The following is a 57671-nucleotide window of genomic DNA, read 5'->3' as shown; positions in this document are numbered from 1 at the left end:
ACGCATTTTCCCGGGTGCGCAGCCGGTCCACCATGCGGGCAATCTCGGACCTGCGCACCTCGGTCCCGCCAAGCCGCTCGAGAATCCGCTCGACCACCCCGATTTCCACCAGTCGGGGATAGCCCATGCAGAAATAGCAGGCACCATCGCGCCAGATCAGCCGGTTCGCAATGCTCGACACATAGTCCTCGACCGCGTTCTCTGCCTCGGCGAGATGGCGCGCGGAGCGGGCCATCGCCAGCGGATCGAGCCAGTCAGCCTCGGCGATCGCCTTGCGCATGCGGACGCGGTCGAACGCATCGTCGGAATTGGAAGGGTCGTCGACAGCCTCGATCCCCGCTGCCCGCACCACCGCCGCGAGTTCCTCGCGCCGCCAGCCGAGCAGTGGCCGAACGAGCACCATTTCCGCGATGATACCTTCGGGAAAGAAGACCGACCAGGGCCGCACGCCTGCGAGCCCCGCCAGCCCGCTACCCCGGTTGAGGCGCATCAGCAGGGTTTCAGCCTGATCGTCGGCATGATGCGCGGTGGCGAAAACCGACGCGCCGACCTGCTCGAAATGGCAGCCGAGCGCCTCGTAGCGTGCGGCGCGCGCGTTGGCCTGCAGGTTGCCGGGGTCGACTTTCACCCGCAGCGTAGCATGCGGAATTCCCAACCCCTCGCACACCCGCGCGACGAACGCCGCTTCGCTCGCGCTTTCGGGGCGCAGGCCGTGATCGACCGTCGCCGCCCTCACCCGCCCCGGCATCGCCGCATTGGCGAGCAACAGCAGCGCAAGACTGTCCGGTCCGCCCGATACGGCGATCCCCAGCGAAACCCCTGCGAGATCGGGATCGTCGGGCCAGACCTGCGCGAGGTCGGCACGGAACCGCTCGATCAGCGCAGGGTCGGGCGGCCTGCCTGTCAGGAGCAGCTCACCTTGCGACGGCTGGCCTGGTACTGATCGCTCAACCGACCGGTCGCGAGCGCGGGGTAGGTTTCGCTGAACTCGGCCAGCGCGATGCAGGCGCGGTTGGTATCGCCCAGTTCGATCATCGATTCGGCGAGATAGAGCAGGCTGTCCGGCGCACGTGCCGCGTCGTTATCGGCCTGATAGTTCTTTAGGAACCACGGAGCCGCCTCGCGCGCCTGCCCATTGTCGAGGAACGCGCGGCCCAGCAGGTTGCGACCATAAGTGGTCCGCCAGTGGTCCGGATATTTCTCGACGAAGGCGGCGAGCGCCTGCTGCGCTTCGGGGTAGAAGCCCGCTTCCCACAGGCGGAAGCCGTAGGAATAGTCGTCGTCACCCGCATCGTCGGTCTGCGGCTTGGCGATCGCGCGGACCGCTGCCAGTCGCTCCGCGCTCGGCCCGGTGGCCGCAGCAGGCGTTGGCGTAGGCGTGGTTGCAGCCGGCCGGGTGGTGGTGGTGGCCGCAGTGCCCGTGTTCGACGCGCCGGCATTCCCGGCAGGCAGCAGCGCAGCGGGGGCGCCACCGGTGGCGGTCGCGTTTTCGAGCACGGCGAGCCGCTGTTCGATCCCCGTTTGCGTGTTGGTCGCGACCTCTACCTGACGGGTGAGCGACTGGATCGATGCTTCGAGCGCATCGAGACGGGCAAGAATATCGGTCACTGCCGTGGTCTGGGTGCTGGCATTGGGGCCGCTGTTCGCAGGGCCGGAAATCTCGGGTTCGAAATAGCGGCCATCGCCGCCCGGGAAGACCCGCCGCTGGAGCGCGCGAATCTCCGCCTCAAGCTTGCGGATGCGCGAGGAATCGTTGTCCTGCGCCATGGCGGGCACGCCGCTCGTCAACAAAAGCCCTGCCAGCGCGCCGTAGATCGCGAGCCGTTTCCTTGCGGGTGCCTTGGCCAAAATCATCGAATCCCTCTCTGTGTCCATCGGGCGATGGTGCGCGGCACGGCACGAACCGGGCCTGAACCATCGCCCCCCAATTTTTCTCACCAGTGGTGCCAGCGCTCAGCGCTACGCGCCACCCGGGCCACCTTGCGCGGCGGGATCGGCTGCGGCAGTCCCGGGAAGGCCGACGCCATCCCGGGCGAGCAGCGCTTTCGCATTCACCGGCACATCGCTGACCACGGCATCATTCTCTGCAAGGCGCGGTACGCTCTTCCCGCCCACGGTAATCGTGAAGGCATCCGGGCGTCCGGTGCGGACCTGCGGATCGCTCGCCGTGTCGGGCACGGTGTAGCTCTCGCCCTTGCCCATCAGGCTTTCCATCAGCACGTTGGATTCATCGCCGTCGTAGAAGCGCACCCACATGCCGTCTTGGGTGGAGGTGAACACGACCGGCCCCTCGACCGCAGCGGCGCGAGCGACGCTCTGCGTAGCAGCGGCCTGCGCCTGCTGCTCCGCCTCGGTGCGCTGCTCTTCTGCCGCGAGCAGTGAATCCGCCTCGGACTCGGGGGCGAAGAAGCTGCGCGAAAAGGCGAAAACGCCGATCAGCAGCACGATCCCTGCGATGATCGATGCGATCACCAGCCCGCGCGAAGGCAGTCGCGTAGGGTCTTCCGTCTGCATCGTGCCGTCGCGCAGCCGCTCCGCCGGGTCTTCGATCCCCAGCTGTTCGCGCACGTCGTTGACGATTTCCTCGTCGTTCAGCCCGACCGCTTTGGCGTAGCTGCGCGAAAAGCCAATCGCGTAGGTCCGCCCCGGAAGGACGGCGAAATCGCCATCCTCGATCGTTTCCAGATGCCGCTTGGGAATGCGGGTGGCGGACGCGACGTCCTCCACACTCATTCCCTTGGCCTCTCGCGCGGCACGCAGCCGCTCACCCGGAGCGGTCGGCTCCGAATTGTCTATTTCAAAAGTGGCTTCGTCTTCTGCCATATCCCATCCTTGGCGCGCCCCAGCTGCCCCCGGTTGCCACGCGCCCGGTCTAGCGGCCTTCGTGCGCGAAGCCAACGCCCGGATGGCATGATTTCCGGGCCTTTTCTCGCAAGCGAGACACGGTCAGTCGGTTTCGATCCCGCGCTCCTGCGCCCACTGCGTGATTGCCGCGCGGGTATCGGCGGGCGGCTGGGCGGTCAGCTGGGCCATGAAAGCCCCGATTTCGGCGAGGTCGATCTGGCGGATCAGCTCCTTGATCGGGCCGACGGAGACCGGCGTGATCGACAGTCGGCGATAGCCCAGCCCCAGCAGCGCAAGCGCCTCCAGCCGGCGACCGCCCATCTCGCCGCACAGGCCCAGCGTCACCTGGTGGCCGGTGGTCGCATCGACGATCCGCTTGAGAAAGCGCAGGATCGACGGGCTCAACCAGTCGTATCGCGCCGCAAGCTTGGGGTTCGCGCGATCGGCGGCGAACAGGAACTGGGTCAGGTCGTTGGTCCCGACGGAGAGGAACGAGACCTTGGGCACCAGCATGTCGAGCACTTCGACCAGCGAAGGCACCTCGATCATCGCCCCGTACTGGATCTCCTCGGGCGGCCTGATCCGCTTGTGCTTGCGAAGAAACTCGCGCTGTTCCTCGAACACCTTGCGCGCCGCGTCGAACTCCCACGGTTCCGAGACCATCGGGAACATCACCCTGAGCGTGCGCCCGCCCGACGCTTCGATCAGCGCACGCGCCTGCGCCTTGAACAGGCCTTCGCGTTCCAACGCGAGCCGCAGCGCGCGCCAGCCCATCGCCGGGTTCTCGTCCTGCAGGCCGCTGTCGCTGGACACATAGGGGACCGCCTTGTCGCCGCCGATATCGACCGTGCGGAACACCACCGGCTTGTCGCCCGCGGCGTCGAGCACATCCTTGTAGAAGCGCGTCTGCTTTTCCCGCCCCGGAAGAGTCGCCGCGACGAGGAACTGGAACTCGGTGCGAAACAGCCCGATCCCGTCCGCACCGACCAGCGACAGCGTGGTCAGGTCATCGCGCAGGCCGGCATTCATCATCACCTGAATGCGGGTGCCGCAGCGGGTAAACGGCTCGACATCGCGCAGCTCGGCATAGGCTGCGCGGCGTTCCTTGGATTTTGCGAAGCGCGCCTCGAACGCTTCCACGATCGTCGGCTGAGCACGCGCATGGGCGACCCCTGCGTCCGCATCCAGCAATATGTGATCGCCCTCGCCGATCATGCCGCGCAGACCGCGCACGCGGCCCAGCACCGGGATGCCCATCGCGCGGGCGACGATCACCACATGCGAGGTCAGAGAACCCTCTTCCAGAATCACGCCCTTGAGCCGCCGCCGGTCGTATTCGAGCAGTTCGGCAGGCCCCAGGTTGCGAGCGATGAGGATGGTATCGTTCTTGAGGCCGGTGGTCGCAGCCGTGCCCATCTGACCCGCGACGATACGCAGCAGGCGGTTCGACAGATCCTCCAGATCGTGCATCCGGTCCGCGAGCAGCGGATCGTCGATCTCGCGCATCCGCATCCGGGTGCGTTGCTGAACGCGCTCGATCGCGGCCTCGGCAGTAAGGCCTGCGTCGATCGCTTCGTTGATCCGGCGGCTCCACCCTTCGTCGTAGGCGAACGCCTTGTAGGCGGCGAGCACCTCGTCGGTCTCTCCGCCTGCGCCGAATTCGGCCTGCTGGCCCATCTGGTCGATCTGTTCGCGCATCCGCTCGAACGCGCGATAGACCCGCTGGCGCTCGAACTCGGTATCCTCGGCAACGACCTTGTCGATCGTGATGCGCGGCTGGTGATAGACGGCGGTGCCGCTGGCGAGCCCCTTGACCAGCGCCAGCCCCGCAAGCTGCGCCGGGCCGCTGCGTTCGGGCGCGGCCTCATCTGCCGAGCGTTCGTCGATCAGCTCGGCGTTCACGATCAGCTCGCTCAGCACCATCGCGGTGGTCTGCAGCGCCTCGATCTCGACATCCTCGTACCGGCGCGGATCGACATGCTGGACGTTGAGCGCACCCACCGCCCGTTCGCGATAGACGATCGGAACGCCTGCGAAGCTGGAGAATTTCTCCTCGCCCGTTTCGGGGCGGTACTGGAAGTCGGGATGCGCCTTGGCCTGCGCGAGGTTCAGCGTCTCGCCGTTCGCGACCAGCGTGCCGGTCAGCCCCTCGCCCACCGTCATCCGGGTGACGTGGACCGCCGACTGGTTCAGCCCGCGAGTGGCAAACAGTTCGAGCATGCCCGAGCGCAGGAGGTAGATCGAGCAGACCTCGCTATCGAGCGCCTCGCCCACCAGTTCCACCGTGCGGTCGAGTTTTTCCTGCGCGGACAGGCGCGTCGCCATCAACGCATGGAGGCCGGTGAGGATCTGTCGCGCCGCGGCTGTCGCTTTCATATGCAAGCGACTAGCCTATTGCGGCGCGCAGGGGAAATGGTTGACCGTTTTTTAGATCGCGGTCAGCTGCCACCCATCTCCTGTTTGAGTTGCAGCTTCTGTTTCTTGAGGGTTCGGATCGTCGCATCATCGGGCGCGGCTTTGCGCATTTCCTCGGCAATCGCCTCGTCGAGCGTGGCATGCTTGGTTTTGAGGGCGGTGATGTGCGAAGCGTTCATATGCCTCTTCTCCTTGGTCATCGAAGCTGCTCGCCGGGGGACGAGCATCCGCGAATGGCGGGGAAAAAGGCCCTCGCGATCGCTTGGGCCTGCCCGCCATCGCAATCGGATAAAACCACACAATCGCATTCCTGCGAAGGGGTGTTATGAGGCAATGCGATTAAACCGGCGTTGCGTGCGTCGGATCGCCTGCCGACTACCACTTGTCGACCATGAGGAACGTCTCGCGTGACCGAAGCGGAATTGCGCAAACGGCTCGAACAATTGCGGATCGAGCATCGCGACCTCGACGCGGCGATTGCTGCGCTGTCGGCAATGGAATCGCCCGATCAATTGCAGATCGCCCGGCTCAAGAAGCGCAAACTGCAACTGCGCGACCGGATGGCGGCGATCGAGGACGAGCTTATCCCCGACATCATCGCCTGAGCGCTTGCGCCGGACGCGCGCCAGTTTGCCTGGGCGCGCAAGATTCCTGCGGGAGATATGCACATCTACGTTGCACCCGCCCCTTCGCGGGACAGGCTGGTGCGGGCCACTTATCGCAGCAGCCCGAACGGCTTAGGCGACACCCTCATGCAGCACACGGTCGATATCACCGCTCTGATCATCGAGGAACTCTACTGCGAGGCCAACGTGCTCGCCGATGAGGTGCGTACGGCCTTCGTCCCCGCGGCGACCGAGCTGATGCCGATCGACCTGCCGCTGCGGCGCGCACTCGAATGCGAGGGGCTCAAGGCGACCACCCGGATCATGCATGTGCTCGCCTGGCTGCTCAATCACCGCGCCTTCCTCGCCGGGCAGATGAGCGACCTGCAATGGGAACGGCACACCCAGCTGCCGCCCGACCGTGCGCCGAGCGCGGAACTGATGGACATGCTCGACCTGTCGACGAGAGCGCTGGTCGCCCAGACGCAGCGTCTGCATGCCCGGGTCGCGCGGATCGATGCGGAATATCGCATGGCGCGCAGCAATAGCCAGCCCTCCTGCGGCCAGTTGCACGAGCGACTCGAGCGTCAGTTCGCGCAAGGCTAGCCGCGCGGTCTCACGCGTTCGCGAGCGCCTGCGCCCAGCGTTCCAGCCGTTCCTTGCGCACGCCCTCGTCCATCTCCGGCTCGAACCGGTCGATCGGGCCGCGCATCGCCTCGACCGCACCCTGAAGGTCGGCGAACCAGCCGGCCCCGGTCGCTGCCGCGACCGCCGCACCCAGCGCCGTGGTCTCGACGAACCGCGGCCGCTCGACCGCGATGTTCAGGATGTCCGCAATATCCTGCGCCAGCCAGTCGTTCGCACTCATCCCCCCGTCGATCCGCAGGCTTTCCCAGCGTGCGCCGTCGGCAGCGAAGGCGGTCGCCAGATCGTAGGTCTGGCACGACATGGATTCGAGCGCGGCGCGCACGATATGCGCCTTGCCGGTGGAGAAGCTGAGGCCCGCGATCAGCCCACGCGCCTCTGCGCGCCAGTGCGGCGCGCCCAGCCCTGCAAGCGCGGGCACGATCACCACTTCGCCCGAATTCTCCACCGATCGGGCCAGCACCTCGGTTTCCTGCGCGCTGTCGATAAGCCCGAGTGAATCGCGCAGCCACTGGATCAGGCTGCCCGCGACGAATACCGAACCCTCGATCGCATAAGTGCGCTGGCCGTCGTTCTGCGTGAGCACGGTTGAGAGCAGGCGATGCTCGGAATGCGGGATCTGGGTTCCGTGATTGGCGAGGATGAAAGCGCCCGTGCCGTAGGTCGCCTTGGTCTCGCCTTCGGACAGGCAGCCTTGGCCGATCGTCGCCGCCTGCTGATCTCCGACCAGCCCGCAGATCGGGATCGCGCGGCCGAACAGTTCGGGATCGGTGCGGGCGATTTCGCCATGCGTATCGACCACCTGCGGCAGCGCCTCGTGCGGCACGCCGAACAGATCGCACAGATCGGGCGAGAAGCCCGCTTCGCCCAGCGGCAGCAGCAGCGTGCGGCTGGCATTGCTCGCATCGCTGACATGGGCCCCGCCCGATAGCTTCGCGACCAGCCAGCTCTCGACCGTGCCGAAGGCAAGCCGCCCGGCCTCCTGCGCCTGCGCGACCGCATCGACATTATCGAGCATCCAGCGCATCTTGGTGGCGGAGAAATAGGGGTCGAGCAGCAGGCCCGTCTCCTTGTGGACCGCCTCTTCGCGGCCCTCGTCACGAAGCCGCCGGCAAACATCCGCGGTGCGCCGGTCCTGCCAGACGATCGCGCGGGCGAGCGGCTTCAGCGTCTCGCGGTCCCACGCCACCACCGTCTCGCGCTGGTTGGTGATCCCGATCGCGGCGATGCTTTCGGGCGGGCGGTTGCCGAGTACGCGGCGCACGCAATTGAGGCTCGCCTGCCAGATTTCCTGCGCATCGTGTTCGACCCGGCCGGGCTGCGGAAAGTGCTGCGTGATCTCGGCCTGCGCAGTGCCTGCGACCGCGCCGTCGCGCCCGAACAGGATCGCGCGGGTCGAGGTGGTTCCGGCGTCGATCACCAGGATATGTTCGCTCAAGGCTGACCTCTCTCGATTATCTGCGGCGTGACATGCGCCAGCGCGGTGCCCATATGCAATGGCGATGGTTCAGATTCCGCCCCGCCCATGGCCGACCGGCACGCCCGAAAAGCCCGAGCCGCTGGTTACCCGCGTGCTCGCGCCCAATCCCTCGCCCTACACCTTCACCGGGACCCAGACCTATCTGGTCGGCGAGGGTGCGGATCGAGCGGTGATCGACCCGGGGCCGGACGAGGCAGAGCATCTCGACGCGATCCTCGCCGCAGCGGGCGACGCGCGCATCTCCGCGATCCTGTGCACCCACACCCACCGCGACCATTCGCCCGGTGCCGCCCCGCTGGCCGAGCGGACCGGAGCCCCGGTGATGGGCTGCGCCAAGCTGGTGATCGCGGATAACGGCCCGCGCCTCGACGAGGCGTTCGACACTACCTACGAGCCCGAGCGCGTGCTCGCGGATGACGAGACGGTGTCGGGCGACGGCTGGACGCTGCGCGCGGTCCACACGCCCGGCCACACCTCCAACCACCTGTGTTTCGCGCTGGAGCAAAGCGGCGCGCTGTTTACCGGCGATCATGTGATGGGCTGGTCGACCAGCGTGATCGTGCCACCCGATGGCGACATGGGGGATTACCTGGAAAGCCTCGACAAGCTCTACAGCCGCGAGGATCGGGTCTATTATCCAGCCCACGGTGCGCCGGTCGAAAAGCCACAGCAACTGGTCCGCTCGATGCTCGGGCACCGTCGTCAGCGGGAGCGCCAGATCCTGAAGGTGCTGGCCGATGGCCCCCGGAGTCTGCCTGAGTTCATCCCGATCATGTACAAGGGGCTCGATCCGCGGCTGGAGAAAGCTGCTCAGATGTCGGTTCACGCCCACCTCATCGATCTGGAACGGCGCGACATGGTTAACCGTTCTGAAGAGCGATGGACCGCCCTTTAGTGGAGACGAATGCCTGTGAGTGACGATCAGACCGAGACCGCCGTCGAGCATGAAGCGTCAGCGAAGGACGCAAAACCGGTCAAGAAGGCACGCCCGCCGTTTCTGCCGTGGTTTCTGGTGATCCTGCTGCTCGCCGCGATCGCCTGGATCGGCTGGCGTACCTACGGCCCCAACCGGATGGGCGACCCGATCGGCACCACGCTTGTCTCGTTCGAGAAGCAGAACCGGCTGGTGGTGTTCACCGCCGAATTCGCGCCGGTCGTCGCGAGCAAGGACAGTCGCTTTTTCGGGGCGCTGCAGAGCCGCCAGATCGCGGTGATCCCTGCGCGGGTGGATTACTCCGTCGACCTGTCGAAGATGGACCGCTCGCGCCTGTCATGGAACGCCGAAACGCAGACCATGGACGTGCGCCTGCCCGCACTCGAGCTGAGCAAGCCCAATCTGGATGAAGCGCGCGCCAAGTACATGCGCGAAGGCCTGTGGATCACCCGCGATGCGGAAGACGATCTGAGCCGCAACAACACCCAGATCGCGGAGCGCGAAGCGCTCGACAGCGCGCGCAGCCCGGCGCTGATGGAACTCGCACGCGCGTCTGCCCGCGCGGCGGTGCAGCAGAACATCGCCGTGCCGCTCGCCGCGGCAGGCTATCGCGGGATCACGGTGGAGGTCAGCTTCGACGGGGATACGCCCCGGAAGCTGGGATCGCCCGCCAAGGCGGCGACCAAGGCTGCCGAAAAGACCTCCACCCGCTAACCGCCAGCGCGCGGCGATCAGGCCAGCCGCCGCGCGTGGCGGAAATGCTCGTAACGGTTGAGCAGGTCGCCGATCAGCTGTTCGGTGGTGTAACCCGTCACATCGAGCGGATGGCCGCCTTCGGAGCTGCGCACCATCGCCCGGAAATGGCGCTTGTTCTCGTCGCCGGGGCGATGCGCTTCGGCCCAGGCGAAGCTCGGCGGGCGGAAGGAGCGCGCGCGCACTTCGTAGCTGAACGTGCCGTGTTCGCCGTGCGGGACCGATAGCAGCACGTCGCCGCCATCGCGGGTGAGTTCGGGAGCAAGGCTGCGACGGCGCATTTCCGCCGCCACGTCTTCCAGCGCAGGCAAGGCCTTCTGTTCGAGGAATTCGGCGACCTGTTCCTTGCGGAACGAGCCGGTGATGGTGGACAGGCGCTTCTTCCAGCTGATGTCGGGGTCGAGCGGCTGGCTAGGCAGCACACCGTAATCGGGCACACCGCCTGCGTGCTCCATGGCAAGCGCCTTGAGCAGGCCGTAGCAGATGAAGATCATCACCACCGCAAAGGGCAGCGCGCTGGCGATGGCGGCCGTCTGCAAGGCTTGCAACCCGCCCGCAACCAGCAGAACCGCCGCGACGGCGCCCGCGCAAATCGCCCAGAACACGCGCTGCCACACCGGCGGCGCTTCTGCCGCGCCATTGGTGATCGTATCGATCACCAGCGCGCCCGAATCCGCCGAAGTGACGAAGAAGGTCACGATCAGCAGCGTAGCCGCAACAGATGTGATCGACGACAATGGCAGCTCGGCCAAGGTCGCGAAGAGTGCGGTGGGCAGGTTGTCCTGAACCACCTGGGCGAGCGGTGCGACGCCTGCCATGTCGAGCGAAATGGCTGTGTTGCCGAAGACGGTCATCCACAGGAAGGTGAACAGCACCGGCACCACCAGCACGCCGAGCACGAACTGACGGATCGTGCGCCCACGCGAAATGCGCGCGATGAACATGCCGACGAAGGGCGACCACGCGATCCACCAGCCCCAGTAGAACAGCGTCCAGTTCGCCAGCCAGTCGTTCGGCTCGTAAGCGTAGAGGCGGAACGTGCGCTCAACCACCTGACCGAGATAGGCCCCCGTGTTCTGCACGAAAGCCTGCAGCAGGAAGATCGTGGAGCCGGTCACCAGCACAAAGCCGAGCAGGATCACCGCGAGCACGATGTTGAATTCGGACAGGCGCTTCACGCCCTTGTCGAGCCCGAGATAGACCGACAGCGTCGCCAGCAGGGTGATCCCGGCGATCAGCGCGATCTGGATGCCGGCCGATTGCGGGACGCCGGCAATATAGGCGAGGCCGGCATTGACCTGCAGCACGCCCAGCCCCAGCGAAGTCGCAACGCCGAACATGGTGCCCAGCACCGCGAAAATATCGATCGCGTGGCCGATCGGGCCGTGGATGCGCGAACCCAGCAGCGGATAGAGCGCGGAGCGCGGGGTCAGCGGCAGGCCGCGTCGGAACGCGAAATAGGCCAGCGCCAGCCCGACCACCGCGTAGATCGCCCAGGCATGCACGCCCCAGTGGAAGAAGGTGAGCACCATCGCCTGCCGAGCGGAATCGACGCTGAGCGGATCACCGCGCGGTGGCTCCGCATAGTGCAGCATGGGCTCGGCCACGCCGAAGAACACCAGCCCGATCCCCATGCCGGCGCTGAACAGCATCGCGAACCACGACAGGTGGCTGTATTCCGGTTCGCTCCAGTCCGGGCCCAGCTTGATGTCGCCGTATTTGCTGACCGTGAGGAACACGATGAAGATCAGGAAACCGGCCACGGTCAGGATATAGAACCAGCCGAAATCGGCCACGATCAGCGCCTGCAGGCGATCGAATACCTGCCCTGCCGTCTCCGAAAAAAGCGCCCCGAACAGCGCAAAGGCGACGATCAGGATCGCCGACCCGAAGAACACCGGGCGATTGGCGACCAGACGCCACTCCGAGGAATTTTCGGCGGCTTCTTGCAATACGGGATCGGTCATGGCGGTGCGCTCTTGCATCCCCACGCCCCCGGGGCAAGGCGGTCGAGCGGACTTCTTTGCTGCCGGCGTGCGTGTTTAGCCTCGCCCGGGACGCGCTTTTGCGAGGAACACACTCGCGCGCGGGCCCGTTCGTCCTATATGCGTCACCCAACACGAACGACCGGGGCCCACTAGACCATGAACGACCAGACCCGCCCGCCGACCGGCGACGACCTGCTTGCCGAGATCGAGCGCCTGCGCAAGGAACGCAACGCGGTGATCCTGGCGCATTACTATCAGCGGCCCGAAATTCAGGATCTGGCCGATTTCGTCGGCGATTCGCTCCAGCTCAGCCAGATGGCGGCGGAGACCGATGCGGACGTGATCGCCTTTTGCGGGGTCAAGTTCATGGCCGACACGGCCAAGATTCTCAGCCCCGAGAAGATCGTCGTCCTGCCCGACATGGACGCGGGCTGCAGCCTTGAAGACAGCTGCCCGCCGGAAAAGTTCAAGGCCTTCCGCGAGGCGCATCCCGATCATATCGCGCTGACCTACATCAACTGCTCGACCGAGGTGAAAGCCCTGTCGGACGTGATCGTGACCAGTTCTTCGGCCGAAACGATCCTCCAGCAGATCCCCGAAGACCAGCCGATCATCTTCGGGCCGGACCGTCACCTGGGCGGCTATCTCAACCGCAAGTTCAACCGCGACATGCTGCTGTGGCCGGGCGTGTGCATCGTGCACGAGGCGTTCAGCGAGACCGAACTGCTCAAGCTGAAAGCCCAGCACCCCGGCGCACCGATCGCGGCGCATCCCGAGTGCCCGGCGGCGATCGTCGAGCATGCGGATTATGTCGGCTCGACCAGCGGCATCCTGCAATTCGCCGAGACTTTCGAAGGCGACAAGCTGATCGTCGCGACCGAGCCGCACATTATCCACCAGATGGAAAAGGCGCTGCCGAACAAGACCTTCATCGGTGCGCCGGGTGCAGACGGCAACTGCAACTGCAATATCTGCCCCTACATGGCGCTCAACACGCTGGAGAAACTCTACACCGCGCTGCGCGACCTCGAGCCGCGGATCGAGATCGAGGAAGGGCTGCGCCTTCAGGCCAAGCAGAGCCTCGACAAGATGCTGGAAATGGCCAGCGGCACGATCGGCAAGGGCGATCTCGACACGATCGACTGATCGCCGCCAGCCGAACATCGGACACACGAAAAGGGCCGGGGAGATCCACTTCCCCGGCCCTTCTTATGTGACGTGCTGCTGTCAGGGAGCGCGTCGTAATCCGGGCCCGCCGGTATTGGGCTTGTCCGGCGCGGAGGCGAGCGCTTCGGCAGCGGGCATATAGCCCTCGAAGGCGCTGCGCCGCAGGACGAAGCGGGCGAGAATAATGCCGTAGATCAGCTTGGAAGCAATATCGGCGAAGGAATAGATCGCCTGACGCGCAACCACCAGATCGCCCGTCGCGCCAAGCTGCGGCAGGGCATAGGCAAGCGGATAGAGGCCCCAGGTGGCGAGGAAGAACCACCACAGGTTGCTGGGCCAGGATTTCAGGATGTCGGGCGTCGTCGCCAGCCCCGCGATCAGCGTCTGGCGCACTTCCAGGATCAGCCACAGGAAGAAGATCGACGAAATCACACCCCACAGGTTGAGATGCGAGAAATCGCCAACCGCGCCGAACTGGCCGTAGAGGCCGGTCCAGACCATCAGTACACCCGGCACCGCCATGCGCAGCGCGCGCCGATGCACCTCCGCCTGGCGAAGCCCCATCGCGATCGCCAGCTGAGCCAGCAGGATCGGCACGGTGATCGTCCAGTTGCCGTAGCGATAGGCGTTGGAGAAGCTGTCGTTCTGCGCCAGCGGGCGATACAGGCCGTCGACGTAGGCGTAGCTTTCCTTCCACAGCCCGAATTCCTGCAGCAGGGTCAGCCCCGCGCTCGCCATCACCACCGCCGAGAGAATCGGCACCAGCCGGTAACGCGGTGCGAGGTTCTGCACGCTCATCAGGAAGAACAGGATGAACGCGAAGAACGCCGCGTAACTAACCATGAGGATTAACGAACCCAGATGGTATTGTTGGCTGGTCAGGGTGACGAGGTTCTCTATGGCCGAGATCGCTGCGTCGGCCTGAGCAATCTGCGGCTCTGCAACAGTGGTATCGGCGATCGGGGCAGCCATGTGTGTCCTTTCAGAGGGCGGGAAATCTGGCCCCGCCATGCCCGCGTCCAATCGCAGGAAGCCTGCCGCAGCGCAATTCTGGTAAGGATAATCTGCGCATTCCCGTTTCGCTGCGAGACACACGCGGGCAAAGTCCCTAACTTCGCCACGAAACCGGAGTGAAATACCCCAGATGATCGCCAGATTTCAAAAATTATGGAGCGATATCAACGCTAGCTACTGGTTCTTCCCGGGGCTGTTCGCGATCTCGACCCTGCTCCTGGCGATGCTGACGGTGGAGCTTGACCGGCGGGGCCTTACCGAGTGGGTCGATCATCTCAACTGGTTGCCCCCCGCCCGGCCCCAGGGGGCCAGCAACATGCTGACCGTGATCGCCAGTTCGATGATCGGCGTGGCGTCCACCGTCTTCTCGATCACGATCGCGGCGGTCGCCTATGCCAGCGGCAATTACGGCCCCCGGCTGCTGACCAACTTCATGGAAGATCGCGGCAACCAGCTGAGCCTGGCGACTTTCATCGGCACCTTCGTCTACGCGATCACGGTGCTTCTCTCGGTGCGGATGCCCGATGAATCGGGCGTTCTGACCTCGCAAGGCGACGGGTTCGTGCCCCAGCTGTCGCTGCTGATCGCCTACGTGCTGATGGCGGTCTCGGTCATGGTGCTGGTCTATTTCCTCAACCACGTGCCCTCCTCGATCAGGATCAATGCGGTGCTGGAAGGGATCGGTCGCCGCCTGCTGAACGCGATCCGCGACAATTTCGACGAACCGATGAAGGCGCGCGTGGAAGGCGAGGTGCGCAACGGCACGCCCGTGTTTGCCTCGGGCACCGGCTACATCCAGGTGATCAACTGGAACGAGCTGCTCAAGGTCGCGCGCAAGAGCAGGTCGGAACTGCAACTCGCAGTGCGGACCGGCGATTTCTGCCACCCCTCGGTCGCCATCGGTTACTGGTCCGAAAAGCCGGACGATGCCTGCGACGAGCAGGTGCGCGAGTGCATTGCGCTGGGCGATGCGCGGACCCCGGCGCAGGATCTGCATTTCATGATCGACGAGCTGGTCGAGATCGGGCTGCGCGCGCTGTCGCCCGGCATCAACGATCCCTTCACCGCGATCTCGGCCTTGCACTGGATCGGCGCGGCCACTGCCGAACTGGGCAAGCGCGACCTGAACTGGTCAGTGGGCGAACCCGACGAGGACGGGCGACGCCCGCTGCGGCCGATGGCGGACGATTTCAGCCACTATCTCGGGCGCGGCTTCGGCACGATCCGGTCTGCTGCGGCGACCAGTCCGCCGGCAGCCGCGGTCATGTTCGATTCTCTAGAAAGCGCCGCTGTGACGATCACCGATCCGGTGCGCCACAAGAACATCCGCGACGAGGCGGACCAGCTGATGCGCCAGGCAAAAGCCTCCCTCACCGGGCCGGATCTGGAGCAGGTGGAGGCCCGCTTCGCACTGTTTCGCAAGCGTCTGGAAGACCACCCCCAGTAGGGTGTCAGCCGACCCGCGCCCGCGCGACCGCCAGCGCCGTACCGACCATCGCCATGCCGACAAGATCGAGCAGGCCGAGCGTTTCGCCGAACGCCAGATAGCCGGAGAGTACCGCCACGGCAGGCTGCATCAGCAGCGCAAGGCCGATGATCATCGGCGGGAAGGCGCGCAGCGCGAAAACCAGCAGCCCCTGCCCGGCAACCTGGCTCAGCAGCGCGAGCACGATCAACGGAGTCCAGTCGTGCGGCCACACAGGCTCGCCGCGCAGCAGCGCCACCGCCAGCAGCACCGGCGCAGCGATGCAGCACACACGCACCAGCAGGCTCCACCCGCCCAGCCCCTTGCGGGCATCCTGCAGGCACAGCAGGTAGATCGCGTAGAGCATCCCCGCGGTGATGCAGAACAGGTCGCCCATCAGGGTATCCGCGCTGATCTGTGCGCTGCGCCCCAGCAGGATCGCCGCACCGCCCAGCGCCAGCACGATCGCCGCCCACTCGGCCCGCGCGGGCATGGTCCGGGCGATCACGATGCCCCAGAACAGCAGCACGATGCTTCCCGCATTGCCGAACAGAGTCGCGTTGCCCAGCCGGGTATGTTCGATCCCGACATGCCAGCTGGCCAGATCCAGCGCGAAGGCGATCGCCCCCAGCGCGACCAGCCATGCGGTGCGGCGCGGCGCGCCCAGCACAGGCTGACGCACACCTCGTGCGATCAACCAGATGATCGGCAAGGCCAGCACCAGTCGCCAGAAACCGGCCGACACCGGCCCGCTGTCCGCCAGCCGGACCGACCACGGGCCGAGCGCGAGCGCGACATTGCCCGCGATCAGCGCGGCCCAGTGCAGCGCGCGCGGGTTTTGGCTTGCCCCCTGTAAAGGCGTTCTTTCATGTGCGTTGCTTGCCGTGGCCATGGAGCGCCCCTAACTCCGCCCGACGCCCACGGGTCAACCAAATAAGGAGAACACCTCCATGCACGACGCCCTGTTCCAGCCGATCCGCCTCGGCGCGATCACCGCGCCCAACCGGATTTTGATGGCACCGCTGACGCGCGGCCGCGCGACCCCGCCGAACTTCGTCCCGAATAAGATGATGGAAACCTATTACCGCCAGCGCGCGGGCGCCGGGCTGATCATCAGCGAGGCGACCGGGATCAGCGTGGAAGGGCTCGGCTGGCCGAACGCGCCGGGCATCTGGAGCGACGAGCAGGTCGAGGGCTGGAAGCCGATCACCGACGGCGTGCACGAGGAAGGCGGGCGGATCGTCCTGCAGCTGTGGCACATGGGGCGGATTGTTCACCCCGATTTCCTTGGCGGAAATCCGCCGGTATCCGCCAGCGCGACCACCGCGCCGGGCCACGCGCATACCCCGACGGGCCGCAAGGACTACGAGCAGGCGCGCGCGCTCAGCGTCGATGAGATCAAGCGCGTGGTCGAGGATTATCGCAAGGCAGCCGAGAACGCGAAGGCGGCAGGCTTCGACGGGGTGCAGCTGCACGGCGCGAATGGCTATCTGATCGACCAGTTCCTGCGTCGCAGCACCAATCTGCGCGAAGACGAATATGGCGGCTCGGCGGAAAACCGCGCGCGCTTGCTGGGAGAAGCGCTCGACGCGCTGATCGACGTATGGGGCGCGGACCGGGTGGGCCTGCGCCTGTCACCCAATGGCGAAACGCAAGGCGCGGACGATCCCGATCCGGCGGAAACCTTCGGCGCGGCAGCCAAGGTGGCGCAGGATCGCAAGGTCGCCTTCCTCGAACTGCGCCAGCCGGGCCCGAACGGCACCTTCGGCGCGACCGACGTGCCCCAGCAGGATGCCCATATCCGTGGCATCTACACCGGCCCGCTGGTGCTCAACAGCGATTACACACCGGAAGAGGCGGCCAGCGATGTGGAGAGCGGGCGTGCCGATGCGATCAGCTTCGGCCGGCCGTTCATCTCCAACCCCGACCTGCCCACGCGGATCGCCAAGGGCGCGCATCTGGCGGAAAACGTCAACGTACCGCAGAGCTGGTACCTGCCCGGCGAAGCGGGCTACATCGACTATCCGACGCTGGAACAGGAAGCTGCGGCGAGCGCCTGAACCGGCGCGCCGCGAGCAGGCGCAATGATCTGCGAGCGGGCGGCGCTATTCGGCGTCGTCCGCTCCATCCTGCGAGGCATCGCCATCCTCGCTGGCATCCGCGCCGTCTTCACCATCTTCGCCGCCGCGCTTGGGCGACTGCGACTGGACCATAGCGATCGGCAGCATCGAGTCGGTGATCGAGCCGCCCAGCACTTCGCCCTGTGGCCCGGTCTCCTCGGCATCGTTCGACTCGGCGGCATCCTTGCTATCCCCGCACGAGGCGAGCAGCAGCGCGCTTGCACAAATGGCGAAAATCCTGCGGGTCATGACGCGTCCTGTTGTTCGAGCGCGGCGAGAAACGCCGGCGCGTGAGCCTTTAATGCCTCATCCCACGCCTGGGGTGCAAGCGCGATCCCCAGATCGGCGAGGCTGGTCACGCCGAACTCGTCGATCCCGCAGGGCACGATCCCCGTGAAATGCGACAGGTCCGGGTCGAGATTTACTGCAAAGCCGTGCATCGTCACCCAGCGGCGCACGCGCACGCCGATCGCGCCGATCTTCGCCTCGCGCCCATCGGGCCCCTTGGTCCAGATGCCGACCCGTTCGGGCACCGTCCAACACTCCACCCCGAGGCCGCCGAGCGTGGCCACCACCCAGTCTTCCAGCGAATGGACGAAGCGCCGCACATCCTTGCCGCGCTTGCGCAGGTCGAGCAGGGTGTAGGTCACCCGCTGACCCGGCCCATGATAGGTGTAGCGCCCGCCACGGCCCGCCTCGACCACGTCGAACCGCGGATCGAGCAGCTCGCTCGCCACAGCGCTGGTGCCGGCGGTGTAGACGGGGGGATGCTCCAGCTGCCAGATCAGCTCGCGCGCCTCGCCCCGCTCGATCGCGGCGTTGCGCGCCTCCATCTGGTCCAGCGCCTCGCGGTAGGGCACCTGCTGCGTGGCGACATGCCATTCGATCTGTTCAAGTCCGGCCATTTTCGTTTGCGTGGCCCATGACCCGCCGCTTATCAAGAGCCGCACACAAGGGGGTTGCCAATGAAACTCGACATGAATCGCGCGTGGACCGAAGCGCTCAGCCTGATCCAGGCCAATATCGGCGTGGTCGCGACCGTCGCGGGCGTGTTCTTCTTCCTGCCCTATCTCGCCTTCGCATTGCTGATGCCGGAGACGGCCAACTTCGCGGTCGAGCCCAACTCGGACGATCCGACCGCCGCGTTCGATCAGGTTATGGCGCTGTATGCGGACATCTGGTGGATCATGCTGCTGCTGATTGTGGCGCAGACGGTCGGCACGCTCGCCCTGCTGGCGCTGCTGCGGGCGGATAACCGCCCGACCGTGGGCCAGGCGATCACGGTGGGCGCGATCGGTTTCCTCACCTCCATCGCCGCGACCATCATCCTGTATATCGGCGTGGGCGTGATCGGGGGCGTGCTGATGGGGGTCGCAATCGCAAGCAAAATCACCGCGCTGGCAGTGATCCTGGGCCTCCTGCTGTTCGTCGCCTTCATCTACCTGATGGTAAAGTTCTCGCTGCTCGCGCCGGTCATCGCGATCGACAAGGTCTACAACCCCCTCACCGCCCTGCTGCAGTCGTGGCGGCTGACCAAGGGCAATTCGGTGCGGCTGTTCTTCTTCTACCTGCTGCTTTTCATCGCCCTCGTGGTCGTCAGCGGAGTGATCGGCATGATCGTGATGCTGGTCTTCGGCCTGATGGGGGAGGAAGTCATGCTGATCGGTTCGGGGCTGATCAATTCGGCGGTCAATGCGGTCGTCATCGTACTGATGCTGGGCGTCCTCGCCGCAGTTCACCGCCAGCTCGCCGGGCCGAGCGCGGAAAGCATGGGCGAAACCTTCGAATAGCCTTTATGGGGGAGCGCCGATTGCCACCTGCGCGCGTGCGGCCTAGCGTCGCGCCGTAATGGCCGACAATCCCCCCTCCGCTTCCGAGAATTCCCTTCTGAGCCCCCCGGCTCCGCCAGACCACCAAGGCATCCCGCGCGGGCGGATGGCGCTGCTGTTCACCGTCGTGCTGGTCTCGGCGGCGGGCAACACGGCGATGCAATCGGTCATGCCCTCGATCGGCACCGCGCTGGGAGTTGCCGACGTATGGATCAGCCTGGCCTATAGCTGGTCCGCGCTGCTGTGGGTGATCTTCGCCCCCTACTGGGCGAGCCGGTCGGACAGGCGCGGCCGCAAGGCGATGATGGGGCTGGGCCTCGCGGGCTTCGTCGCCTCCATGGGCCTGTGCGGCGCGGTGCTGTGGATCGGCCTCGCCGGATGGCTCACCCCGCTGCTGACCCTGCTGCTGTTCGCGCTGTGTCGTTCGCTCTACGGACTGCTGGGTTCCGCCGCGCCGCCGGCGGTGCAGGCCTATGTCGCCAGCCGCACCCCCCGTGCCGAGCGCACGCAGGCGCTGTCGCTCATTTCGTCCAGCTTCGGGCTCGGCACGGTGATCGGCCCCGCGCTTGCCCCCCTGCTGATCTTCCCGCTGGTTGGGCTGACCGGCCCATTCTTCTCCTTCGCGGTGATCGGGATCGTCGCGATGGTCGCGCTGCGGCTGCGCCTGCCCAACGACGAGCCGCGCTTTGCCGCGCGCGGGCTGGCCTTCGATGCGCCCTATGGCGGCAGCGGCGCAGGCCGCCATGCGACCGACAAGCCGTCGGACGAGGAGGCGGATACGCCCGCCGGGCAGGACACGTCCCTGCCTGCCGAAGCGCCCGCCCTGAAATGGGCCGACAAGCGCATTCGCCCGTGGCTGCTGGCGGGGCTGCTGGGCGGCCACGCGCAGGCGATGATGCTGGGTATCGCAGGCTTCCTCGTGCTCGACCGACTGGGCCTGCGCGACGATCCGCTGGCGGGTGCCGGGCCGGTCAGCATCGTGCTGATGATCGGCGCGGTGGCGACCCTGCTGGCGCAATGGGGGCTGATCCCCATTCTGCATCTGGGCCCGCGTGTCTCGACACTGGCGGGCATGGCGTTGAGCGTGGTCGGCGCGGCGATCTTCGGCACGGCGGGCGATCTTCACGGCATCGCGCTGGGCTTTGCCGTCGCCGCGCTCGGCTTCGGCCTGTTCCGGCCCGGTTTCACCTCGGGCATGTCGCTTGCGGTCAGCAGGCCCGAGCAGGGTCAGGTTTCGGGCAAGGTCGCCAGCGTCAACGGCGCGAGCTACATCTACGCGCCGGCGCTGGGCGTGTGGCTTTATGGCCATAGCGACTGGATCGGCTTTGCCGCGATCATCGGCTTTTGCGTGGCAGTGATGGTGATCGGCTGGACCCGGCTCGACAGTGATGAGGCGCTGATGGCACGCGCGGACGACTAGGTCGCTCCGCACGCGCCCGGGCTAGCCGAGCCCCTTAAGATCAGAGGATTTCCAGCACCCGGTCCTGCGGGCGGCACAGGCGTGCGCCCTTCTCCGTCTCGACCAGCGGCCGCTCGATCAGGATCGGGTCGGCGACCATCGCATCCAGAATCGTATCCGCGTCGGCATCGGGCAGGCCGCGTTCTTCCACATCCGTGCCACGCGTACGCAGCCCCTCGGCAGGGGTGATCCCCGCATCGCGGTACAGCTGGGCCAGCTTGTCGCGAGTCGGCGGCTCCTTGAGATATTCGACCACGGTGAGGTCGACCGACTTGAGGTTCTCAAGGATCGCAAGCGTCTTGCGCGAAGTGCCGCATTTCGGATTGTGCCAGATGGTCGCTTTCATGATCCGCATCCCTTCGATGAAACTGATGCCGCTCGCCTAGCGCCGAGCCGATCCCCAGCCAAGACGAGACTCTCGACGATACAGCGGTTGTAATTGCGAACCCTTCTCATTAGGCGGAGCTATCGCGAATCAATTGCAACAGAGGGATCGTCATGAGGGACCACACTTTCCGTATCGCGCTTTTGCTGGGGGCATCCGCCCTGCCCGGCGCGGTCCATGCGGAGGACGCCGCCACCGGTAGCGAAGAGGCCGCGCAGGCGGCTGGGGAAGGCGAACAGATCGTCGTCACCGCAACCCGCACGCCTCTCGCTATCGACGATGTGCCCGCCACCGTCACCGTGATCGACGCCGAAGACATCGCCGATGACATGGTGACCGACATCAAGGACCTGGTCCGCTACGAACCGGGGGTCTCCGTCCGCCGCGCCCCTGCCCGCTTCGGGGCGGCGCTGGGCACGCTGGGCCGTGCGCGGAACGAGGATTTCGTGATCCGCGGCATCGGCGGCAATCGCGTGCTGATCCAGGTCGACGGGATCCGCACCCCGCAGGGCTTCACCTTCGGCGCGCAGGAAGCCGGGCGTGGCGGCTACACCGATGTCAGCCTGGTCAAGTCGGTCGAGATCCTGCGCGGGCCCGCATCGGCGCTCTATGGCAGTGACGGGCTGGCCGGCGCAGTCAGCTTCACCACCAGCGATCCGGTCGATCTGATCGGAACCGACAGCTTCGGCGGCTTCGCCAGCGCATCCTATTCGAGCGCGGACGAGGAATTCTCCGAAACCGTCGCGCTCGCCGGGCAGAGCGGCGCGTTCTCCGCGATGCTCGCCTACACCCGCCGCGATTTCCACGAGCTGGAGAACAAGGCCACGGTCGGCGGGATCGGCGAGGCGCGCACGCTGCCCAACCCGCAGGATGGCGAATCCGACGCATTTCTGGGCAAGCTGGTGTGGGAACAGGGGCCGCACCGCCTGCGCCTCACGGGCGAGTACCTCGACAGCGCGCTGTTCACCGACGTGCTGACCGGGCAAGGCCCGCAATTCCTGTTCGGCCCCTCCCCCAGCTGGATCGTCGACGATCTGACCGCCAACGACACGACGAGCCGCAAGCGCGTCTCGCTCGACTGGACCTATAGCGGCGGCGGCGCAGTCGATTACGCGCATGTCGCGGCCTATTATCAGGACGGCAAGGACGTGCAGTTCGCGGACGAGGACCGCTCCCCTGTCGGGGCAACTCCGCGCCCCGATCGCGAACGGCTCAACACTTTCGAGAACGAGGTGTTCGGCGGCGTGGCCGAGGCGCGCAAGGTCTTCTCGACCGGCGCGATCGGCCATGTGCTGGCCTTCGGCGGCGATGTCAGCTTCACCCGGCAGGAGGGTCTGCGCGACGGGACCGAGCCTCCCGCAGGCGAGGTCTTCCCCTCGCGCGCCTTCCCCGCGACCGATTTCACGCTGGGCGGGATCTTCCTCGCCGACGAGATCGCGCTGTTCGACAACCGGCTGACGATCTTCCCCGCGGTGCGGTTCGACTTCTACGACTTGTCGCCGACGGACGATCCGCTGCTGCCCAGCTTCACCGGATCGGCCCAGAGCGGAAACCGCCTGTCGCCCAAGCTGGGCGTCACGCTCAAACTCGCCGAGAACACGCTGCTTTTCGCCAATTACGCGCAAGGTTTCCGCGCTCCCACGCCCTACCAAGTGAACAATTTCTTCGAGAACCTGGCCTACGGCTACACCTCGCTGCCCAACCCGGACCTCGGCCCGGAAACCAGCGAGAGCTGGGAGGGCGGCATTCGCTTTTCGAGCGATGCGGTCTCGCTCCAGGTGGTTGGCTTCAAGGCCAATTACGACGACTTCATCAGCCAGCAGATCGTGGGCGGATCGTTCACCCCCGCCGATCCGGCGCAATACCAGTACGTCAATTTCGACGCGGTCGAGATCGACGGGGTCGAGGCCAAGGCATCCTACCGCGCGGATAACGGCCTGACGGCGAACTTTGCGATCGCCTATGCCGATGGCGACATCCTGTCGCCGGGCGCCGCGCCGCAGCCTCTCTCGACCATCGATCCGCTCAATCTGGTGGCGGGTATCGGATACCGCCATCCGCAAGGGCGCTTCGGCATCAACCTGACCGCGATCCACCACGCGCGCAAGGAACTGGACGAGACGACTGGCGAATGCACCGGCGATTGCTATCGCCCCGAAGCGTTCACCGTGCTCGATGCGACCGCCTTCGTCGCGATCACCGATGCGCTCAAACTGCGCGCCGGCATCTTCAACCTGACCGACGAGACCTACGCCTACTGGCAGGACGTGCGCGGCCTTTCCGCCACTTCGACGGTCACCTCGGCCTTCACCCGGCCGGGCCGCAACGCCAGCGTTTCGATCAACTTTTCATTCTGAGGGAGGACCATATGAAACTGACGACACTGATCGGCGCAGCCCTGCTCGCCACCACGGCCATCGCCAGCCCCGCGCTCGCCGACGGCCCCATCGCGGATCGCGGCGAAGCGGTCGAGCGCGCGCATTTCCAGAAGGACCGCGAAACGATCCTGTCGATGGCGGGCGACTACAAGGTGCGCTTCGACATGCAGGAATCGACGCCCTGGATGGAAGGCTACGAACCGCTCGATCGCAAGATTTCGGGCGGGTATGAATCGGTCCGAGTGATCGAGGATACCGGCACCAAAATCGTCCTCCAGCACCTGCTGGTGGTCGGGAACGAGGGCGAGGAGTTCGTCATCAAGCACTGGCGGCAGGACTGGGAGTACGAGCCGGAGAAGATCCTCGCCTATACCGGCCCCAATACCTGGGAATGGAAGGAAATGCCCGAGCGGATGCGCAATGGCCGCTGGTCGCAGACCGTCTATCAGGTGGACGACAGCCCGCGCTATGCCGGGTGGGGCGAATGGCAGGATAGCCAGGGCATCCGCCGCTGGCGCTCCAACTGGACCACGCGCCCGCTCGCCCGCCGCGACGCGGTGCGCCATCCGATCTACGACCGCTACGAAGGGATCAACCGCCACCAACTGACCCCGACCGGCTGGATCCACTGGCAGGACAACACCAAGATGATGCCCGATGCTTCGGCAGAAGGTGGGCTGAAGCCGGTGGTGCAGGAATACGTCCTCAACAACTACGACCGGTTCGATGGCTACAATACCGGCGCGGCCGATGCCTACTGGGCGGCCACCAAGGATTACTGGGCCGCCGTGCGCGACATGTGGGCGGACGTCGCCGAAGCGAACGGCGGCATCACGATCGAGGAAGAGGCCGAGACCGGCACGGTCATCAGCGGGCGGCTGCTCACCATCGGAAACGAGCTGCAGGAAGGCACAATCGCGCAGGATGCGGCGATTGCAGAGGCACGCGCGCTGATCGGTGAGGCGACGGCACCTGCACAGCAAGGAGCGTACTAGAGCCGCAAGTGAACCGGCGCGCGTTCGGGCTCCTGAGACGGGCCTCGCGCGTCGGTTCATCCTGCCCCCCGCCAGGGTGTTCATGTTGGGTCGGTTCGTTTGCGCGGGTCTCATTCCCCACGCAGGGGCTTGCCTGTGCGACTAATTATCAATAGCGGGCATCCCGCAAACGCTAATTACTCGCATCAGGGATTCTCATGCACCGCTCTTCCTTCCGGTCCGGCCTTTTCCTCGGCGCCGCGATCGTCTGCGCCACTGCCAGCCCCGCAATGGCGAATACCGATTCAGAGGACGGCGCGACGCCCCAGCGCGACTACCTTCCCGCCGAGATCGTGGTGACCGGCGAGCGTGCGGGATACGATACCGCGGATGGCAGCACCGCCACGAAGACCCCGACCCCGCTGATCGATGTGCCGCAATCGGCCACCTTCATCACCGAGGACCAGCTGGAGGACCAGTCGATCCGCCAGCTGGGCGAGGCTCTGCGCTTCGTGCCCGGAATCAGCCTTGAATCGGGCGAAGGCCACCGCGACGAGATCTTCATCCGCGGGCAGGAAACCACCGCCGACTTCTATCTCGACGGTCTGCGCGACGACGCGCAATATTATCGCTCGCTCTACAACATCAGCCGGGTCGAAGTGCTCAAGGGCGCCAATGCGCTGATCTTCGGGCGCGGTGGCGGCGGCGGCGTGGTCAACCGTGTCAGCAAGAAGGCTCAGACGAACGAAGGCTTCGGTCAGTTCGATGCCTCTCTCGACACCTTCGGCGCCTTCGCGCTGCTCGCCGACGTCAACCAGCCGCTGACCGAGACGGTCGGCCTGCGCCTCAACGCCACCTACGAAGAATTCGACAATAACCGCGATTTCTACGGGGGTCGCTTCATCGGCATCTCGCCCACGCTCGGCGTCGATATCGGGCCGGACACACGGCTCGACGTGTCGTACACCTATGATGATGACCGGCGGACCACCGACCGCGGCGTCCCCTCCTTCCAGGGCGGGCCGCTGACCGGGTACGATGACACCTTCTTCGGCGATCCCGACTTCAACCGGAGCACGATCGAAGCGCACATCGCCCGCGCGCGGGTGACGCATCGTCTGTCCCCCGCGGTCAGCGTCAACGCGGCGCTGCAGTACGCCAATTACGACAAGGCCTATGCCAACATCCTGCCGCGCGGCACCGACGGCACCTCGGTCAGCCTTGGCGGCTACGCCGATGCGACACAGCGCGAGAACCTGATCGGGCAGGCCAACCTGGTCGCTGAATTCGATACCGGCCCGATCGGGCACACGCTGCTGGTCGGCATCGAGGGCGGCAGGCAGGACACGCAGAATAGCCGCGACAACGTGACCTTCGCCGGTGCGAGCAGCGCGCCGCTGGCCGAAACGATCTTCGTCCCGCCCTTCACCACTGCACCCAGCCGCGCGCGCGACAGCGATCTGACGACCTTCTCCGCCTATGTGCAGGACCAGATCGCAATTGGCGACTTCGTCGAACTGGTCGCGGGCCTGCGGTTCGACCGCTTCGATCTCGATACCGTCGACCTCGTCAATGCCGTGGATGGCAGCCGGGTGGACGAGCAATTCAGCCCGCGCGCCGGCCTGATCGTCAAGCCGGTCGAGAACATCTCGCTCTACGCCGCCTATTCCGAAAGCTTCCTGCCGCAGGCGGGCGACCAGTTCGTGATCCTGAGCCCCGGCGACGCCGCGTTCGAGCCCGAGCAGTTCACCAATTACGAGATCGGCGCCAAATGGGCGATCGGTCCGCGTCTGCTCGCCGCTGCATCGATCTTCCGGCTGGAGCGGGAGAACACGACCGCGCCCGATCCGAACAATACCGGGCTGACGCTGCAGACCGGCGCGAGCCGCACAGAAGGCTTCGAGATCAGCCTGACCGGCGAAATCCTGCCCTTCTGGGAGGCGAGCCTCGGGTATACCTATCTCGATGGCGAGATTACCGAGACGACCGATGCTGCGGTCGCCGGCACGCGGCTGCAGCAACTGCCCGAACACCAGATCACCGCATGGAACCGGTTCAACCTGACCGACCGGCTGGGCGTGGGCGCAGGCCTGATCTATCAGGGCGAACAGTTCGCCAGCTTCAGCCAGAACGTGACGCTGCCCGACTACGTCCGGGTGGATGCGGCGATCTTCTACGACGTCACGGACCGGATCGCGGTGCAGGTGAACGTCGAGAACCTGTTCGACGAGACCTACTATCCGAGCGCTCACGGCGACAACAACATCCAGCCGGGTCGTCCGTTCAGCGCCCGCCTGGGGGTTCGCCTGAAGATGTAACCGCTAGTCGGCGCGTGGCTCGACCGGTGCGAGCGCCGGGACATCGCGCGCCGCCTCTTGGGGATCGATCGCGGGCGGCGGGGCGGCTTCAATGGCCTGCGCACCGCTCGCTGCCTCGCTTGCCCGCACGATTGCCCGCGCCAGTCGCGGATAAACCCCGCAGCGGCAGATGTTGGGGATCGCGACGTCCATGTCCGCGCGGCTCGGCGACGGATTGGCTTCGAGCAGCGCGGCAGCGGCGATGGCGATGCCGGGCGTGCAGAAGCCGCACTGGATCGCCTGTTCGGCGACCAGTGCCTGCTGCACCGGGTGCGAGCGATCGCGCGAGAGCCCCTCTATCGTCGTGATCAGCCGCCCTTCCGCCTCCTCAATCGAGACGAGGCAGGATCGCAGCGGCACGCCGTCGATCAGCACCATGCACGCACCGCAATCGCCCGTCCCGCAACCGAACTTGGTGCCGGTGAGGTTGCTTGCCTCGCGCAGTGCGAACAGCAGCGGGGTATCGGGGTCGAGCAGATATTGCACCGGCCGATTATTGACCGTCATCTTCGTCACGGCATCACCAAGCTAATCCGCCCTAATCCGCATAAAACTCGACCAGATGGCACCGCTCGCAACGGAACGCGCGCAGCGGCTTGAGCGCCTTCTTGTCCACTTTCACGCTGCCGGTCCAGCCGGTCTGCGGCGTGCCTTCCTGCCAGCGGCCGGGCTGCACCTCGCCATAGCCCATATCGACGACGAAGCCTTCGGCGCTGCGCCCGCCGCACTTGCCGCAATGGCGCGCTTCGGCGGGTGCAGGATCGCTCACTGCTGCCAGCTGTCGTCGATCCGCGTCGCCTTGCGCTTCCACGCCTCGAAATCGAACACGCCCGCGCCGCCCTGACCCTGCATGACGGCAAGGTCGCGCTGGTGGACATCGACCACGTCCTGCTGCACCACCACGGCCTCTCCCTGGCTGAGCGTGGCGACCTGAATCTCGCACGCGCGCTGCAAAGACCACATCATCACGAACATTTGCTGGATCGTCTTGCCCATGACCACCGGGCCGTGGTTGCGCAGCATCAGGATCGACTTGTCGCCCAGATTCTCGAGAAGGCGGTCGCCCTCTTCGGCGCGCACGGTGACGCCCTCGAAATCGTGATAGCCGATCTGGTTCTGGAAATTGCAGGCGTAGAAATTGGTCGGCAGCAACCCGTCCTTGTGGCTGCACACCGCCATCGTCGCGGTCGTGTGCACATGGCAGATCGCGTTCGCCCGCTCGCCCAGATGCTTGTGGAAATGCGCGTGCTGCGTGAAGCCCGCCTTGTTCACCATGTAGGGCGAACCGCCGATATTATTGCCCTCGACATCGATCTTCACGAGGTTGGAGGCGGTCACCTCCTCGTATAGCAGGCCGAAGGGGTTGATCAGGAACGCGCCCTCTTCGCCCGGCACCGCGAGCGAGATGTGGTTGTAGATCGATTCCGACCAGCCGAGCAGATCGAAGATGCGATAGCACGCGGCGAGGTCCAGCCGCGCCTGCCATTCTTCCTTCGAACATTCGTAATCGAGCTTCGCCTGCGTCGCCATCGGGCCTCTCCTTCATGTCTGTTTGCCGGGCATGATAGGGCAACGCGTGGCACGCGCACAAGCGCGGGGATTTGGCGCTTTAGCTTGCGCGACGTTCGGTCTACCGACCCGCGCAATGAGCAAACAAGCAAAGCTGACGCGCGGGAGCATTCCGGGCCATCTCGTGACGCAGACCCTGCCGATGATCATCGGTGTCGCCGCGATCATGTCGATCAGCCTCATCGACGCCTATTTCATCGGCCAGCTGGGGCCCGACCCGCTCGCCGCGATCAGCTTCATCTTCCCGATCTCGGTCGCGCTGACCAGTCTTGGCGTGGGGGTGATGGTCGGCATCAATTCGGTCGTCGCGCGTTCACTGGGCGCGGGCGATCACGATCAGGCCGCACGCCGGGCGAACCTGGGCGTGGTCTTCGCCACGGTGGTCGGCGTGATCCTGGGGCTCGCGCTGTGGCTACTGCAGGAGCCGCTGTTCCGGCTGATGAATGCGCCGGACAACCTGCTGCCGCTGATCCGCGACTACATGGACCCGTTCGCGCTCGCCTTCCCGTTTTCGCTCGTGCTGATGGGCTTCAACGGAGTGCTGCGCGGACAGGGCGAGGCGAAGATGAGCAGCTTCATCAACATCGCCTACGCGGCGGTCAACTGGGTGCTCGACCCGCTTCTGATCACCGGCGCATTCGGGTTCGAAGGCTTCGGCATCGCAGGCGCGGCCTATGCCACGCTGATCGGCTGGGCGATTGCGGTGGTGCTGGCGGTCGTGTGCGTCGGGCGAACGCACCTGCCGTTCAATCCGGCGCTGATCCGCGATTGCGAGAACCCGCGCGAGCCGATCGTGGCGATCATGAAGGTGGCGGGCCCGGCCTCCTTCTCCAACGCGATCAACCCGATCGGCCTTTCGGTGCTGACCGCGCTGATCGCGCTGGAAGGCCAGTCAGCGGTCGCCGCCTTCGGTGCGGCGGGCCGGTTGCAGAGCTTCGCCATCGTGCCGCTACTTGCGCTGTCGGGGTCGATCGGAGCCATCGTCGGGCAGAACTGGGGCGCGAACCAGCCGGAGAGGTCGCGCGCGGCGGCTCGCGGTGCGGGGCTGTTCAGCGTGATCTACGGCTTGGTGATTGCGGTGGCGCTGGTCGCAGCGGCGAAGTGGTTTGCAGGCTTCTTCACCGACGATCCGGCCATTGTCCGCCAGTTCTCCCGCTATCTGGAGATCGCCGCATGGGGTTATGCCGGGTTCGGCCTGCTGATCGTGGGCAACGGCATCCTCAACGCGGTCGACAAGGCGGGGCTGGCGCTGGCGCAAAGCTGCGCGCGCGTGTTCCTGGTGATGCTCCCCTTCGGCTGGCTGCTGCGCCCGGTGTGGGATTCGGATGCGATCTACGCCGCGGAACTGGCCGCCAACCTCGTCGGCGGGCTGGTCGCGGTGCTGCTGGTGCGCAAGGTGCTCAGCGGCACCCCGCCAGCCGCACAGGGCAAGGGCGGCTAGCGCAGGCTGACAGCGCCCGGCGGGAGCGGCGCGGGCGTCGCGCGAAACGGCGCGGTGAAACTGTTGCCCAGCGACAGGTCCGCCAGCGAGGCCGCGTCCGCAACCCCGATCTCGATCCGCGCCTGCGGTTTGCTGCGCAAGGTGCGGTGCAGCCGGTCCCACAGGCTCAGCCCGCTGGTCCAATTGCTGTTCATCTCCTCCCACACCTTGGAGTGATGCACCCCGTGCATCTTCGGCGTGGTGAGGATCAGCGACAGGTTTTCGTCCCACCGCCCCGGCAGCGCGAGGTTGGAATGGTGGAACAGCACCGATGCCTCGAAGAACCGCCGGTGTGCCATCAGTATGCGCACGTCTGCCCCGCTGAGCACCACTTGTGCGACCCTGAACGGCAGGGAGATCAGCATATCGACCGCATGGAACCGCAGCGCGGTGGTCATGTCCATGTCCGGATCGATGTGATGGACCCGGTGAAACCGCCACAGGAACGGCACCTTGTGGGTCGCGATGTGCCACCAGTAAAAAGCGTAATCCATCGCCGCGACCCCCAGCACGATCTGCAACGCTCGCGGCAGCGGCAGCACTTGCACGAGGCCGCGTCCCGCGTGGACATTACCCTTCGCCAGCCGGGTAAGCAGCGGCATCTCGATCGCAGTGACCACCAGCATGGTGCCCGCCCCCAGCGCGAGATTGCGGACCTGCCGGGTTGCGGTGGAGTGCGTCTGGCGGCGAAGCGGCCGCGCCCGCTCGGCCAGCCACAATCCGCCGACCAGCGCGACGCCGAGTACGGTCAGGGGTGAAATGCGGGCCATGTCTGTTGGCTTATGGGAAAAGTCGCGCGCTGTCGCTATGCCCGCAAGGATGACGCCCGAGATCGCGATTTTCGCCCGCTGGCCGGAGCCGGGCAAGGCCAAGACCCGGCTGATCCCGACGCTGGGCGCCGAAGGCGCGGCGCAACTCTATCGCACATTGCTGGAGCTGACCGTGCGCGAGGCACGCGGCAGCGGCCTGCCGTTCCACCTGCGGGTGACCGGCGGCGAGCCGGCGCGTTTCCGCGAGTGGCTCAGCAGCGAACTCGACGTACGCGATCAGGGTGACGGCGATCTGGGCGAAAAGCTGACCCGCGTACCCACTCCGGGGATGATGATCGGCAGCGACTGCCCCGGTCTGACGGCCGCGTTGTTGCGCGAGGCTGGCGATGCTCTTTCGAGCCACGAGGCAGTGATCGGCCCGGCGGATGATGGCGGTTACTGGCTGCTCGGCCTGCGCGCGCCCTGCCCCGACCTGTTCGTCGACATGGCGTGGAGCACGGACGCGGTCTTCCCCGAGACGATGCGGCGGCTTGAGACCAGGGGCATCGTCCCGCACCTGCTGCCCGAGCTGACCGATATCGACACGGGCGAGGATCTCGCCGCATGGCCGGAACTGCTGGCGTGAGCGACACAGGCGTTGCGATCGTGGTGCCGGTGCTGAACGAGGCGGCGGCTATTTCCGCGCTGGCAGCGCATCTCGCCACACTCGACCCAAAGCCTGCGCAGGTCATCGTCGTCGACGGAGGAAGCAGCGACGAGACGCTTGCTCTGGCGCGCGCAGCCGGATGGCAGACACTCTCTGCCGAACGCGGGCGCGCGCGGCAGATCAATGCGGGCGTCGAAGCCGCCGGAGCACCTCTGGTTTGCGTGGTCCATGCCGACAGCTTTCCGCCGGTCGACATGGTCGCGGTGATCCGCGATACGCTGGCTGACAAGCGCATCGCGCTCGCCAGCTTCACTCCGCTGATTGCCGGCACGAAGACCCGCTGGCTGACCAGCGCGCACAACTATGTAAAGACCTGGTACGCCCCGCTGCTGTGCCGCCCGCACGAGTTCGTGCGCGGCGTGCGCCTGCTGTTCGGCGACCATGCGATGTTCTTCCGCCGCGCCGACTTCCTGACCATTGGCGGCTGCACGCCGGGCGACATGGTTATGGAGGAAGCGGACCTGTGCGTGAAATTCGCGCGGCTGGGCCGCATCCGCATGGTCCACCGCGTGGTGCGCACATCGGACCGGCGGATCGCCGCGTGGGGTCCGCTCAAAGCCAACTGGATCTACTTCAAGGTCGGCATCCTGTGGGCACTCGGCCTGCGCGGACGCATGGAGCGCGACTACCCCGATATCCGGTGAGCTAGCGCGCCAGCACTCCGGCGGCAGGAAGGAAGCCTTCCTCCGTGCAGAAATCGATCAGCCGCCGCAGATAGGCCTCGTCCGCCGGGCCGGATTCGATCCCGGTGAGCGCGCGAAAGCGGCTGTCGTCGAAGCGCGGGTCGCGCTGGAAATAGCTGGCATAAAGCGCCGAAACCCGCCCATGCAGCCGCCGTTCGAGCGGAGGAAGCGTACTTGCATCGAATTGCGCGGGATCGACCAGCGTGGGGGAGCGCAGCCCTTCTACCGAGCCGATTCCGCGTGCGAAATCGGCCATCGGCAGTGGCTCGGACGCGACGAGATGGTAGGTGCCACCGCGCGCGGCCTCCCAGTTCTCGACCATCGCGGCGATCCCGCCCGCGACATGGTCGATCGGCACGAAGGCGAGCGTCGCGTCTGCACCGGCGGGCACCAGCCGGATGCGTCCCTCCGCGATCAGCCGGAACGCCATGTAGAGCGCGTCGAACTGGCGCACCCGCCCGCTTTCGTATCCGCCCAGCGTGATGCCGGGCCGCGCTATCGCCCAGTCGAGCCCCGAAGCGCGAACCAACCGCTCACCCGCCGCCTTGCTCGCCTCGTAGCCATTGGCGAAACCGCTGTCGGGGAGCGGATCGTCCTCGCGGATCACCCCGTCGCGCGTGCCGCAGACATAGGCCGTGCTGACATGCAGCAGCCCTGCCCCGCCCGCCTGCGCCAGCGCAATCACATTCTCCGTGCCGCGGGTGTTGGTCGCCTCGTACTCGGCGTCGGTCAGGTCGAAACGAATCGTGGCCGCACAGTGGATCACAAAGTCGTGCGCCTGCGCCAGCCGGTCGAAGGTCGCTGCGTCCAGCCCCAGCCGGTCCTGCCGGATATCGCACGGCACCGCCTCGGCAATCGCGACGGTGCTGCCGTCGTTCGCGCGCACCTCGGGGTTGCGGTGGACCAGCGCGGTCACCCGTTGCCCCGCCGCAACCAGCCGCGCGCAGACCTCGCCGCCGATCAACCCGGCGGCACCCGTTACAAGAACCCGGCTCAACAGCAGCCGCCGCCGGTCGCGACCTGGGGCGTAGCTCCGGCGAGCGGAAACAGCGTGCCGCAATCGGGATAGATGCCGTAATGCGTGCCGAAGTCGCCGAAGAACTCAAAATGCTCGGCAAAGCGCGTGTCGGCCAGCATCTTCCAGCTGTTGCCGCACACGGGGAACATGCGCCCGCGTTCGATCCGGTGATGATCGTCGAGCACAAACACGCGCTCCTCGCCCGCGACCGTGCCTTTGTAGCGAACAGCCTGCCCGTAATCCTCGCACAGCGGTTCAAGCTCGGGCAGCTTGAACAGCCGCGCGGTGGCCGAATGGAAGGCGATCCCGTCCAGCTTTTGCTGAATTTGCGGATCGTTGATCCCCAGCGGGCGGCTGGTGACCAGTCGCGGGTCGAGGAACCCGGCAGCCTTGGCCGAGGCGATGAAGTCGAACCAGTACATCGCGCCCGACAGGCACTCGCCATGCAGCACGGGATCGTCGCGCAGCCCCTCGGGCACGCGGCGGTCGGAATAGACGTCGGAGAAATACAGCTCGCCACCCGGCTTGAGCAGGCGGTAGGCCGCGTCGAACACCGCGCGCTTGTCTGCCACCAGGTTGATCACGCAGTTGGAGACGATCACGTCGAAGCTGCCATCTTCCAGATCGAGATCGCCCAGCTTCTCGATGTCGCCTTCGATGAAGCGCACGTTGCTGCTGGCATGGCCGAACCGCTCGCGGTGCCATTCCTCATGTTCGCGGGCGACCGCCAGCTGCGCGGGTGTCGCGTCGACGCCGGTGACAGAGCCATTCTCGCCCACCATCTGCGCCAGCAGATAGGCGTCCTGCCCGCTGCCAGAGCCCAGATCGAGCACCTTGGCCCCCTCCATCGCCTGCGGGGCAACCAGCCCGCAACCGTAATAGCGCGCGCGGACATCCTCATGCACGTTGCGCAGCAGCGCCATCAGCGCGGGCGGCGGTGCGTCGAGCGTGCAGCAGGCATCGGTCTTGAGATCGGCGGAGCCTTGCAGCACCTCGCCATAATAGTTCTGCGAATTTTCGAGATTCATGAAACGTTTCGACCCTTGCCTGCGAATATGCCACACACAGCACGAGGTTCGGTTCTCGGGCAAGCTTGGTTTCAGGGACAGGCATGAAATTTACCCATGACGTGATCGTGATCGGCGCGGGGGCCGCCGGTCTCACCGCTGCGGGCGGCTGCGCGATGTTCGGCCTGAAAGCCGCGCTGATCGAGCGGGCCGAGATGGGCGGCGAGTGCCTCAATAACGGCTGCGTGCCGTCCAAGGCGCTGATCACTGCGGCCAAACGCGCAGCGGAAGCGAACGAGTACGAACGTTTCGGCATCCAGATGGCCGCGGCAAAGGTCAACTGGACCGGCGTGCACGCGCATATCCACGAAGCGATCGCGCACATCGCCCCGCACGACAGCCAGGAACGGTTCGAGGAGATGGGCTGCGACGTCTATCGCGGCCACGCCCATTTTACCGGCCCGCGCACGGTCGAGGTGGACGGGGTTGCGCTCACTGCGCCCAAGATCGTCATCGCCACCGGCTCGGAACCGATGGTGCCGCCGATCGAGGGGCTGGATAGCGTCCCCTACCTGACCAACGAGAACATCTGGGATCTCGACCACCTGCCCCAGCACCTCGTCATCATCGGCGGCGGGGTGATCGGGATGGAGATGGCGCAGAGTTTCCGCCGGCTGGGCAGCGAAGTCACCATCATCGAACCGGGCGACCTCATGGGCCGCGACGATCCGGAATCGGTCGCGGTGGTGGTCGAACAGATGAAAACCGAAGGGGTGATGTTCGTGAAGGGCGCAGCCGCCAAGGTAACGCCCGGTGTGCTCGCCAGCCTCACCGTGACGCTGGAGGACGGGCAGGAGGTTGCTGGCACGCATCTGCTGATCGCTACGGGGCGCAAGGCACGCACCGAAGGCTACGGGCTGGAGGAGATCGGCGTCGAACTGGGCCGCAACGGGATCAAGGTCGACGCGCGGCGGCGCACGAACCTCAAGCACATCTACGCGATCGGCGATTGCCGAGAGGGCCCGCGGCTGACGCATGTATCGGGCTACGAAGGGTCCAACGTAGCGCTCGAAATCACGCTGGGCGTGCCGACCAAGGTCGACTGGTCCGCCCTGCCCTGGTGCACCTATACCGACCCCGAAGTCGCGCAGATCGGGATGACCGAGGCTCAGGCACGCGAGGAGCTGGGCGACAAGGTGACCGTGGTGCGCCAAGGCTTCGAGCACAACGAACGCGCCATTGCGGAAGGGGACACGCGGGGCCACCTGAAGGTGGTGATGGTCGGCAAGAAAGTTCTCGGCGCGAGCATCGTCGGCAAAAATGCGGGCGAAATGCTGCTGCCGTTCACACAAGCGATTACCGGCAAGGCGAGCACCTTCGCGCTTGGCAGCGCGATTATCGCCTATCCGACCCGCAGCGAGATCACCAAGGCGGCAGCGTTCAGCGCGTGGGAGGGCACGGTGTTCGGCAGCGTGCCCAAAGGCTACGCCAAAACGCGCGCCTGGTTCAGGAAGACGCTGCGCTGATGGCGTCGCGTTCCAAAAGCCGCAACGCGCCGCAAGGCCCTTCGCCCTTCGCGGTCGAGGCCGAGGCCCTGCCCGAAGGCAAGTTCACCGATCCCGACATCACCGCCGACGGATCGCCGCGCGCGCAGGTTCCGCTGCTGGAGCTGGAGACGCTGTGGCTGTGCACCGGCACGCTGTGCAATCTCGCCTGCGCCACCTGCTATATCGAAAGCAGCCCGACCAACGATGCGCTGATCTACCTGACCGCCGAGTACGCCGCGCGCTATTTCGACGAGATCGAGCGCGATGGATGGACCACGCGCGAGATCGGCTTCACCGGCGGCGAGCCGTTCATGAACCCGCATTTCGTGGCCATGCTGGAAGACGCGCTCTCGCGCGGGTTCGACGTGCTGGTGCTGTCCAACGCGATGAAGCCGATGCGTCGGCACGAGGCCAAGCTGCTGACCCTGCGCGAGGCCTATGGCGACAAGCTGACGATCCGCGTCAGCCTCGATCATCACACCAAGCCGGTGCACGAGGGCGAGCGCGGGCCGAATAGCTGGGATGCCGCGATCGGCGGGCTCAAATGGTTGTCCGACAATGGTTTTTCCATCGCGGTCGCAGGACGGCTGTTGCCCGGCGAGGGGATGGTGGAGGCGCGCGAGGGCTATGCCGCGCTGTTCGCGCGCGAGGGGTTGCGGATCGACGCTCACGATCCGGCGCGCTGCGTCCTTTTCCCGGAGATGGACGCGGACAAGGATGTGGCCGAAATCACCACCGCCTGCTGGGACATCCTGGGCAAGTCGCCCGCCGACATCATGTGCGCGACCAGCCGCATGGTCGTCCACCGCAAGGGCGACCCCGCCCCGCGCGTGGTCGCCTGCACGCTGATCCCTCACGATCGAGAGTTCGACTTCGGCGAGACGCTGGCCGATGCCAACGTCGCGGTGAAGCTGAACCACCCCCACTGCGCGCGCTTCTGCGTGCTGGGCGGGGCGAGCTGTTCGGCCTGACCTAGCCCCCCGCCTTCACCTTCTGGCGATAGGCGTGCAGCAGCGGCTCGGTATAGCCGCTGGGCTGTTCGGTCCCTTCGAAGATCAGCGCGCGCGCGGCCTGGAAGGCGAGGCTTTGCTCCGGATTATCGGCCATCGGGCGATAGGCCGGGTCGCCCGCATCCTGCGCATCGACCTTCTTCGCCATCGCCACCAGCACCTCGTCGACCTCCTCGGGGCTGACCACGCCATGCTCCAACCAGTTGGCGATGTGCTGGCTGGAAATACGCAGCGTTGCGCGGTCTTCCATCAGGCCGACATCGTCGATGTTGGGCACCTTGGAACAGCCCACGCCTTGGTCGACCCAGCGCACGACGTAGCCCAGGATGCCCTGCGCGTTGTTCTCCAGCTCCGCGCGGATCTCGTCCGGCGACCAGTTCTCACCCCGGTGCAGCGGGATGGTCAGTAGGTCGGATAGCGGAGCGATTGCTTCCTTCGCCCGCTCGTCCTGCCGCGCGAACACATCGACCATGTGGTAATGCGTGGCGTGCAGCGTCGCCGCAGTCGGCGATGGTACCCAGGCGGTGTTCGCGCCCGAGCGCGGGTGGCCGATCTTCTCGGCCAGCATGTCCGCCATCCGGTCGGGCATCGCCCACATGCCCTTGCCGATCTGCGCCTTGCCGGAGAGGCCGCAGGCGAGCCCGATCTGCACGTTGCGATCCTCGTAAGCGGCGATCCAGGGCGTCTCCTTCATCGCACCCTTGCGCTTCATCGCACCCGCTCGCATCGCGGTGTGGATCTCGTCGCCCGTACGGTCGAGGAAGCCGGTGTTGATGAACATGATCCGGTCGCGCACCGCGTGGATGCACGCCGCGAGATTGGCGGATGTCCGACGTTCCTCGTCCATCACGCCGACCTTGATCGTGTGCCGCGCAAGGCCGAGCATATCCTCCACCGCATCGAACAGATCATTGGTCAGCGCGCATTCCTCGGGCCCGTGCATCTTGGGTTTCACGAGGTAGATCGAGCCTTCGCGGCTGTTGGAAAGCGTGCCGGTGCGCTTCAGGTCATGGCAGCCGATCGTCGCGGTGACGATCGCATCGAGGATGCCCTCGGGCGCTTCGTTGCCATCGGGCAGGTGCACCGCGGGCGTCGTCATCAGGTGGCCGACATTGCGCGCGAGCAGCAGGCTGCGTCCGGGGAGCGTGAAGCTCTCGCCGTCAAGGCCGACATATTCGCGATCGGGGTTGAGCGTGCGGGTCATCTCCTCCCCGCCCTTCATGAAGGTTTCGCGCAAGTCGCCCTTCATCAGGCCGAGCCAGTTGGAATAGCCGAGCACCTTGTCCTCGGCATCCACCGCCGCGACCGAATCCTCGAAATCGCAGATGGTCGAGATGGCGGATTCCAGCACGATGTCGGCAACCCCGGCCTTGTCGCCCGCACCGACCGGGTGATCGGGATCGATCACGATCTCGACGTGCAGCCCATTGTGGCGGATCAGCCAGTTCTTGCCATTGCGCCCGACCAGCTGAGCCGGGGCCTTCAGCTTGGGCTCGCTGCCATCCCAGTTGCTCCACAGCTGGTCTTCCAGCGGCACCGCGCGGTCGAGGAACTGGCGACCCCAGTCGATCACCATCGCGCCGCGTTCCTCGTCGTAACCGCCGGGCTTGGGCGCGCCCGGAATCGCGTCGGTGCCGTAGAGCGCGTCGTACAGGCTGCCCCAGCGCGCGTTCGCGGCATTGAGCAGGAAGCGCGCATTGAGCACCGGCACCACCAGCTGCGGACCGGCGATCTGCGCCAGTTCCGGGTCGACATTCTGCGGATTGACGCTGAAGGCGTCCGGCTCGGGCACGAGATAGCCGAGATCGGTCAGGAAGGCGCGATAGGCGTCCGCATCGATCGGCGCGGGGTTCTCGCGGTGCCACGCGTCGATCTTCGACTGGATCGCCTGGCGCTTCTGCAGCAGTTCGCGATTGCGCGGCACGAAACGGCTGAAAATGTCCGCTGCTCCGGACCAGAAGGCGGCCGCATCGATATCGAGCCCCGGCAGCACCTGCGCTTCGATGAAGTCGGCCAGTTCCTCGGCAACCTTCAGCCCGGCGAGTTCGCGCATGCCCATTCTCTTGTCCTTCCTCGTGTGTCGCTTTTGCGTGTTTACGACCCGCTTGGCGCGATCGAAGGGCATGAGTCAAATACGTAGCAGGTCCGCAGCGACACTGCCGCTACGGCACGCTACGTCACCTGAATCTAGGCCCCGGCCAGCCCGTTGCCGATCATGGTCTTGGGCTGCACGATCCGGTCGTAATCCTCTTCGCTGATCTTGCCGCTGGCGATCGCCTCCTCGCGCAAGGTGGTGCCGTTCTTGGCGGCGGCCTCTGCGATATGCGCTGCGTCCATATAGCCGATTTCCGGCACCAGCGCGGTCACCAGCATCAGCGACTGCTCCAGATGCTGTTCGATCCGCTGCTCGTCGAGCGTGGTGCCCTCGATCGCGTTTTCGCGGAAGCTTGCGCAGCCATCGGCGAGGATGCGGATCGAGTGGAGCACGTTCGCCGCGATCACCGGGCGCATCGCGTTGAGCTGCAGGTTGCCCCAGCTTCCCGCCATCGCATTGGCGGTATCGTGGCCGATCACCTGCATCGAAACCATCAGCAGCGCCTCGCTCTGGGTCGGGTTGACCTTGCCCGGCATGATCGAGGAGCCCGGCTCGTTCGCGGGCAGCTTGAGTTCGCCGATCCCGCAGCGCGGGCCGCTCGCCAGCCAGCGCACATCATTGGCAATCTTGATCAGCGCGACCGCAACGCCGCGCAGCGCGGCGGACAGGCGCACAATCGGGTCGAGCGTCCCCTGCGCGTGAAACTTGTTGGCTGCGGTGCGCACCGGCAGGCGGGTGAGATACGCGATTTCCTTCGCGACATGATCCGAAAAGCCGTCCGGCGCATTGAGCCCGGTGCCCACCGCCGTCCCGCCGAGCGAGATGGCGAGGAGTCCCTCGCGCGCATGTTCAAGATCGGCAACTGCCGCGCGCAACGCCTCGGCCCACGCGCTCCATTCCTGCCCGACCGACAGGGGAACTGCGTCCTGCAGATGGGTGCGACCGATCTTGACCGTGTCCATCCAACCCTCCGCCTTCTGCTCGATCACCTTGGCCAACTGCTCGATCTCGGGGATCAATTGCGCGTCGAGCGCGCCCAGCGCGGCCAGATGCATCGCGGTCGGGAAGGTATCGTTGGAGGATTGGCTCTTGTTGACGTCGTCGTTGGGCGCGACCGGTTTCTGGCTGCCCAGTTCCCCGCCCAGCAGCTGAATCGCGCGGTTCGCGATCACCTCGTTGACGTTCATGTTGGTCTGCGTGCCAGAGCCTGTCTGCCATACGCGCAGCGGGAACTGGTCGTCGAATTCGCCCGCGATCAGCTCGTCGCAGGCGCGGGTGATCGCCTCGCACTTGTCTTCGGCAAGCAAACCTGCGCGGCGATTGACGATGGCAGCGGCCTTTTTGAGATACCCATAGGCGCGGCACAGCTCGACCGGCATGCGATCCTCGCCAATATCGAAATGCTGGAGCGAGCGGGCGGTCTGCGCCCCCCAATAGCGGTCGGCGAGCACGCGAACCTCGCCCATCGAGTCGAACTCGACGCGGTCGCCCTTCGCCTTGATCCCGACCGGAATCTCGCGAAGCGTTTGCCCCTTTTCGGTCATGGCGGTCCTTTCACCTTCCTCTTTCGAGAACCGTGCCCTCCACTGCTCGTTCCCGCAATCGGCGTGGCCCCTTGAGGTATCGCGCGCGCATCCGGTATGCAGTGGACCTATGGGGGCAATGCGGCGCACATGGCAGCGGATCTACTACGCGATCGCGACATTGCGCTGGAGCGTGCTGATCGCGGTGATCGTGCTGCACGCGCTGCTCAGCTATTTCGTGCTCGTCGTGACGGGCGAGACCGCGCTGATCAGCGACTTCCTGGTCTATTTCTACTACTACACCACCACCGCCACCACCGTCGGCTATGGCGACCTGAGCCCGCAGACCGCAGCGGGGCGAACGGCGGCGGCAATCATTATCCTGCCCGGCGCGATCGCGCTGTTCACCGCGGTGCTGGGCAAGGCGGTGAGCGATATCGGCAACCACTGGAGGCGAGGTTTGGACGGCAAAGCAAGCTATGCCAGCCGCCACGATCATGTCGTGATCGTCGGCTGGCAGGAACGCGCGACGAAGCGCCTGATCGAAACCCTGCTGGCGGACCGGTCCTATCACGCTCGGCCGGTGCTGCTGGCCGCAGCGGTCGACGCGAACCCAATGCCCGATGCGATCGACTTCGTGTTCGCCGAGACCCTGTCCGACTTCGACAGCTACAAGCGCGCGGGCGCGAGCCGCGCGAGTACGATCCTGATCCGCGGCGCAACCGACGACGACACGCTGGCAGCGACGCTGGCAGCGCGTGCGGCGGCACCCGATGTGCATATCGTCGCGCATATGGAGAACGAGGATGCCGCGCGGCTGATCGAACACCAGATCGACAATATAGAGGTCTTCTCCTCGATCTCGATCGACATGATGGTGCGCGCGGCGCACGATCCGGGGGCCTCGCGCCTTGCAAACCTGCTGTTCTCCTCGCGCACGGAAAGCACCGCCTTCTCGCTGCGCGTGCCCGAGGAAACTCCGCCGCTCTCCTATCTGGAGGCGCTGGTCGCGCTGAAGCGGTCGCACCGGATCACGCTTATCGGCGTGAGCGAGGCTGGCGGCAAACATCTCGACCTCAACTGCGTGGGCGAGCGGGAGATCAGGGGTGGCGACACGCTGTTCTACATTGCAGACGAGCGGCGCGAGCCTTCTGCAGGGCAATGGCGCGAGCTGGCCAAGCAATTGGCCTGAGCCGCCTCCCTCCACTCGCTCCGATAACAGAGATCGCGCATTTGCCGCGTGACATGCTGAAACGATACCGGCGGCTGCCCGTTCGCCAGATATGTCCGAAAAATACAGCACACTCGACCGCCTCTTCGTCGCCGGTGAATGGCGCGAAGGCACAGGCGACACCCTGAAAAACATCTGCCCGTGGGACGAAAGCGAGATCTTCTCGATGAAGACCGCGCAGGCCAGCGACGTCGACGAGGCGTGCAAGGCCGCCAGGCAAGCACAAGGCGAATGGGCCGCGCTCCCGCCCTCGGCGCGCGCGGCGAAGATGCTCGCGATCGGCGACATCCTGGAGGCGCGCAAGGACGAGATCGCGGCGTCGATCGTGCGCGAGGTCGGCGGGACGCAGGTCAAGGCCGCACTCGAGCTGATGCTGGTGACGCAGGTCGCGCGGCAGGAAGCGGCGGCGCTCCCGTACATGGTCGAAGGCGCGATCCTGCCCGAGGATATCCCGGGCAAGGAAAGCCGCGCCTATCGCCAGCCCGCAGGGGTCGTCGCGCTGATCAGCCCGTGGAACTTCCCACTCCAGCTGACCGCGCGCACGCTCTTCCCCGCGCTGGCGCTGGGCAACGGCGTGGTGCTCAAACCCGCCAGCGATTCACCGGTCACCGGTGGGACCATCTTCGCTGCGATCTGCGAGGAAGCGGGCCTGCCCAAGGGGCTCGTCTCGGTCCTTCCCGGCAGCGGTTCCGAGGTCGGCGATGCGCTGGTGCGCCATCCGATTCCGTCGGTGGTCAGCTTCACCGGCTCCACCCCCGTGGGGCGCGGCGTCGGCAAGGCGGCGCTCGATGGCGACCGGATCAAGTCGCTCGAACTCGAACTCGGCGGCAATTCGCCAATCGTCGTGCTCGATGATGCGGATATCGACTATGCCGTGGAGGCGAGCGTCTGGGGCAAGTTCATGCACCAGGGCCAGATCTGCATGATCGCCAACCGCATCGTGGTGGAAGACGCGGTGCATGACGAATTCGTCGAAAAGTTCGTCGCCCGAGTGAAGGAGCTACCGGTCGGCAAGCGTGATGCGGCGGACTGCTTCATCGGCCCCGTCGTCAACCGCGACCAGTTCGACGGCATCATGGAGATGATCGGCAAGGCCAAGGACCAGGGTGCGACCTGCGCGCTCGGCGGAGAGCCCGACGGGCTCGTCATCCCGCCCCACGTCTTTACCGATGTAGGCGAGGACAATTGCCTGATCGCGAACGAGATCTTCGGCCCCGTCGCCCCGATCCAGCGCGCGCGGGACGAAGAGCACGCGCTCGAACTGGCGAACGCGACCGAAATGGGCCTGTCGAGTTCGGTCTTCAGCCGTGACGAGGGCCGCGCACTGTCCTTCGCCAAAAAGATCGAAGCGGGCATGACGCACATCAACGACCAGCCGGTCAACGACAGCCCCTTCGCACCTTTCGGGGCGATGAAGAATTCGGGCGTCGGCCGGTTCAATGGGCGCTGGGCGATCGAGGCCTTCACCAAGACGCACTGGATCTCGGTCCAGCACGGCAAGCGCCAGTTCCCCTTCTCGGCAGAGGATCTCTAGAACGATGGGCTTCCTGAAGAACGGCACCTGGCACGACGAGTGGGCGCATAACGACGAGGACAGTGGGGAGTTCGAGCGCGACGAGAGCGCGTTTCGCAACTGGGTCACGCCCGATGGATCGCCCGGTCCCACCGGGGAAGGCGGTTTCGTCGCCGAACCGGGCCGCTACCGCCTCTATATCAGCCTCGCGTGCCCGTGGGCGCACAGGGCCAATGCGGCGCGGCATCTGAAAGGTTTGACCGACGCGATCGAGCTGAACGTCGTGCACTGGCTGATGAAGGAAGGCGGCTGGTCCTTCCGCGAGGGCGAATGCGTGACCGGCGATCCCGCGATCGGCGCGGACCACCTCCACCAGCTCTACACCCACGCAAAGCCCGACTATTCGGGCCACGTGACCGTGCCGGTGCTGTGGGACACGAAGACCGAGACGATCGTCAACAACGAGAGTGCGGACATCCTGCGCATGCTCGGCACCGCCTTCGATGGGTGTGGCGCCAACGACCTAGACCTCTACCCCGCCGACCTGCGCGATGAGATCGATACACTGAACGACCGGGTGTACGACGCAGTCAACAACGGCGTCTACAAGGCCGGCTTTGCGACCACGCAGGATGCGTACCACAGAGCGGTCAAGCCGCTGTTTGCGGTGCTGGACGAGCTGGAGGAGCGGCTGGAGGGGCGCGAATGGCTGGTCGGGGACCGGCTCACCGAAGCCGATATTCGGCTGTGGACCACTCTGATCCGGTTCGATCCGGTCTATCACACGCATTTCAAGTGCAATATCCGCCGGATTGCGGACTACCCCAACCTTTCCGCGCTGACCCGGCGGCTCTACGAGCTGGACGGGATCGCCCAGACGGTCAATTTCCGCCATATCAGGCATCACTATTACGAGAGTCACGAGCGGATCAATCCGAACGGCATCGTCCCAGCCGGACCTGACCCGCTGATTCCGGAGAACAACGCATGAGCAGCCGCCAGCTTCTCTCTCTCCACCGCGCGATGCGCGATGACATTCAGGACCTGACCACGCGCCGCCCCGTGCCGGGCCCGGGTCTTCCGCAGGTCGACCCGTTCCTGTTTCTCAACCATCACGGCCCGCAGACTTACCCGCCCGGCAATCGCGGGCTGCCCTTCGGTCCGCACCCGCATCGCGGGTTCGAGACGGTGACCTTCATTCTCGAAGGCAGCCTCGCCCATCACGACAGCGGTTCCGGCGCGAGCGTGGTCGAGGCGGGCGGTGTGCAGTGGATGACTGCAGGCAGCGGGCTGGTCCATGCCGAGCTTTCGCCGGAAGCCTTCAAGCGCACCGGGGGGCCGCTGGAACTCCTGCAGCTATGGGTCAACCTGCCCGCGCGGCTGAAGATGACCGACCCCGCCTATATTCCGGTGCCTGCGGCGGATATCGCCGCGATCGAGCTGGGCGAAGGCGTCTCCATGCGCGCGGTCTCCGGCACCCAAGGAGCGCCGATCCATTCGCTGACCGATGTGATGCTGGCTATCGTGGAGGTCGCGCCCGGTGGAAGCGCCACCCTCCCCGCACCGGCAGGTCGCAACGTCTTCTTCTACACCGTAGAAGGAGAAGCGAAGATCGGCGAAGAGACCGTGCCAGAACATACGCTGGCCCAGGTCGGCGATGGCGATGGCCTCGCGGTCGCCAGCGAGAACGGGTGCCGTATCCTGTTCGGCCACGCCGACCCGATCGGCGAACCGGTGGTGGCGCACGGCCCCTTCGTGATGAATAGCGAGGCAGAGATCGCGCAGGCGATCCGCGACTATCAGGCGGGCAAATTCGGCGGGCTCTGACGTCCAATCAGTCCGGCCCGATCAGTCCGGCATCGCGGGAAGCACTTTGTCCGGGGTCATCGGAAACTCGAAAACGCGCGCACCGCATGCGTTGTAGATCGCGTTCGCGATCGCGCCCGCGCCTCCGCACATGCCGAGTTCGCCGATACCCTTCGCCTGGATCGGGCTCGCCGCGCCATCGCGTTCCTCCACAAACACTACGTCGAGATCGGGCACATCGCGGTTCACCGGCACGTGGTACTCAGCGAGGTCGCAGTTCGCGAGGTGACCGTCCACGGGATCGAACAGCATCGCCTCGGTCAGCGCCGCGCCGATGCTCCAGGTCATCCCGCCGAGGCACTGCGACCGCGCGGTCTTGGCGTTGAGCACCCGGCCGAAGCCGAACGCGCCGGTCATGTGCTGCAAGCGCGTCTCTCCGGTGAAGCGGTTGACCCGCACCTTGGCGAAGAACGCGCCGAACCCGGCGGCGGTGAAGTCGTCCGCGATATCGCCCGGCTCGTAATGGCCTTCCTCGGCCAGATCCTTACCGTCGAGCAGGTTAACCAGCGAAGCGCCGCCGACCACGGCGCCGTCCTTCAGTTGCAAGTTTTCCTCGGAAACATCCGCCCGCTCCGCGAGCGTCTCGCGCAGCGCGAGGCAGGCAAGGTAGGCCGCAGAGCAGATCGAGGCCGCGCCCCAGCTTCCGCCCGAGCCAGGTCCGCGTGGATGGCGTGTGTCGCCCAGCTCAACCAGCACCTTCTCGACCGGCAGGCCCAGCATCTCCCCCACGGTCTGCGCCAGGATCGTGTAGGTGCCGGTGCCGATATCGGTCATGTCCGTTTCCACCAAAGCGGTACCATCGGCTTTCAGCGTGACGCGTGCCTTGGCCTCGCCGACATTGTGAACGCGCGCCGCACTCGCCATGCCCGTGCCGATCCACCACTCGCCTTCGCGCGTGTGACGCGGGCTTCGCGGACCGCTGTCCCAGCCGAACGCCTCGGCCCCTTGCTTGAGGCATTCGGCGAGCTTGTGCGAGGAGAACGGAGTGCCATTGGCCGGGTGCCTGTCCGGAATATTGCGCAGGCGCAGTTCTACCGGATCGACCCCGCACTTCTCCGCCAGCACATCCATCGCGCATTCGAGCGCAGGCATTCCCACTGCTTCGCCCGGCGCGCGGACGGAGCCTGCGGTCATCCGGTGGATGCGCGCAACCTCCATGCTCAGTTCGCGGTTTTCGCCCGCGTAGAGGAAGTGGCTCGATTGCAGCACCGGCTCGGCAAAGCTCTCGCCCGGCAGATTGGAGACGCGCGCCTCATGGCCGAAGCCGGTCAGCTTCCCGTCTTCGCCCGCCGCCAGCCGGAACCGCTGGCGGGTTTCCGACCGGCGCATGATGCACTGGAGCACCTGCTGGCGCAGCATCGCCACGCGGACCGGGCGTTCCAGCTTCATCGCCGCGACGCTCGCGGCTACGGTTTCCTCGCTGATGCCCAGCTTGGATCCGAAGCCCCCGCCGACATAGCGCGAAACCAGCCGTACCTTGTCCTCGTCCAGTCCCAGCGAATCCGCCAGTTCGGAGATGTTGTAGTTGAGCATCTGCAGCGATGCATAGACCGTCAGCGTGTCGCCATCCCACTGCGCGATCGCCGCATGCGGTTCCATCGCGGCGGAGGAATGGCCCTCCGTCCGGTAAGTCTGGTCGACCGAGGCTGCCGCTACCTTCATTGCATGAGAAAGGTCGCCCTGCGAGGTTGCGCCATCTTTGGTCTCCGCCTCGACCGCTTCGGGATCGAACGCAGCGTCGTCGTCCTCGCGGTAGCTTACGGAAAGGTGCTTGGCCGCATCGCGCGCCTGCTCGAAGGTTTCGGCGACCACCAGTGCGATTGGCTGGCCGAAATAGCCGATCTTGCGCGCGGGCTGTTCCGGCGCCTCTCCGGCAGTTCCCTGCGCAGGTCGTGCGATCAGGGCGGGATCGTCGATCACCGTCACAACGCCAGGCATCGAAAGCACGGAATCCGCGTCGATTCCCGTGACTTCTCCCCTGGGAATCGTCGCGGTAACGATCACTCCTTCGAGGCAATCGTCCAGCTGGTATTCCGCAGCGTAGGGCGCGGTGCCGGTGACCTTGAGCAAACCCTCGATCCGCGAGGCATCGGTGCCAAGCACGCCCTGTCGCATGTTGTCGAGGCGATTGGCGGTGTCCGGTTCGTCCTGCTTGAGATAGGCGCTCACAGCTCTGCTCCCGTTGCTTCGGCGAGCACGGCGGCGAGGGTGCGCCGGGCAAGCGGTATCTTGAAATCGTTTTCGCCATAGCCGCGCGCATCGCGCAGCAGCACATCGGCCGCCTTGTCGAACAGCGCGGCACCAGGCTTCTGGCCCACCAGCACCTCGCCCACTTCCGGGTTGTGCCACGGCTTGTGGGCGAGCCCGCCGAAGGCGAGGTCAGCGCGGGTGATCATGTCGCCATCCATCTCGACGATCGCGGCGATGGAGCACAGCGCGAAGGCGTAGGACGAACGCTCGCGAACCTTGCGGTAGATCTGCTTGCCCTCGCCCGGCGGCGGCACGGTGACACCCATGATCAGCTCGCCCGGTTCCAGCACATTGTCTTTCCACGGCGTATCACCCGGCAGACGATGAAATTCGCGGACCGGCACCGTTCGCGTGCCGCCCTCGGCGGTGGCAATATGGACTGTCGCGGCGAGCGCACTCAGCGCCACTGCCATATCACCCGGATAGGTCGCAATGCACTGGTCGCTGGTGCCGAGCACCGCGTGCAGCCTGGAAATCCCCTCAATCGCGCCGCAGCCCGATCCCGGCTCGCGCTTGTTGCAGGGCTGATCGATATTAGTGAAGTAATAACAGCGGGTACGCTGGCACAGGTTGCCGCCGGTGGTCGCGCGGTTGCGCAGTTGCTGCGTCGCCCCGGCCAGGATCGCGCGCGCCAGCACCGGATAGTCAGCTCGCACGCGCGGATGCGCAGCGGTGGCGGTGTTGGTCGCCAAAGTGCCGATCCACAGCCCGCCGTCGTCGGTATCCTCGATCTCCGCATGGCCGACGCGGTTGATATCGACCAGCGCCTGCGGGGTTTCGACTTGCAGCTTCATCAGGTCGAGCAGGTTGGTGCCGCCGGCGATCGGCTGCGCGTTCTCTGCGGCGACCAGTTGGCCCGCATGGTCCATGCCCTCGGCGCGCTGATAATCGAACGGCCTCATGCGACCTCTCCGGCTGCGACATCGCGGATGGCATCGACGATGTTAGCATAGGCCCCGCAGCGACAGATATTGCCGCTCATCCTTTCACGAATTTCGTCAGCGGAGACCTCCATCGGCCCGTCGAGAGTGTCGCTCGCATCGCTCGGCCAGCCGGCGGCGATCTCGTCCAGCATCGCGGTCGCGGAGCAGATCTGGCCCGGGGTGCAATAACCGCACTGATAGGCATCGCGCTCCACGAAGGCGCGCTGCAATGGCGAGGGGTTCTCGGCAGTGCCCAGCCCTTCGATCGTGGTCACCTCGTCGCCATCATGCATCACCGCCAGGGTCAGGCAGGAATTGATGCGCACCCCGTTGACCAGCACCGTGCAGGCCCCGCACTGTCCATGGTCGCAACCTTTCTTGGTGCCGGTCAGGCCCAAATGATGGCGCAGCATATCGAGCAGGCTGACCCGCGGGTCGTCCGGCAGCGCGTGGGATTGTCCATTGATGCTTACCGTATTTTCGGAACTCATGGACGCACTCCCTGCTGGCTGACACCCGGTGGTCCTACGGGTGGGAGAACCAGCCGTTCCGATATCAACCTAGGATAGCCTCGGCACTCGGATGGCGCGCTCGCAACCAATCGCCCCCCTCGCTCGTTCATCGGCAGAACAAGGAGGGCTCATGGCCGCACGTGCATACTGGCAGGGACAGATCAGGCTGGCGCTGGTGTCGATCCCGGTCGAAATCTATTCCGCCTCGCAAAGCGGCGCAAAGATCAGCTTCCGCCAGATCCACGAGCCGTCGGGCAAGCGCATCTCTTACGAAAAGGTGGTCGAGGGTGTTGGCCCGGTCGACCGCGACGACATCATCCGTGGCTACGAGCTGTCCAAGAACAATTACGTTCTGCTGGAGGATGAGGAGATCGAGGCGGTCAAGGTCGAGAGCAAGAAGACGCTGGAACTGGTCCAGTTCGTCGACCAGTCGGAGATCGACCCGCTCTATTTCGAGAAGCCCTATTACGTCGTCCCCAAGGACGACCTGGCGGAGGAAGCCTTCATCGTCCTGCGCGAGGCGCTGCGCAAGGCGAAGAAGACCGCGCTCGGCCAGCTATCGGTGCGCGGGCAGGAAAAGCTCGTCGCGATCAAGCCGTGCGGCAAGGGCATGCTGCTTGAAACGCTGCGCTATGCCGACGAGGTGCGCGAGGGGCAGAAGTTCTTCGGCGGGATTGGCGACGACAAGCCCGAAGAGGAACTGCTCGACCTGGCCGAAACGCTGATCGAGAAGAAGACCGCGCCCTTCGACGCGAGCGAGTTCGAGGATCGCTATGCCGAGGCGCTGCACGAGCTGATCGAGAAGAAGGCGAAGGCCAAGGGCAACAAGACGATCATCGAGGAGGACGACGAACCCTCGGGCAGCGGCTCGGGCAATGTGATCGACCTGATGGCCGCGCTCAAGAAATCGGTCGATGGGGAGAAGCCCAAGAAATCCTCGGGCAAGAAGAAGAGCGCCTAGGCGATGGCGAAGAAGGACGATCCCCTCGCCGAATACAACGCCAAGCGCGATTTCACGCGCACGAAGGAGCCTGCGGGCAAGGCGGGGAAGAGCGGCAAGGACCGCATCTTCATGGTCCAGAAGCACGACGCGACGCGGCTGCACTGGGACTTGCGGCTGGAGGCGGACGGCGTCCTGAAAAGCTGGGCGGTGACCAAGGGCCCCTCCCCCGACCCGGACATTAAACGGCTCGCGGTGCGGACCGAAGATCATCCGATGGATTACGCGACCTTCGAGGGCACCATCCCGGCGAACGAATATGGTGGCGGCACGGTGATGCTCTGGGACCGCGGCACCTGGCATCCGATCGAGGGCAAGAGCGCCGACGACATCGAGGAAGGCCACCTTCACTTCGTGCTCGACGGCGAGCGGATGAAGGGCGAATGGCTGCTGATCCGGATGAAGCCCAGAAAGGGCGAAAAGCGCGAGAACTGGCTGCTGCGCAAGCTGGACGACGAGTACGCGCAGGAAGGGGATGCGCTGGTCGAAAAGGCGCTGACCAGCGTCGATACCGGACGCTCGATGGCGGAAATCGCCGCAGGGCGCGAGCCTGACAAAGCAACCGGCGAAGACGAGGCAGTCGAGCCTCTCGCCGAGATGAAGCACGCACGTCGCGGCAAGAAGGCAGGCAAGCCGCCCAAATTCGCCAAGCCGCAGCTCGCCACGCTGGTCGACGAAGTGCCCACGGGCAATGGCTGGATGCACGAGATCAAGTTCGACGGCTATCGCGCGCTGATCGCGGTCGCAGGCGACAAGGTCACCGTGTGGACCCGCAACCAGAAGGACTGGACCGAGAAGTTCGGCCCGCTGGTGGAAGCGATCGCCGCTCTCGACCTGCCCCCTGCGCTGATCGACGGAGAGATCGTCGCGCTGGACAAGGACGGAAATCCCGATTTCTCGACCCTGCAATCGGTGCTCAAGCGCGGGCACGGCTCGCAGGGGCCGAAAGACAAACTCGCCTTCTTCGCCTTCGACCTGCTCCAAATGGATGGCGAAGATCTGACCGGCCATTCCAATATCGAGCGCAAAGAACGCCTCGAAGCCCTGCTGCGCGATACCGAGCCGCCGATCCATGTCGCGGAGCACATCATCGGCGCAGGCGAGAAGCTCTATGCCCAAATGTGCGATGCCGGGCAGGAAGGGATCATCGCCAAGCGGATCGACGCGCCCTACCGCCACAGCCGAACCAAAAGCTGGGTCAAGGTGAAGTGCGTCCAGCGGCAGGAGTTCATCGTCGTCGGGTGGTCCGAGAGCTCGGCCAAGGCGCGGCCCTTCGCCTCCCTCCTGCTCGCCACGAAAGATGGTGAAGACCTGATCTATCGCGGGAAGGTCGGCACCGGGTTCGACAGTGAAGATCTCGACCGCCTCGGCAGCAAGCTCGACCGGATCGAGCGGAAGACCCCGCCGCTCGACGTGCCCAAGGCCGAGGCACGCAAGGCGCATTGGGTCACCCCCAATCTGGTCGCCGAAATCGCCTATGCGGAACTCACGGCTGAGGGCCGCGTGCGTCATGCCAGCTTCCTCGGGTTGCGGCAGGACAAGGAGGCGGAGGATGTCGGCGACGAACGCAAGAGTACCGCGCCCTCCCCTACCGCCAGCGTGGAGATATCGAGCCGCGACCGGGTGATCTTCCCCGACAGTGGAGAGACCAAGGGTGATCTGGCGGATTACTACGAGGCCATCGCTCCGCTGATGCTCCCTTTCGCGGCCGAGCGCCCGCTGAGCCTTGTGCGCTGCCCGCAAGGGCGCGCGAAGAAGTGCTTTTTCCAGAAGCACGACAATGGCGGCTTCGGCGATGGCGTGAAGGCAGTTCCGATCAAGGAGAAGGACGGCGGCACCGAAGATTACCTCTTCGTCTCGGACGCACGCGGCCTGCTTCAGTGCGTGCAGATGGGCACCATCGAGTTTCACGGGTGGGGCGCGCGCACCGGCGCGGTCGAGAAGCCGGACCGGATGGTCTTCGATCTCGATCCAGATGAAGGGCTGGACTTTGCCGACGTGCGCGAAGCGGCAATGGACCTGCGCAAGCACCTCGCCGACATCGGCCTCAGCAGCTTTGCGATGGTCACCGGCGGCAAGGGTGTGCATGTCGTCGTGCCACTGACGCCCGGCCATTCATGGGATGCGCACAAGAGCTTTTCCGAACGCTTTGCCAAGGCGCTGGCGCAGGCGGAGCCCGACCGGTTCACCGCGACCATGAGCAAGGCCAAACGCAAGGGCCGCATCTTCATCGACTGGCTGCGCAACCAGCGCGGCAGCACGGCGGTGATGCCCTACTCCGCCCGCGCGCGAGAAGGCGCACCGGTCGCAGCACCCGTCGCGTGGAACGAGCTGAAGAAGCTGGACAACGCCCGCGGCTTTACCATCGGCGATGCCAAGCGGCTGCACGATCGCGCGCAGTCAAAGACCCTCGCCGGATGGGGCTTCGCCGACCAGCGCCTGCCCGACGTGTGACGCCGGCGATGCCTCAGGACTGGCCGACCGCTCGTCTGGGACGCTGTGCCACCCGCCGGCGACCGGCTGGCTTGCCGATCTGCCCTCTCCAGAAGCTATAGCTGGCTAGGAGGCCGAGGACGACGAGCGCCAGCCCGGCAAAGGTCATCGCGAGCCGCCACACGATCCCGCCGACCTTGGCGGCGTGAATGGGATAGAACGTCTCGCTGATCGCCGACACCGCACCGGCCTTCGCAGGGTCGTCCATGCCGACCACCGCCGCGCTGTCCGAGGCAATCCAGACGTAACTGCGCCCGTTCGGCGTCCATTCGAAATCCTGCCGGAACCGGATGGCGATCGGCTCGCCGGGCTTCGATGGCAACATCAGGCGCCGCGGCGCTGCCGACGGGAATACCGCTTGCGCATTGCGCATCACGCTTTGCCAGTCGGTCGCCGGACCGACCGGGGCAAGCTCGGTCGGAACCGCGGGTTTTTGGTGTGCCTCGCCGAAGGGGGACAGCAGAACAGCGCTCACCGCCGGGAAGATCATCAGCGTACCCGTCGCCGCCGCCACGATCAGCAGCGGTGAGGCAACCACGCCCAGATCGCGATGGTGCCGCACGATCGCGCTGGCGGTGTAGCGGGGTGGCCAGAGGCGGAACCGGAACGTCTTGCGTGTGCGCCACCACAGGATCGTTCCGCTGATGGTGAACGCGAGCAACATGATGCCCAGCACGCCGGTGATCGTCTTCCCGGTCTCGCCCAGAAGCAGGTAGTGATGCAGATCGAACAGCCAGAGCTCGGGCCGCTCCCACATGCCGGACCAGCGATCGACGACTGTCCCGTCCTGCGCGATATAGGCCCCGGTGCCGTCGGAGTAGACCGCCTGGTGCAGACCGATCTCATCCCCGGCAAAGGTAACGCGTGAAAGGCCAGGCGCAGTCTCTCTCGCAACCTCGATCGCACGCCCCATCGCCACGGGATCGGCGAGAGCCAGATCATGCGCGCCGTCGAGCATGATCCAGCTATCCTCCCACAGCAACACCGTGCCGGACAGGCCGATGACCGCCAGCAAAATGCCGACGATCCCCCCCGTCCAGCGGTGCAGGAGCGAGAGCAGCTTCATCAGAACTCGCTGCGCAGGCTCAGCGTGAAGGTGCGTCCGCGGCCGGAGAAGAACCGGCTGCTGTCGGTTACCCGCACGGTGTCGCTGTCATAGGTGATGAAGAACTCGTTGGTGAGGTTCTGCGCCGCCAGCGAAATCTCTCCGAAATCGGTGCGGTAGGAGATGAACGCGTCGACCAGCGTGTAACCATCGAAATCGGTCGCGGTGGACGCGTCGTTGAACTCGCGTTCGAGATACATGCGGGCCTGAGCGCGCGCGCTGAAACGGCCCGCGCTGTAGTCCGCCGAGAGGTTGATCCGGTCGGGCGAGATGTTCGCACCGTCGAGATCCTCATCGATCAGGCCGTCTCCGTCGCCATCGGTCTGTCCCGTGAGGTTGGCGTAGCCCCCGCTGAGCGCGAGGCCCGGCACGGGCGTCTGCCACGAAAGGCTGGCTTCGAAGCCCTCGATCTCGATCGGCTGGCGTTCCACTTCGAACACGTCGTTGCGCAGGACGAGGATCGATCCGAACTCGCTCGACGACCAGAAATAGCTCGCCGATGCCTTGAGGGCGCCGCGATCCCATTCGAGCCCGAGTTCGCGATTGTTCGACACCACCGGTTCGAGCGAGAGGTAGTCATCGACCTCGATATTGGGCTGGCTGATCCCACGCAGGATCCGCCCGACATCGGCGATGGTGAAACCCTCGGCATAGCTGCCGTATGCGCGAAGGCCGTCGATCGGCTTGACGATGACGCCGCCGTTCCACAGCACATCCTCGAAGGACGGTGAGCCGCCGGTCACGCTGACCGGGCCGTAGCTCGCCAGAGTCGTGAAATCGTCGACCTTGAGCTGGACATTCTCGAACCGCAGCCCGCCGGCGAGACGCACCAGCCCGTCGGCCAGCGCGAGATTGCCCTGAAGGAACGGGGCGAGGCTGCGGAAATCGGTCTGCGGCACCCAGGCCCGGTCGGTTTGCACCAGTACCTGTTCGGTGCGATCGAACAGCGCGTCGAAGCCGACCGTCAGGACAAGGTCGTCAAAGCCGGGGAGCGCACGTTCGTAACTGACCTTGCCGCCGAGCTTGCGCGAACGGTTGGCCGACTGGTCGAACAGGTTGCCCGTGGGATCGATCGCCGGGTCCTGAAAAGTCCCGAACACGCCGCCGCCGTACACGTCGTTAGTGCGGCTGTAGAAGCCCTGCAGCACGAAAGTACCGCCGCCGAGATCGGGATCGACCAGCGATGCGGAGAGCAGCTCCGCCTTGTTGGAAGGCGGGTCGCCGGGCGTCACCCCGCGAATGCTGCTCGCAGGGATCCCGGCAGAGCGGTCACCCGGCACGGACACATAGTTCGCGTTGCCCTGCAACTCGAACCGGTTGGCGACCATTTCCAGCCTTGCGCCGGTGGCCAGCTCGTAGCCCAAGCGCGCGAAGACGGACCAGCTATCGCTATCCTGAATGTCGCCCTGCGTCCCGTCGACACCGATCCGGTTGTCGTTCCCGTCGAAGAAGGCGCCACGCTTTTCGTAGGTGGCCCCGACACTGGCATCGAACGGCCCGGCCCGATAGCCTACCAGAGCCCCGGTCTTCGCACCGATACCTTCGCCTTCGAAGCTGGTCGGCAGCGCCACCTGCGACAGCGTGCGGAACGAAACCCCGTCCTCTCGCGGTGCGCCAACCGTCACCTGATTGACCACGCCGCCAGTCGCACCGATCCCTTGCAGCGCGTTCGAGCCGTAGATCACCTCGACCCGGTCGATGAAGAACGGATCGATCGTGTAGCCGTCGCGCGAGCCGTCCCGCACCGGGGTCGACTGGGGAATGCCGTTGATCGCGTAGAGCGGAGCGCGACCGCGAAGGCTCTCTCCCGCCCCGGTCAGCTTCTCGCGAGTGGGCGAAAAGGACGGCAGCAATGCCGATACCGCGTCGACGGTGGAGCCGGAGATCTGCACCTGCCGCTCCAGCGCTTCACTGTCGATGATGTCGACGGTCAACGGCAGCGCGCTAGCGGGAAGCTGGGTGCGGGCCGCAGTCACGATGATCGTGCTCTGCTCGTCCGCGTCAGAGGAGGCACCATCCGCGGGCGCGATGTCCTGCGCGAACGCGATGGTCGAAAGCGGTGCCAGCGCGAGCGCGCCGACGAGGTAGCGGTACATGAGTGACTCCGTGAAAGCTCGAAGCCGCCTAACGCTCATGAGTTTAATTCGCAATAGCGTTGTGATACCAACGTCGGTCTGCTGCTCGGGCGTCTGGTCGACCGCGGGGTTCCGGGCGATCGATCGCAGGGTCTCCGCTGGATGGATTGCCTTCGGACTGGCGACGCCGCACATGCTGACCGACGGCGTTTAGCCGATTGCCCGATCGAGCAGGGATCGGGTCTGCTCCCGCGTTTGCCGCAGTCGATGGCGAACGATCGGATCGAAAGGGAGAATTGACGCCTTCCTCCCCGTATTCGCCCCCCACATGCGTTCGGTCTGGTGGCGGTTCATCGCAGAACGCCAGAAGCCTCGCTGTGCGCAGCGGGGTGAGGTGTGTTGTACTTTGAGGTATTGGTGGTTGCGGGAGTTGGATTTGAACCAACGACCTTCAGGTTATGAGCCTGACGAGCTACCGGACTGCTCCATCCCGCGTCACCTATGAGCCGGCGAGGATCGCCGGCGGCTGCTGAGGCAGCCTGTGCCTTGCCTTTCCCTCGAGGGGGTCGGGTTTGGCGTAGGCGTCAGAGACGCCAAAAGGGCCGCCCTTGATGGGTCAGCCCTTCGACAAGTGAATGGGTTATTTCCGCTGCCCGCAAGCTGCAATGCCTCGCGGCGACCTACTCTTCCAGTGCTTTTGCACTAGTACCATCGGCGCTGCCTGGTTTCACGTCCGAGTTCGAGATGGGATCGGGTGGGTCACAGGCGCTATGACCACGAAGCAATGAAGCTTGCGTGCGGCGGTTTATAATCGATGTGTTGGTATTCGAGGCGTCTATCTGGCTTCGAGTATTCTTTCCGGTCAACGAAGCCTGCAGGCAGGACTGTCATTGATGGTGCGAACTCTCAAGCATGATCAGAACTATTAGGACCGGTTAGCTCCACACATTACTGCGCTTCCACACCCGGCCTATCAACGTCGTGGTCTACGACGGTTCGAAGATACCTAATCTCAAGGGAGGCTTCCCGCTTAGATGCTTTCAGCGGTTATCCCGTCCGTGCATAGCTACCCTGCGGCACCCTTGGCAGGATGACAGGTACACCAGAGGCACGTTCACCCCGGTCCTCTCGTACTAGGGGCAACTCCTTTCAAGTATCGACGCCCACGGCAGATAGGGACCAAACTGTCTCGCGACGTTCTGAACCCAGCTCACGTACCACTTTAATTGGCGAACAGCCAAACCCTTGGGACCTGCTCCAGCCCCAGGATGTGATGAGCCGACATCGAGGTGCCAAACGATTCCGTCGATATGAGCTCTTGGGAATCATCAGCCTGTTATCCCCGGCGTACCTTTTATCCGTTGAGCGATGGCCCTTCCACGAGGGACCACCGGATCACTATGACCGACTTTCGTCTCTGCTCGACTCGTCAGTCTCGCAGTCAGGCAGGCTTATGCCATTGCACTCTCGCAGACGGTTTCCAACCGTCCTGAGCCTACCATCGCGCGCCTCCGTTACTCTTTAGGAGGCGACCGCCCCAGTCAAACTACCCGTCACAGAGGGTCCCTACACCGGCTAACGGTGCGAGGTTAGACATCAGAAAACAGCAGGGTGGTATTTCACCTATGGCTCCACATCGGCTGGCGCCAATGCTTCAAAGCCTCCCACCTATGCTACACAACTCTTTCCTAATGCCACTCTGAAACTGCAGTAAAGGTGCACGGGGTCTTTCCGTCTAACCGCGGGTACTCCGCATCTTCACGGAGAATTCAATTTCGCTGAGCATATCCTGGAGACAGTGGGGAAGTCGTTACGCCATTCGTGCAGGTCGGAACTTACCCGACAAGGAATTTCGCTACCTTAGGACCGTTATAGTTACGGCCGCCGTTTACTGGGGCTTCAATTCGGAGCTTGCACTCCTCCTCTTAACCTTCCAGCACCGGGCAGGCGTCAGACCCTATACGTCGTCTTGAAGCCGACTTAGCAGAGTCCTGTGTTTTTGCTAAACAGTCGCTACCCCCTGGCCTGTGCCCCCCACTACTGCTTGCGCAATAATGGGGCCTCCTTCTTCCGAAGGTACGGAGGCAATTTGCCGAGTTCCTTCAGGATACTTCTCTCAAGCGCCTTGGTATACTCTACCTGACCACCTGTGTCGGTTTCGGGTACGGTCTATATGAAGAGGCTATTTCCTGGGACAACTTGGCTGCGTGCCCAATCCAATAAGGACACACAACGTCCGCCATCCGTCACACATCTTCAGGCCCACGAATATTTACGTGGTTCCCATCGACTACCCCCTTCGGGCTCGTCTTAGGGGCCGGCTAACCCTGCTCCGATTAGCGTTGAGCAGGAACCCTTGGTCTTTCGGCGAGAGGGCATCTCACCCTCTTTGTCGCTACTCATGTCAGCATTCGCACTTCCGATACGTCCACCTTCGGTTACCCTTCGGCTTCACTCGCTTACGGAACGCTCCGCTACCGCGT

The 57671-nt window shown here is 65.3% G+C and carries 48 protein-coding genes, 1 tRNA gene and 2 rRNA genes (1 of these 51 running past the window's edge); 23 read left to right on the top strand and 28 right to left on the bottom strand.

The annotated features are described in order from the left end of the window. From tilS to K7H93_RS11875, 5 genes are all read right to left on the bottom strand, one after another. On the bottom strand, positions 1–811 hold the 5' portion of the coding sequence (gene tilS / locus K7H93_RS11895; RefSeq protein ID WP_269060271.1) for a tRNA lysidine(34) synthetase TilS. Its footprint begins 101 nt before the window's first position; only the first 811 of its 912 coding nucleotides appear in the window; it begins with the start codon at positions 809–811; its stop codon lies beyond the left edge, outside the window. Between the two features lie 92 nt (positions 812–903). Beyond that, entirely contained in the window at positions 904–1854 is a 951-nt protein-coding gene (locus K7H93_RS11890) for a tetratricopeptide repeat protein (protein WP_230783813.1), read from the bottom strand. A 105-nt stretch (positions 1855–1959) separates the two neighbouring features. Continuing rightward, the gene (locus K7H93_RS11885; protein ID WP_230783812.1) at positions 1960–2823 is read right to left on the bottom strand and encodes a helix-turn-helix domain-containing protein; all 864 of its coding nucleotides are present in this window, start codon (positions 2821–2823) and stop codon (positions 1960–1962) included. A 123-nt stretch (positions 2824–2946) separates the two neighbouring features. Continuing rightward, complete coding sequence (gene ptsP, locus K7H93_RS11880) at positions 2947–5220, bottom strand: phosphoenolpyruvate--protein phosphotransferase (RefSeq protein WP_230783811.1); 2274 nt, start codon at positions 5218–5220, stop codon at positions 2947–2949. Positions 5221–5282: 62 nt separating this feature from the next. Beyond that, entirely contained in the window at positions 5283–5438 is a 156-nt protein-coding gene (locus K7H93_RS11875) for a DUF465 domain-containing protein (protein ID WP_064506652.1), read from the bottom strand. A 228-nt stretch (positions 5439–5666) separates the two neighbouring features. Here K7H93_RS11875 and K7H93_RS11870 point away from each other — a divergent pair, with 228 nt between their 5' ends. Both K7H93_RS11870 and K7H93_RS11865 read left to right on the top strand, forming a co-directional pair. Next, positions 5667–5864 carry a YdcH family protein gene (locus K7H93_RS11870; RefSeq protein ID WP_010235310.1) on the top strand — a complete coding sequence of 66 codons (198 nt, stop codon included), beginning with the start codon at positions 5667–5669 and terminating at the stop codon, positions 5862–5864. A gap of 147 nt (positions 5865–6011) precedes the next feature. Next, positions 6012–6470: a DUF1465 family protein gene (locus tag K7H93_RS11865; RefSeq protein WP_010235308.1), complete on the top strand. Its 459-nt coding sequence runs from the start codon at positions 6012–6014 to the stop codon at positions 6468–6470. 10 nt (positions 6471–6480) lie between these two features. Here K7H93_RS11865 and glpK read toward each other — a convergent pair whose 3' ends face one another. Then, a complete protein-coding gene (gene glpK, locus K7H93_RS11860; protein WP_230783810.1) occupies positions 6481–7947 on the bottom strand; it encodes a glycerol kinase GlpK in 1467 nt (488 codons plus the stop codon). Between the two features lie 64 nt (positions 7948–8011). On the opposite strand from glpK, the gene K7H93_RS11855 reads away from it, so the two are divergent. Both K7H93_RS11855 and K7H93_RS11850 read left to right on the top strand, forming a co-directional pair. After that, a complete protein-coding gene (locus K7H93_RS11855) occupies positions 8012–8884 on the top strand; it encodes an MBL fold metallo-hydrolase (RefSeq protein ID WP_230783809.1) in 873 nt (290 codons plus the stop codon). 15 nt (positions 8885–8899) lie between these two features. Beyond that, positions 8900–9637 carry a DUF4230 domain-containing protein gene (locus K7H93_RS11850; protein WP_230783808.1) on the top strand — a complete coding sequence of 246 codons (738 nt, stop codon included), beginning with the start codon at positions 8900–8902 and terminating at the stop codon, positions 9635–9637. Positions 9638–9654: 17 nt separating this feature from the next. Here K7H93_RS11850 and K7H93_RS11845 read toward each other — a convergent pair whose 3' ends face one another. Continuing rightward, positions 9655–11643 carry a BCCT family transporter gene (locus tag K7H93_RS11845; protein ID WP_230783807.1) on the bottom strand — a complete coding sequence of 663 codons (1989 nt, stop codon included), beginning with the start codon at positions 11641–11643 and terminating at the stop codon, positions 9655–9657. Positions 11644–11820: 177 nt separating this feature from the next. Here K7H93_RS11845 and nadA point away from each other — a divergent pair, with 177 nt between their 5' ends. Beyond that, complete coding sequence (gene nadA, locus K7H93_RS11840; protein WP_230783806.1) at positions 11821–12810, top strand: quinolinate synthase NadA; 990 nt, start codon at positions 11821–11823, stop codon at positions 12808–12810. 81 nt (positions 12811–12891) lie between these two features. On the opposite strand, the gene K7H93_RS11835 is transcribed toward nadA, so the two are convergent. After that, positions 12892–13803 carry a bacteriorhodopsin gene (locus K7H93_RS11835; RefSeq protein WP_054525533.1) on the bottom strand — a complete coding sequence of 304 codons (912 nt, stop codon included), beginning with the start codon at positions 13801–13803 and terminating at the stop codon, positions 12892–12894. Positions 13804–13975: 172 nt separating this feature from the next. On the opposite strand from K7H93_RS11835, the gene K7H93_RS11830 reads away from it, so the two are divergent. Continuing rightward, positions 13976–15292, top strand: a complete 1317-nt coding sequence (locus K7H93_RS11830; protein ID WP_230783805.1) for a DUF2254 domain-containing protein — start codon at positions 13976–13978, stop codon at positions 15290–15292. 4 nt (positions 15293–15296) lie between these two features. On the opposite strand, the gene K7H93_RS11825 is transcribed toward K7H93_RS11830, so the two are convergent. Beyond that, a complete protein-coding gene (locus tag K7H93_RS11825; RefSeq protein ID WP_230783804.1) occupies positions 15297–16202 on the bottom strand; it encodes a DMT family transporter in 906 nt (301 codons plus the stop codon). Between the two features lie 58 nt (positions 16203–16260). Between K7H93_RS11825 and K7H93_RS11820 the strand changes: the two genes are divergently transcribed. After that, entirely contained in the window at positions 16261–17370 is a 1110-nt protein-coding gene (locus K7H93_RS11820; protein ID WP_230783803.1) for an alkene reductase, read from the top strand. A 45-nt stretch (positions 17371–17415) separates the two neighbouring features. Here the strand turns inward: K7H93_RS11820 and K7H93_RS11815 are convergent, their stop codons facing one another. Further along, on the bottom strand, positions 17416–17679 hold the full coding sequence (locus tag K7H93_RS11815) for a hypothetical protein (protein WP_054526779.1): 264 nt from the start codon (positions 17677–17679) through the stop codon (positions 17416–17418). Next, on the bottom strand, positions 17676–18335 hold the full coding sequence (lipB, locus tag K7H93_RS11810; protein ID WP_230783802.1) for a lipoyl(octanoyl) transferase LipB: 660 nt from the start codon (positions 18333–18335) through the stop codon (positions 17676–17678). Before lipB ends, K7H93_RS11815 begins: the two co-directional genes overlap by 4 nt. A 60-nt stretch (positions 18336–18395) precedes the next feature. On the opposite strand from lipB, the gene K7H93_RS11805 reads away from it, so the two are divergent. Further along, complete coding sequence (locus tag K7H93_RS11805) at positions 18396–19220, top strand: hypothetical protein (protein ID WP_230783801.1); 825 nt, start codon at positions 18396–18398, stop codon at positions 19218–19220. Positions 19221–19278: 58 nt separating this feature from the next. Next, entirely contained in the window at positions 19279–20679 is a 1401-nt protein-coding gene (locus K7H93_RS11800) for an MFS transporter (RefSeq protein ID WP_230783800.1), read from the top strand. Positions 20680–20719: 40 nt separating this feature from the next. Here K7H93_RS11800 and arsC read toward each other — a convergent pair whose 3' ends face one another. Beyond that, complete coding sequence (gene arsC / locus K7H93_RS11795) at positions 20720–21064, bottom strand: arsenate reductase (glutaredoxin) (protein WP_230783799.1); 345 nt, start codon at positions 21062–21064, stop codon at positions 20720–20722. A gap of 152 nt (positions 21065–21216) precedes the next feature. Here arsC and K7H93_RS11790 point away from each other — a divergent pair, with 152 nt between their 5' ends. The 3 genes from K7H93_RS11790 (at position 21217) to K7H93_RS11780 (ending at position 26773) form a co-directional block, all read left to right on the top strand. Beyond that, positions 21217–23460: a TonB-dependent hemoglobin/transferrin/lactoferrin family receptor gene (locus K7H93_RS11790; RefSeq protein ID WP_230783798.1), complete on the top strand. Its 2244-nt coding sequence runs from the start codon at positions 21217–21219 to the stop codon at positions 23458–23460. 11 nt (positions 23461–23471) lie between these two features. Further along, a complete protein-coding gene (locus K7H93_RS11785; RefSeq protein ID WP_230783797.1) occupies positions 23472–24476 on the top strand; it encodes a DUF6607 family protein in 1005 nt (334 codons plus the stop codon). Between the two features lie 197 nt (positions 24477–24673). Then, the gene (locus K7H93_RS11780) at positions 24674–26773 is read left to right on the top strand and encodes a TonB-dependent receptor (protein ID WP_230783796.1); all 2100 of its coding nucleotides are present in this window, start codon (positions 24674–24676) and stop codon (positions 26771–26773) included. A gap of 3 nt (positions 26774–26776) precedes the next feature. Here K7H93_RS11780 and K7H93_RS11775 read toward each other — a convergent pair whose 3' ends face one another. Genes K7H93_RS11775 through K7H93_RS11765 form a run of 3 tightly spaced genes read right to left on the bottom strand, consistent with a single transcriptional unit; the run spans position 26777 to position 28342 of the window. Continuing rightward, positions 26777–27328, bottom strand: a complete 552-nt coding sequence (locus tag K7H93_RS11775; protein WP_230783795.1) for a (2Fe-2S)-binding protein — start codon at positions 27326–27328, stop codon at positions 26777–26779. A gap of 22 nt (positions 27329–27350) precedes the next feature. Then, positions 27351–27581 (bottom strand): hypothetical protein, encoded by a 231-nt coding sequence (locus K7H93_RS11770; RefSeq protein ID WP_230783794.1) that lies wholly within the window; start codon positions 27579–27581, stop codon positions 27351–27353. Next, positions 27578–28342, bottom strand: coding sequence for a class II aldolase/adducin family protein (locus K7H93_RS11765; RefSeq protein ID WP_222825115.1), 765 nt, complete (start codon positions 28340–28342; stop codon positions 27578–27580). Before K7H93_RS11765 ends, K7H93_RS11770 begins: the two co-directional genes overlap by 4 nt. A gap of 115 nt (positions 28343–28457) precedes the next feature. Here K7H93_RS11765 and K7H93_RS11760 point away from each other — a divergent pair, with 115 nt between their 5' ends. After that, positions 28458–29822, top strand: a complete 1365-nt coding sequence (locus K7H93_RS11760) for an MATE family efflux transporter (RefSeq protein ID WP_230783793.1) — start codon at positions 28458–28460, stop codon at positions 29820–29822. Here K7H93_RS11760 and K7H93_RS11755 read toward each other — a convergent pair. Next, positions 29819–30631: a sterol desaturase family protein gene (locus K7H93_RS11755; protein ID WP_230783792.1), complete on the bottom strand. Its 813-nt coding sequence runs from the start codon at positions 30629–30631 to the stop codon at positions 29819–29821. The genes K7H93_RS11760 and K7H93_RS11755 overlap by 4 nt on opposite strands. Positions 30632–30680: 49 nt before the next feature. On the opposite strand from K7H93_RS11755, the gene K7H93_RS11750 reads away from it, so the two are divergent. Next, positions 30681–31256, top strand: coding sequence for a TIGR04282 family arsenosugar biosynthesis glycosyltransferase (locus tag K7H93_RS11750; RefSeq protein ID WP_230783791.1), 576 nt, complete (start codon positions 30681–30683; stop codon positions 31254–31256). Continuing rightward, a complete protein-coding gene (locus K7H93_RS11745; RefSeq protein ID WP_230783790.1) occupies positions 31235–31981 on the top strand; it encodes a glycosyltransferase in 747 nt (248 codons plus the stop codon). The genes K7H93_RS11750 and K7H93_RS11745 overlap by 22 nt, the downstream gene beginning before the upstream one ends. Position 31982: 1 nt before the next feature. On the opposite strand, the gene K7H93_RS11740 is transcribed toward K7H93_RS11745, so the two are convergent. Together K7H93_RS11740 and K7H93_RS11735 are read right to left on the bottom strand one after the other, a co-directional pair. Continuing rightward, on the bottom strand, positions 31983–33017 hold the full coding sequence (locus K7H93_RS11740; RefSeq protein ID WP_230783789.1) for an SDR family oxidoreductase: 1035 nt from the start codon (positions 33015–33017) through the stop codon (positions 31983–31985). Beyond that, positions 33014–34066: a methyltransferase domain-containing protein gene (locus K7H93_RS11735; RefSeq protein ID WP_230783788.1), complete on the bottom strand. Its 1053-nt coding sequence runs from the start codon at positions 34064–34066 to the stop codon at positions 33014–33016. The genes K7H93_RS11740 and K7H93_RS11735 overlap by 4 nt, the downstream gene beginning before the upstream one ends. Before the next feature lie 83 nt (positions 34067–34149). Between K7H93_RS11735 and K7H93_RS11730 the strand changes: the two genes are divergently transcribed. Both K7H93_RS11730 and K7H93_RS11725 read left to right on the top strand, forming a co-directional pair. Then, a complete protein-coding gene (locus K7H93_RS11730) occupies positions 34150–35571 on the top strand; it encodes a dihydrolipoyl dehydrogenase family protein (RefSeq protein ID WP_230783787.1) in 1422 nt (473 codons plus the stop codon). Further along, positions 35571–36563, top strand: coding sequence for a radical SAM protein (locus K7H93_RS11725; RefSeq protein WP_230783786.1), 993 nt, complete (start codon positions 35571–35573; stop codon positions 36561–36563). Before K7H93_RS11730 ends, K7H93_RS11725 begins: the two co-directional genes overlap by 1 nt. A 1-nt stretch (position 36564) precedes the next feature. Here K7H93_RS11725 and K7H93_RS11720 read toward each other — a convergent pair whose 3' ends face one another. Next, a complete protein-coding gene (locus tag K7H93_RS11720; protein ID WP_230784145.1) occupies positions 36565–38655 on the bottom strand; it encodes a malate synthase G in 2091 nt (696 codons plus the stop codon). Positions 38656–38789: 134 nt separating this feature from the next. Beyond that, positions 38790–40241 carry a class II fumarate hydratase gene (gene fumC, locus K7H93_RS11715; protein WP_230783785.1) on the bottom strand — a complete coding sequence of 484 codons (1452 nt, stop codon included), beginning with the start codon at positions 40239–40241 and terminating at the stop codon, positions 38790–38792. Positions 40242–40359: 118 nt separating this feature from the next. On the opposite strand from fumC, the gene K7H93_RS11710 reads away from it, so the two are divergent. From K7H93_RS11710 to K7H93_RS11695, 4 genes are all read left to right on the top strand, one after another. After that, complete coding sequence (locus K7H93_RS11710) at positions 40360–41412, top strand: ion channel (protein ID WP_230783784.1); 1053 nt, start codon at positions 40360–40362, stop codon at positions 41410–41412. 91 nt (positions 41413–41503) lie between these two features. Beyond that, on the top strand, positions 41504–42985 hold the full coding sequence (locus tag K7H93_RS11705) for an aldehyde dehydrogenase family protein (RefSeq protein ID WP_230783783.1): 1482 nt from the start codon (positions 41504–41506) through the stop codon (positions 42983–42985). A gap of 4 nt (positions 42986–42989) precedes the next feature. After that, positions 42990–43955 (top strand): glutathione S-transferase family protein, encoded by a 966-nt coding sequence (locus K7H93_RS11700; RefSeq protein ID WP_230783782.1) that lies wholly within the window; start codon positions 42990–42992, stop codon positions 43953–43955. Continuing rightward, positions 43952–44791 (top strand): pirin family protein, encoded by an 840-nt coding sequence (locus tag K7H93_RS11695; RefSeq protein ID WP_230783781.1) that lies wholly within the window; start codon positions 43952–43954, stop codon positions 44789–44791. The genes K7H93_RS11700 and K7H93_RS11695 overlap by 4 nt, the downstream gene beginning before the upstream one ends. Before the next feature lie 21 nt (positions 44792–44812). Here K7H93_RS11695 and K7H93_RS11690 read toward each other — a convergent pair whose 3' ends face one another. The 3 genes from K7H93_RS11690 to K7H93_RS11680 are packed head-to-tail and all read right to left on the bottom strand — an operon-like array spanning position 44813 to position 48494. Next, positions 44813–46999: a xanthine dehydrogenase family protein molybdopterin-binding subunit gene (locus K7H93_RS11690; protein ID WP_230783780.1), complete on the bottom strand. Its 2187-nt coding sequence runs from the start codon at positions 46997–46999 to the stop codon at positions 44813–44815. Next, positions 46996–47982 carry an FAD binding domain-containing protein gene (locus tag K7H93_RS11685; protein WP_230783779.1) on the bottom strand — a complete coding sequence of 329 codons (987 nt, stop codon included), beginning with the start codon at positions 47980–47982 and terminating at the stop codon, positions 46996–46998. Before K7H93_RS11685 ends, K7H93_RS11690 begins: the two co-directional genes overlap by 4 nt. Continuing rightward, positions 47979–48494, bottom strand: coding sequence for a 2Fe-2S iron-sulfur cluster-binding protein (locus K7H93_RS11680; protein WP_230783778.1), 516 nt, complete (start codon positions 48492–48494; stop codon positions 47979–47981). Before K7H93_RS11680 ends, K7H93_RS11685 begins: the two co-directional genes overlap by 4 nt. Positions 48495–48645: 151 nt before the next feature. Between K7H93_RS11680 and ku the strand changes: the two genes are divergently transcribed. Continuing rightward, positions 48646–49476: a non-homologous end joining protein Ku gene (gene ku / locus K7H93_RS11675; protein WP_230783777.1), complete on the top strand. Its 831-nt coding sequence runs from the start codon at positions 48646–48648 to the stop codon at positions 49474–49476. Between the two features lie 3 nt (positions 49477–49479). Beyond that, positions 49480–51969 (top strand): DNA ligase D, encoded by a 2490-nt coding sequence (gene ligD, locus K7H93_RS11670; RefSeq protein WP_230783776.1) that lies wholly within the window; start codon positions 49480–49482, stop codon positions 51967–51969. Between the two features lie 13 nt (positions 51970–51982). On the opposite strand, the gene K7H93_RS11665 is transcribed toward ligD, so the two are convergent. The 5 genes from K7H93_RS11665 to K7H93_RS11645 form a co-directional block, all read right to left on the bottom strand. Then, positions 51983–53074 (bottom strand): PepSY-associated TM helix domain-containing protein, encoded by a 1092-nt coding sequence (locus K7H93_RS11665; RefSeq protein ID WP_230783775.1) that lies wholly within the window; start codon positions 53072–53074, stop codon positions 51983–51985. Beyond that, entirely contained in the window at positions 53074–55209 is a 2136-nt protein-coding gene (locus tag K7H93_RS11660) for a TonB-dependent receptor (RefSeq protein WP_230783774.1), read from the bottom strand. Before K7H93_RS11660 ends, K7H93_RS11665 begins: the two co-directional genes overlap by 1 nt. Positions 55210–55606: 397 nt before the next feature. Next, positions 55607–55683, bottom strand: a tRNA-Met gene (locus K7H93_RS11655). 172 nt (positions 55684–55855) lie between these two features. Beyond that, positions 55856–55970 (bottom strand): 5S ribosomal RNA (rrf, locus tag K7H93_RS11650). 124 nt (positions 55971–56094) lie between these two features. Beyond that, a 23S ribosomal RNA gene (locus tag K7H93_RS11645) occupies positions 56095–57671 on the bottom strand; the annotation flags it as partial.

Source organism: Citromicrobium bathyomarinum (assembly GCF_021021475.1).
Lineage (GTDB): Bacteria > Pseudomonadota > Alphaproteobacteria > Sphingomonadales > Sphingomonadaceae > Alteriqipengyuania > Alteriqipengyuania bathyomarina.
This window is presented reverse-complemented; position numbering and strand designations above follow the sequence as displayed.

Excerpts from the sequence above, each read along its gene's own strand:
- K7H93_RS11700 (WP_230783782.1), top strand. The coding sequence starts at position 42,990 with ATGGGCTTCCTGAAGAACGGCACCTGGCACGACGAGTGGGCGCATAAC.
- K7H93_RS11725 (WP_230783786.1), top strand. The coding sequence starts at position 35,571 with ATGGCGTCGCGTTCCAAAAGCCGCAACGCGCCGCAAGGCCCTTCGCCC.
- arsC (WP_230783799.1), bottom strand. The coding sequence starts at position 21,064 with ATGAAAGCGACCATCTGGCACAATCCGAAATGCGGCACTTCGCGCAAG.
- K7H93_RS11800 (WP_230783800.1), top strand. The coding sequence starts at position 19,279 with ATGGCCGACAATCCCCCCTCCGCTTCCGAGAATTCCCTTCTGAGCCCC.
- K7H93_RS11745 (WP_230783790.1), top strand. The coding sequence starts at position 31,235 with ATGGCCGGAACTGCTGGCGTGAGCGACACAGGCGTTGCGATCGTGGTG.
- K7H93_RS11680 (WP_230783778.1), bottom strand. The coding sequence starts at position 48,494 with ATGAGTTCCGAAAATACGGTAAGCATCAATGGACAATCCCACGCGCTG.
- K7H93_RS11785 (WP_230783797.1), top strand. The coding sequence starts at position 23,472 with ATGAAACTGACGACACTGATCGGCGCAGCCCTGCTCGCCACCACGGCC.
- K7H93_RS11735 (WP_230783788.1), bottom strand. The coding sequence starts at position 34,066 with ATGAATCTCGAAAATTCGCAGAACTATTATGGCGAGGTGCTGCAAGGC.
- K7H93_RS11855 (WP_230783809.1), top strand. The coding sequence starts at position 8,012 with ATGGTTCAGATTCCGCCCCGCCCATGGCCGACCGGCACGCCCGAAAAG.
- K7H93_RS11765 (WP_222825115.1), bottom strand. The coding sequence starts at position 28,342 with ATGGCGACGCAGGCGAAGCTCGATTACGAATGTTCGAAGGAAGAATGG.
- K7H93_RS11830 (WP_230783805.1), top strand. The coding sequence starts at position 13,976 with ATGATCGCCAGATTTCAAAAATTATGGAGCGATATCAACGCTAGCTAC.
- K7H93_RS11665 (WP_230783775.1), bottom strand. The coding sequence starts at position 53,074 with ATGAAGCTGCTCTCGCTCCTGCACCGCTGGACGGGGGGGATCGTCGGC.
- ptsP (WP_230783811.1), bottom strand. The coding sequence starts at position 5,220 with ATGAAAGCGACAGCCGCGGCGCGACAGATCCTCACCGGCCTCCATGCG.
- K7H93_RS11890 (WP_230783813.1), bottom strand. The coding sequence starts at position 1,854 with ATGATTTTGGCCAAGGCACCCGCAAGGAAACGGCTCGCGATCTACGGC.
- K7H93_RS11845 (WP_230783807.1), bottom strand. The coding sequence starts at position 11,643 with ATGACCGATCCCGTATTGCAAGAAGCCGCCGAAAATTCCTCGGAGTGG.
- K7H93_RS11755 (WP_230783792.1), bottom strand. The coding sequence starts at position 30,631 with ATGGCCCGCATTTCACCCCTGACCGTACTCGGCGTCGCGCTGGTCGGC.
- fumC (WP_230783785.1), bottom strand. The coding sequence starts at position 40,241 with ATGACCGAAAAGGGGCAAACGCTTCGCGAGATTCCGGTCGGGATCAAG.
- K7H93_RS11660 (WP_230783774.1), bottom strand. The coding sequence starts at position 55,209 with ATGTACCGCTACCTCGTCGGCGCGCTCGCGCTGGCACCGCTTTCGACC.
- ligD (WP_230783776.1), top strand. The coding sequence starts at position 49,480 with ATGGCGAAGAAGGACGATCCCCTCGCCGAATACAACGCCAAGCGCGAT.
- K7H93_RS11835 (WP_054525533.1), bottom strand. The coding sequence starts at position 13,803 with ATGGCTGCCCCGATCGCCGATACCACTGTTGCAGAGCCGCAGATTGCT.
- K7H93_RS11760 (WP_230783793.1), top strand. The coding sequence starts at position 28,458 with ATGAGCAAACAAGCAAAGCTGACGCGCGGGAGCATTCCGGGCCATCTC.
- K7H93_RS11710 (WP_230783784.1), top strand. The coding sequence starts at position 40,360 with ATGCGGCGCACATGGCAGCGGATCTACTACGCGATCGCGACATTGCGC.
- K7H93_RS11750 (WP_230783791.1), top strand. The coding sequence starts at position 30,681 with ATGACGCCCGAGATCGCGATTTTCGCCCGCTGGCCGGAGCCGGGCAAG.
- lipB (WP_230783802.1), bottom strand. The coding sequence starts at position 18,335 with ATGGCCGGACTTGAACAGATCGAATGGCATGTCGCCACGCAGCAGGTG.
- K7H93_RS11705 (WP_230783783.1), top strand. The coding sequence starts at position 41,504 with ATGTCCGAAAAATACAGCACACTCGACCGCCTCTTCGTCGCCGGTGAA.
- nadA (WP_230783806.1), top strand. The coding sequence starts at position 11,821 with ATGAACGACCAGACCCGCCCGCCGACCGGCGACGACCTGCTTGCCGAG.
- K7H93_RS11730 (WP_230783787.1), top strand. The coding sequence starts at position 34,150 with ATGAAATTTACCCATGACGTGATCGTGATCGGCGCGGGGGCCGCCGGT.
- K7H93_RS11865 (WP_010235308.1), top strand. The coding sequence starts at position 6,012 with ATGCAGCACACGGTCGATATCACCGCTCTGATCATCGAGGAACTCTAC.
- K7H93_RS11805 (WP_230783801.1), top strand. The coding sequence starts at position 18,396 with ATGAAACTCGACATGAATCGCGCGTGGACCGAAGCGCTCAGCCTGATC.
- K7H93_RS11720 (WP_230784145.1), bottom strand. The coding sequence starts at position 38,655 with ATGCGCGAACTCGCCGGGCTGAAGGTTGCCGAGGAACTGGCCGACTTC.
- K7H93_RS11885 (WP_230783812.1), bottom strand. The coding sequence starts at position 2,823 with ATGGCAGAAGACGAAGCCACTTTTGAAATAGACAATTCGGAGCCGACC.
- K7H93_RS11815 (WP_054526779.1), bottom strand. The coding sequence starts at position 17,679 with ATGACCCGCAGGATTTTCGCCATTTGTGCAAGCGCGCTGCTGCTCGCC.
- ku (WP_230783777.1), top strand. The coding sequence starts at position 48,646 with ATGGCCGCACGTGCATACTGGCAGGGACAGATCAGGCTGGCGCTGGTG.
- K7H93_RS11685 (WP_230783779.1), bottom strand. The coding sequence starts at position 47,982 with ATGAGGCCGTTCGATTATCAGCGCGCCGAGGGCATGGACCATGCGGGC.
- K7H93_RS11780 (WP_230783796.1), top strand. The coding sequence starts at position 24,674 with ATGCACCGCTCTTCCTTCCGGTCCGGCCTTTTCCTCGGCGCCGCGATC.
- K7H93_RS11875 (WP_064506652.1), bottom strand. The coding sequence starts at position 5,438 with ATGAACGCTTCGCACATCACCGCCCTCAAAACCAAGCATGCCACGCTC.
- K7H93_RS11825 (WP_230783804.1), bottom strand. The coding sequence starts at position 16,202 with ATGGCCACGGCAAGCAACGCACATGAAAGAACGCCTTTACAGGGGGCA.
- K7H93_RS11695 (WP_230783781.1), top strand. The coding sequence starts at position 43,952 with ATGAGCAGCCGCCAGCTTCTCTCTCTCCACCGCGCGATGCGCGATGAC.
- K7H93_RS11790 (WP_230783798.1), top strand. The coding sequence starts at position 21,217 with ATGAGGGACCACACTTTCCGTATCGCGCTTTTGCTGGGGGCATCCGCC.
- K7H93_RS11820 (WP_230783803.1), top strand. The coding sequence starts at position 16,261 with ATGCACGACGCCCTGTTCCAGCCGATCCGCCTCGGCGCGATCACCGCG.